35 protein-coding genes, 2 tRNA genes and 1 pseudogene are annotated in these 46,129 nt (G+C 62.9%); 25 read left to right on the top strand and 13 right to left on the bottom strand.

Annotated features, from left to right (window positions below):
- A partial coding sequence (locus tag DF196_RS10965; protein ID WP_109057848.1) for a glycoside hydrolase family 127 protein occupies nt 1–1,297 on the top strand: 1,297 nt, incomplete at its 5' end.
- A gap of 346 nt (nt 1,298–1,643) precedes the next feature.
- Nucleotides 1,644–2,477, top strand: a complete 834-nt coding sequence (locus tag DF196_RS10960; protein WP_109057847.1) for a YggS family pyridoxal phosphate-dependent enzyme — start codon at nt 1,644–1,646, stop codon at nt 2,475–2,477.
- A 128-nt stretch (nt 2,478–2,605) separates the two neighbouring features.
- Here the strand turns inward: DF196_RS10960 and DF196_RS10955 are convergent, their stop codons facing one another.
- The 3 genes and pseudogenes from DF196_RS10955 to DF196_RS14230 all read right to left on the bottom strand — a co-directional run.
- Nucleotides 2,606–3,619, bottom strand: a complete 1,014-nt coding sequence (locus DF196_RS10955) for a ribose-phosphate diphosphokinase (RefSeq protein ID WP_109057846.1) — start codon at nt 3,617–3,619, stop codon at nt 2,606–2,608.
- A 164-nt stretch (nt 3,620–3,783) separates the two neighbouring features.
- Entirely contained in the window at nt 3,784–6,831 is a 3,048-nt protein-coding gene (locus DF196_RS13985; RefSeq protein WP_241519703.1) for a zinc ribbon domain-containing protein, read from the bottom strand.
- 76 nt (nt 6,832–6,907) lie between these two features.
- Nucleotides 6,908–6,973: pseudogene (locus DF196_RS14230) on the bottom strand (zinc-ribbon domain-containing protein); the annotation flags it as partial.
- A 264-nt stretch (nt 6,974–7,237) separates the two neighbouring features.
- Between DF196_RS14230 and rpsF the strand changes: the two are divergent.
- From rpsF to DF196_RS10915, 6 genes are all read left to right on the top strand, one after another.
- Complete coding sequence (rpsF, locus tag DF196_RS10940; RefSeq protein ID WP_109057843.1) at nt 7,238–7,531, top strand: 30S ribosomal protein S6; 294 nt, start codon at nt 7,238–7,240, stop codon at nt 7,529–7,531.
- A gap of 54 nt (nt 7,532–7,585) precedes the next feature.
- Nucleotides 7,586–8,230 (top strand): single-stranded DNA-binding protein, encoded by a 645-nt coding sequence (locus DF196_RS10935; RefSeq protein ID WP_109057842.1) that lies wholly within the window; start codon nt 7,586–7,588, stop codon nt 8,228–8,230.
- Nucleotides 8,231–8,285: 55 nt separating this feature from the next.
- Complete coding sequence (rpsR, locus tag DF196_RS10930) at nt 8,286–8,534, top strand: 30S ribosomal protein S18 (protein WP_033890661.1); 249 nt, start codon at nt 8,286–8,288, stop codon at nt 8,532–8,534.
- A 19-nt stretch (nt 8,535–8,553) separates the two neighbouring features.
- On the top strand, nt 8,554–9,000 hold the full coding sequence (gene rplI, locus DF196_RS10925) for a 50S ribosomal protein L9 (protein ID WP_109057841.1): 447 nt from the start codon (nt 8,554–8,556) through the stop codon (nt 8,998–9,000).
- 559 nt (nt 9,001–9,559) lie between these two features.
- Nucleotides 9,560–9,633: transfer RNA gene (locus tag DF196_RS10920), tRNA-Lys, on the top strand.
- 153 nt (nt 9,634–9,786) lie between these two features.
- Complete coding sequence (locus tag DF196_RS10915) at nt 9,787–10,518, top strand: MIP/aquaporin family protein (protein ID WP_109057840.1); 732 nt, start codon at nt 9,787–9,789, stop codon at nt 10,516–10,518.
- A gap of 344 nt (nt 10,519–10,862) precedes the next feature.
- Here DF196_RS10915 and DF196_RS10910 read toward each other — a convergent pair whose 3' ends face one another.
- Nucleotides 10,863–13,676, bottom strand: coding sequence for an HAD-IC family P-type ATPase (locus DF196_RS10910; protein WP_170115053.1), 2,814 nt, complete (start codon nt 13,674–13,676; stop codon nt 10,863–10,865).
- 121 nt (nt 13,677–13,797) lie between these two features.
- On the opposite strand from DF196_RS10910, the gene DF196_RS10900 reads away from it, so the two are divergent.
- The 15 genes from DF196_RS10900 to DF196_RS10830 all read left to right on the top strand — a co-directional run bounded on the left by DF196_RS10900 (nt 13,798) and on the right by DF196_RS10830 (nt 31,915).
- The gene (locus DF196_RS10900; RefSeq protein WP_109057852.1) at nt 13,798–14,079 is read left to right on the top strand and encodes a metal-sensitive transcriptional regulator; all 282 of its coding nucleotides are present in this window, start codon (nt 13,798–13,800) and stop codon (nt 14,077–14,079) included.
- A gap of 253 nt (nt 14,080–14,332) precedes the next feature.
- On the top strand, nt 14,333–15,772 hold the full coding sequence (locus tag DF196_RS10895) for a DNA recombination protein RmuC (protein ID WP_109057839.1): 1,440 nt from the start codon (nt 14,333–14,335) through the stop codon (nt 15,770–15,772).
- Nucleotides 15,773–15,854: 82 nt separating this feature from the next.
- The gene (locus DF196_RS10890; protein WP_170115052.1) at nt 15,855–16,484 is read left to right on the top strand and encodes a type I phosphoribosyltransferase; all 630 of its coding nucleotides are present in this window, start codon (nt 15,855–15,857) and stop codon (nt 16,482–16,484) included.
- A gap of 170 nt (nt 16,485–16,654) precedes the next feature.
- Nucleotides 16,655–17,725: a TrmH family RNA methyltransferase gene (locus tag DF196_RS10885; RefSeq protein ID WP_109057838.1), complete on the top strand. Its 1,071-nt coding sequence runs from the start codon at nt 16,655–16,657 to the stop codon at nt 17,723–17,725.
- A gap of 135 nt (nt 17,726–17,860) precedes the next feature.
- On the top strand, nt 17,861–18,802 hold the full coding sequence (locus DF196_RS10880; RefSeq protein ID WP_109057837.1) for an ATP-binding cassette domain-containing protein: 942 nt from the start codon (nt 17,861–17,863) through the stop codon (nt 18,800–18,802).
- The gene (locus tag DF196_RS10875) at nt 18,799–19,800 is read left to right on the top strand and encodes an ABC-2 transporter permease (RefSeq protein WP_109057836.1); all 1,002 of its coding nucleotides are present in this window, start codon (nt 18,799–18,801) and stop codon (nt 19,798–19,800) included. The genes DF196_RS10880 and DF196_RS10875 overlap by 4 nt, the downstream gene beginning before the upstream one ends.
- A gap of 105 nt (nt 19,801–19,905) precedes the next feature.
- On the top strand, nt 19,906–20,205 hold the full coding sequence (gatC, locus tag DF196_RS10870) for an Asp-tRNA(Asn)/Glu-tRNA(Gln) amidotransferase subunit GatC (RefSeq protein WP_044089358.1): 300 nt from the start codon (nt 19,906–19,908) through the stop codon (nt 20,203–20,205).
- A gap of 5 nt (nt 20,206–20,210) precedes the next feature.
- Nucleotides 20,211–21,752 carry an Asp-tRNA(Asn)/Glu-tRNA(Gln) amidotransferase subunit GatA gene (gene gatA, locus DF196_RS10865; protein ID WP_109057835.1) on the top strand — a complete coding sequence of 514 codons (1,542 nt, stop codon included), beginning with the start codon at nt 20,211–20,213 and terminating at the stop codon, nt 21,750–21,752.
- Between the two features lie 30 nt (nt 21,753–21,782).
- The gene (gene gatB, locus DF196_RS10860) at nt 21,783–23,282 is read left to right on the top strand and encodes an Asp-tRNA(Asn)/Glu-tRNA(Gln) amidotransferase subunit GatB (protein WP_109057834.1); all 1,500 of its coding nucleotides are present in this window, start codon (nt 21,783–21,785) and stop codon (nt 23,280–23,282) included.
- A gap of 182 nt (nt 23,283–23,464) precedes the next feature.
- Nucleotides 23,465–24,508: a GNAT family N-acetyltransferase gene (locus DF196_RS10855; protein WP_170115051.1), complete on the top strand. Its 1,044-nt coding sequence runs from the start codon at nt 23,465–23,467 to the stop codon at nt 24,506–24,508.
- Nucleotides 24,509–24,514: 6 nt separating this feature from the next.
- On the top strand, nt 24,515–24,829 hold the full coding sequence (locus DF196_RS10850) for a DUF2469 domain-containing protein (protein WP_033890645.1): 315 nt from the start codon (nt 24,515–24,517) through the stop codon (nt 24,827–24,829).
- A 153-nt stretch (nt 24,830–24,982) separates the two neighbouring features.
- On the top strand, nt 24,983–26,596 hold the full coding sequence (locus DF196_RS10845; protein WP_109057833.1) for an NAD(P)/FAD-dependent oxidoreductase: 1,614 nt from the start codon (nt 24,983–24,985) through the stop codon (nt 26,594–26,596).
- A gap of 405 nt (nt 26,597–27,001) precedes the next feature.
- On the top strand, nt 27,002–29,176 hold the full coding sequence (gene rho, locus DF196_RS10840; RefSeq protein WP_109057832.1) for a transcription termination factor Rho: 2,175 nt from the start codon (nt 27,002–27,004) through the stop codon (nt 29,174–29,176).
- A 97-nt stretch (nt 29,177–29,273) separates the two neighbouring features.
- Complete coding sequence (locus tag DF196_RS10835) at nt 29,274–29,663, top strand: chorismate mutase (protein WP_109057831.1); 390 nt, start codon at nt 29,274–29,276, stop codon at nt 29,661–29,663.
- Nucleotides 29,664–29,785: 122 nt separating this feature from the next.
- Complete coding sequence (locus DF196_RS10830; RefSeq protein ID WP_109057830.1) at nt 29,786–31,915, top strand: hypothetical protein; 2,130 nt, start codon at nt 29,786–29,788, stop codon at nt 31,913–31,915.
- 87 nt (nt 31,916–32,002) lie between these two features.
- Here the strand turns inward: DF196_RS10830 and valS are convergent, their stop codons facing one another.
- The 8 genes from valS to DF196_RS10790 form a co-directional block, all read right to left on the bottom strand.
- On the bottom strand, nt 32,003–34,750 hold the full coding sequence (gene valS, locus DF196_RS10825) for a valine--tRNA ligase (protein WP_109057829.1): 2,748 nt from the start codon (nt 34,748–34,750) through the stop codon (nt 32,003–32,005).
- 153 nt (nt 34,751–34,903) lie between these two features.
- Complete coding sequence (locus DF196_RS10820) at nt 34,904–36,559, bottom strand: ABC transporter substrate-binding protein (protein WP_109057828.1); 1,656 nt, start codon at nt 36,557–36,559, stop codon at nt 34,904–34,906.
- 319 nt (nt 36,560–36,878) lie between these two features.
- On the bottom strand, nt 36,879–37,547 hold the full coding sequence (gene nth, locus DF196_RS10815; RefSeq protein ID WP_109057827.1) for an endonuclease III: 669 nt from the start codon (nt 37,545–37,547) through the stop codon (nt 36,879–36,881).
- 26 nt (nt 37,548–37,573) lie between these two features.
- Nucleotides 37,574–38,371 (bottom strand): winged helix-turn-helix transcriptional regulator, encoded by a 798-nt coding sequence (locus DF196_RS10810; RefSeq protein WP_170115055.1) that lies wholly within the window; start codon nt 38,369–38,371, stop codon nt 37,574–37,576.
- 264 nt (nt 38,372–38,635) lie between these two features.
- A complete protein-coding gene (locus DF196_RS10805) occupies nt 38,636–39,340 on the bottom strand; it encodes a hypothetical protein (RefSeq protein WP_109057825.1) in 705 nt (234 codons plus the stop codon).
- Between the two features lie 154 nt (nt 39,341–39,494).
- On the bottom strand, nt 39,495–40,073 hold the full coding sequence (locus tag DF196_RS10800; protein ID WP_109057824.1) for a manganese efflux pump MntP: 579 nt from the start codon (nt 40,071–40,073) through the stop codon (nt 39,495–39,497).
- A gap of 549 nt (nt 40,074–40,622) precedes the next feature.
- The gene (locus tag DF196_RS10795; RefSeq protein WP_109057823.1) at nt 40,623–41,117 is read right to left on the bottom strand and encodes an inorganic diphosphatase; all 495 of its coding nucleotides are present in this window, start codon (nt 41,115–41,117) and stop codon (nt 40,623–40,625) included.
- Between the two features lie 168 nt (nt 41,118–41,285).
- Nucleotides 41,286–43,529 carry an alpha-1,4-glucan--maltose-1-phosphate maltosyltransferase gene (locus DF196_RS10790; protein ID WP_193852576.1) on the bottom strand — a complete coding sequence of 748 codons (2,244 nt, stop codon included), beginning with the start codon at nt 43,527–43,529 and terminating at the stop codon, nt 41,286–41,288.
- Between the two features lie 238 nt (nt 43,530–43,767).
- Here DF196_RS10790 and DF196_RS10785 point away from each other — a divergent pair, with 238 nt between their 5' ends.
- On the top strand, nt 43,768–45,156 hold the full coding sequence (locus tag DF196_RS10785) for a hypothetical protein (protein WP_109057822.1): 1,389 nt from the start codon (nt 43,768–43,770) through the stop codon (nt 45,154–45,156).
- A 137-nt stretch (nt 45,157–45,293) separates the two neighbouring features.
- Nucleotides 45,294–45,584, top strand: a complete 291-nt coding sequence (brnA, locus tag DF196_RS10780; protein WP_109057821.1) for a type II toxin-antitoxin system BrnA family antitoxin — start codon at nt 45,294–45,296, stop codon at nt 45,582–45,584.
- Between the two features lie 51 nt (nt 45,585–45,635).
- On the opposite strand, the gene DF196_RS10775 is transcribed toward brnA, so the two are convergent.
- Nucleotides 45,636–45,712: transfer RNA gene (locus DF196_RS10775), tRNA-Met, on the bottom strand.
- Nucleotides 45,713–46,129 lie beyond the last annotated feature (417 nt).

Below are 46,129 nucleotides of genomic sequence, written 5' to 3'. Positions count from 1 at the left end.
GCCCGAGTTCTACACCAAGCAGCTCAAGGCCCTGAACGGCGACAACATCTTCCCGGACCTCGGCTTCTACAAGCCCACGTATTTCCAGGCGGCGCAGCCGGTGCGTGACCAGCAGACCGCGGACGGTCATGCCGTGCGCGTCGGTTACCTGTGCACCGGTGTGGCGCATGTGGGCCGTCTGCTGGGCGACGAGGGCCTGATCGAGACGGCCAGGCGTTTCTGGCGGAACATCGTCACCAAGCGCATGTACGTGACCGGCGGAATCGGCTCCACCCATGTGGGTGAGTCGTTCACCTACGATTACGATCTGCCGAACGACACGATGTACGGCGAGACCTGTGCGTCCGTGTCCATGAGCATGTTCGCCCAGCAGATGCTGGACATCGAGGCCAAGGGCGAGTACGCGGACGTGCTGGAGAAGGAGCTGTTCAACGGCTCGATCGCCGGCATCTCCCTGGACGGCCGTCAGTACTACTACGTCAACGCTTTGGAGACCACGCCCGACGGGCTGGCCAACCCGGACCGTCACCACGTGCTGTCCCATCGCGTGGACTGGTTCGGCTGCGCCTGCTGCCCGGCGAACATCGCGCGTCTGATCGCCTCCGTGGACCGGTACATCTACACCGAGCGCGACGGCGGCAATACGGTGCTGAGCCACCAGTTCATCGCCAACAACGCCTCGTTCGCCTCCGGTCTGACCGTCGAGCAGCGTTCGAACTTCCCGTGGGACGGCCATGTGGAGTACACGGTGGGCCTGCCCGCCTCCGCCGAGCTGAGCTCGGTGCGTTTCGGTCTGCGCATCCCCGGCTGGTCGCTGGGCAAGTATGCGCTGACGGTGAACGGCAAGCCCGCTTCCGCCGGGGTCGAGGACGGGTTCGTGTACCTGACGGTCAACGCCGGCGACACGCTGGAGATCGCCCTTGACCTGGATATGAGCGTGAAGTTCGTGCGCGCCAACTCGCATGTGCGTTCCGATGCCGGCCAGGTGGCCGTGATGCGCGGCCCGCTGGTCTACTGCGCCGAACAGGCCGACAACCCCGGCGACCTGTGGAACTACCGTCTGGCCGACGGCGTGCGCGCCTCCGACGCCAAGGCCGAGTTCAAGGCCGATCTGCTGGGTGGTGTGGACGCGATCGCTCTGCCCGCCGTGCGCGTGACGGCCGATGCCGAGGACGCCCCGCTGTACGCCCCGGCCGACGACGAGCCCGCAGCCGAGCCCGCCACCCTCACCCTGGTGCCCTACTACTCCTGGGCCAACCGCGATCTCGGCGAGATGAGGGTATGGCTACGCCGTTAAGCGGAAAGCCCGATGGGCTTTTCGTAGGCGTAGCCTGAGCGAGGCGATAGCTGAGCGAAGGTAGGTTTGGGTCTCGCGCGGAGCGTGAGTCCGTAATTGCTGGGCCGGAGGAATGCCGTTAAGCGGAAAGCCCGGTGGGCTTTTCGTAGGCGTAGCCTGAGCGAGGCGATAGCTGAGCGAAGGTAGGTTTGGGTCTCGCGCGGAGCGTGAGTCCATAATTGCTGGGCCGGAGGACAGGAGATGATTTGGTAATCGTCCCTAGGTGAGAGAGCCTTCCGTGAACGTTCACGGAAGGCTCTTGCATATCCGGGGTAAGATGGGGATTCGATTCAGCGGGGAGAACACTATGACGGCATATATGGACCATAAGGATCTCGCGAACGAGGTCATCGATCAGGCACGCGCACAGGAAATCGCGGACGGTGTGCACAAGGTGCTGGACGGCATCGCGCAGGCCGAGGCCGCGGCTGGACGCGAGGCCGGTTCCGTCAAGCTGCTGGCCGCCACCAAGACCCGCGACGTGGGCGAGATCATGGCCGCAATCGACGCCGGCATCCACATGATCGGTGAGAACCGTCCGCAGGAGATCGTGGTCAAGGCCCCCGGTCTGACACGACTGCTGGCCGAACGCGGCATCGCGCTGGGCGTCGGCGGCGATGACGCGGTGGCCGCCGACGGTGCCGCTGTGACGGATCACATCCCGTTCCACCTCATCGGCCAGCTCCAGTCGAACAAAATCGGCAAAGTGCTGCCGGTGGTGAACACCATCGAGTCCGTGGACTCCATCGAACTGGCGGAGAAGATCGCCCGCCGCGCCACCATGCACGGCATGACCGTGGGCGTGTTGCTGGAGGTCAACGAGTCCGGCGAGGAATCCAAGTCCGGTTGCGCGCCGAGCCATGCCATCGACTTGGCCAAGCGCATCGGTGCCATGGGCGGCCTGGAACTGCAGGGCCTTATGACCATCGGTGCCCATGTGGACGATGAGCGTGTGATTCGCGCCGGCTTCGCGCATCTGCGCCGCACACGCGACCAGATCCTGGCCTCGGGCGCGGAAGGCACCGCCAACTGCAAGGAACTTTCGATGGGCATGACCCAGGATATGGCCTACGCCATCGAGGAGGGGTCCACCATCGTGCGCGTCGGCACCGCCATCTTCGGTGCCCGCGCGTTCATCTGACGCCGTCTTTTGGCTCCCCTCTCTGAGGGGAGCTGTCAGCGAAGCTGACTGAGGGGAGCCACAAGACGAAAGAAGGCCGCCGCCCGTTACGTTGGGCGGCGGCCTTCTCGCTGAAAATCGAATATCAATCACGCATAGATGTTGCGCGGGCGCATATCCTCCGGCAGACCCTCCAGCAGCGTGGCCACGGAGCCTTCCTCGAACACGGAACGAATGCCGGCGGCCAGCAGCGGAGCCACAGACAGCACGGTCATGTTGTCCAGACGCTTGGATTCCGGAATCGGGACGGTGTCCATGAACACGATTTCCTTGGCGCCGCAGTGCTCCAGACGTTCCACGGCCGGGCCGGACAGCAGGCCATGCGTGGCTACCAGCGTGACCGACTTGGCACCGGACTCGTTCAGCGTGCGCACGGCCTCGCAAATGGTGCCGGCGGTATCGACCATATCGTCCACCACCACGCAGTCGCGGCCGTCCACATCGCCGATGATGCCGTGGGCTTCGGCGTGGTTCGGGCGCGTGATGTCGCGCTGCTTGTGGATGAAGGCCAGCGGCAGACCGCCGAGCTTGGCTGCCCACTGCTCGGACACCTTGATGCGGCCGGCATCCGGGGAGACAACAGTCGTGTTGTCCAGATCCACGGCGCCACGCACGTAGTCAAGCAGCACCGGCATGGCGGTGAGGTGATCGACCGGGCCATCGAAGAAGCCCTGCTCCTGGGCGGCGTGCAGATCGACCGTCATGATGCGGTCGGCGCCGGCGGCGCGGAACAGATCGAAGATGAGACGGGCGGTGATGGGCTCGCGGCCGCGGTGCTTCTTATCCTGACGGGAGTATCCCAGGAACGGCGCCACCACGGTGATGGAGCGGGCGGAGGCTCGCTTCAGGGCATCGATCATGAGCAGCTGCTCCATGATCCACTTGTTGATGTCGCCCGAATGGCACTGCAGAGCGAACACGTCGGCGCCACGCACCGGTTCCGCGAAGCGCACGTACATCTCGCCGTTGGCGAAGTCATACGCCGTGGTCTCAAGAATCTCGGTGCCCAAGCATTCGGCCACCTTCTCAGCCAGCTCGGGGTACGCGCGGCCCGTGACCAGTACGAGTCGTTTATCCGGAGTGCCTTCAAGAATCGCCGACATGCGTTCGCATCCTTTGTTCGAGTGCCGTGTAAATTTTCGCCTTACCCAGTGTACAAGCACCCCGTCGCAGCGTGCGCCACGGCGGGGTGCTTGTTTCGTGAGAATCGCCGGAATCCCTCTCATCTAGTCCGATGCGGAAGGGTTCCGGCCGGAATCAGTCTGCATCAGTTCGCGATGCTGACCGAAACCTTGCCATCGGAGATGGAGAACGTGCCGTTCGCGGTGAAGGAGCGTGAACCGTCTTCCGGCTCCCAGCCATCGCTGGAATGGTATTCGTAGTTCATCTTCACCTCGCCCTCCTTGGTGGTGTACGAGCTGCGGGCCATCTCCACGTCATCCACTGTGGCGTAGTCCTTGACCTTCCACTTGAAATTGCGGTAGCGGCTCGTGCCGTAATAGGAGGAGTAGCCGAACGGGCAGCCCTCCGGTTCGGCCTCGGTGGATGCGGCGCATTCGTCGATGGCGGACTTCAGCGCGTCGTTCAGCGCGGACTTCAGCTTGTCGGTGGACTCCAGTTTCAGCGAATCGCTGGAATCGCTGTTGGTGCTCACGGAGACGGTGTTGCTGCTGTAGTACTCCGACTTCGGCGCGGTGGCCTTGTAGATGCCCGGGTACACGGGGAACTCAAGGGAACCGTAGTAGGAGTAATCGTCCGAGCTGGTGGTCGAGTTCTTCGACGTGACCGTCACGCCGTTGATTACCACGCTGTCGATTGAGCTCGGCAGGGAGACCTTGATGCTCTTGACCAGCGGTTCGGTCACAGTCCAGTTCTTGAAGATCAGGAACTTGCTGCCGTTGGCCACCATCTTGATGGAGTCGGAGGTGACTTCCTTGCCTCCCAGCGTGTAGGAAAGCTTGGCGGTCACGGTGCCGTCCGCGTTGGTGGTGGTCTCGGAGATGCGCGCGTTGGTGATCGTGGTGTTCTCGCCTGCGGAGGCCTTGCTGGTCAGCAGTGCGGCCTTGGACTGATCCACGGCGGGTTTGGCGATTTCATTGGCTTTGTCGTAGTCGCCGGATTCGATGGCGGAGATGTAGCTGTTCGCTACGCTCTTCGCGCTGAACACGGAGGAGGACAGGGCGCCGTACGCGATGCCGAACACCACCAGGAAGCCCACCACGGCTCCGGTGATGATGAAGATGCGCTTCTGCTGGGCCGTCATCGTAACGGTCGCGGCGCCCGGCACGGCACCGGGAGTACCGGGCGCCGCAGTAGGAGCGGCGGCCGGTACAGCCGGAATCGCAGTCGGGGCGGCGGTCGGCGCAGCTGCGAACGGAGCCACACCGGGGGCGGGAGCCGGAGCTGCGGCAGGCGCGCTCGGCGATCCCTGAGCGGTCGTCGCAGGCGGGGTCGGACCGCCTACCGGACCTCCCGGCGTCGCGGGCGGATTGGAACCACCGTCAAAAGGGCGGACGGACACCCCCTCGCTCGGCGCGCCCCAGGTGGGCCATTTGCCGAACATCGCGCCGGAGGCATAGATGTAATCGACCACCGGCTGCGGGGTGGCGCGCACGGTACCGCCCACGAGGGCCGGCCACAGCGCAGGCACGGAGACCACGATGGTCGGGCCGAAGGTCATGGCGGCAACCTCCACCAGCACGGCCCAGATGCCCATGATGATGAAGTTCCACATGGCCGGGGCGATGATCATATGCAGAGTATTGAAGGAGTCCAGGTCGAAGCCGATCGCGCCGAAGATCGCGCTGACGAGCAGCCAGAACACCATCACGGCCACCGGCATCTTCCAGGTATGCTTCCAGCCCATGTAGGCCGGGTCGTACATATTACGGGCGGATGCGCGCAGGGCGGTCAGCGCCGTGACCAGGAAGAAGAGCACGAACAGCAGCCAGATGGGCCAGACCGACATGCCCAAGTCGGAGCTGAACAGGCTGGCGTTGGACGGCAGCTGGTTGGTCCCCTGGGTTACGGACATGGTGCCGAACGTGGCGAAGGTGAAGAACATCTCGCCGATGAACAGCATGGTGATGGGGAACGTCATCAGAATCATGCCTTGACCGGCCTTGAAGGTGACGACGAACAGCGCGACGATGGAAACCACCAGGAACAGGGCGAGCTGCAGCGTCAGGACCTCGGCGGTGGAGCGCACGAAGCCGCGGCTGCGGTGCAGCCACTGCCAGAAGGCCTGGAACACGGTCTTGGAGTCGGAGGCGTACTGAGCCAGCGCGTAGCCGGACACCGAGCCGACGGCGGCGAGCAGGAAGGTCACCAGGAACGTGCGCCAGGTGGCGCCGGACAGATGGGCCACGATGACGTTGCTTTCCACAATCGGCGCCTGTCCGATGGCGGAAAGCAACGTGACGACCAGAGCGGACAGCACGCCCGCGATGACGCCGGAGATGAGGCCCGCGAACTTGAAGCGGATCCCCTTGAGACGGGACACCATGTAGGCGCCGAAGGCAGAGCCGATGAGCAGCGCCACGCCGGTGAGGCCCAGCGGGTAGGAGATCAGGTTGGATACGTTGAGATTCGAGGTGAGGCCGGAGATGTCGACGCCGGTGAGCTGGTTGGCATAGTCGTTGATCGCGGAGGTGTTCAGGTTGATGCTGGAGCCGCCGCCCACGCCGATCACCAGGGAGAGGATGAGGTAGTGGAAGAAGTTGACGCCGTTGGTGATCTGCAGCATGTCTGTCACGCCGGACATCAGTCCGTTGTTGCCGAAAACGCTGCCGTTACCGAACGAATTGAGCGCGATGGCTGGGAAGACGGACAGCACAATCGCCGCGATGACGCCGATGCCCGCGGAGGCGCCGATGGCCTGCATGTTGCCCACGCTGGTGAGTTCCTTGACCATCGGGTTGGCGGAGGCGGGCTTCACCTGCGCGGGTGCCGGTGCCGCACCGGTCTGGGCGGCGGCCTGAGGAGCCGGGGCGCCGGGCTGTGGTGCGGGCGCGGCGGCCGGGGTCGGAATCGGGCCGGTCGGCGTGGTCGGGCCGGCCTGGGCCGCGGGCTGTGGGGCCGGTGCCGGGGCGGGAGCGGGAGCGGGAACCGCGGGGAATGCGCCGGTCGGCTGGGCCTGCGGTGCTGCCGTGGCCTGCGGGGGTCGGAACCTGCGGCACCGGAATCGCGGTGGTCGGCTGTGCGTTGGGGGCCGGCACGGTCGGTGCGGGGACGGCCGGGAATGCGCCGGTCGGCTGCGCGACGGGCGTCGGTGCGGGCTGAGCGGGCTGTGCGGCGGCCGGAGCGGCCGGGGCATGCGTGGACAGTACGGTCGCGTCGCTTACCGCATCAGGCTGGGCCGGGGCCGCCTGGGCCGCGGGCTGGGCCACGCGCGTGCCGCACGAGGCACAGAACTGCGCACCCTCGCGCACGGCTGCGCCGCAATTCGGACAGAACATGAGAACTTCCCTTCTTCTGGTGAACTCTTCACCGCCCATCGTACCCCCGCACGATTGCACAAAACAGCGCGATTCCGCGCTTTTCCGAACATCCCGGTGTTGCCGCCGGCGGCTCGCGGAATGTCGTGCGCGCTGTCTCGGCCTGTTCATAGTATGGGCAAGTTGCCCAAAAGGGCTTCGCGTACGATGCGTGGGGTCCGGGCAAGCGTATACACACTCCTGCTACGGAACGTCCGTAGCCGATTAGTCCGAAGGAGGTGGGTGATGTCTGCGCACAAGTACGAACTGATGTTCATCGCCGATCCTGAGCTGGATGAGCGCGGTCTGAAGAAGCTGACCGAGCAGTATCTGGAGCTCGTCACCAAGGAAGGCGGCTCTTTCGATGAGCCCGATTACTGGGGCCGTCGCAAGCTCGCCTACGAGATTGCCGGTAAGACCGAAGGCAACTACGTCGTCGTGAAGTACACCGCCGAGCCCGCTGTCAGCGATGAGCTCGATCGTGTGCTCAACCTCAACGAATCCGTGATCCGTACGAAGATCCTTCGTAAGGACGCCTGAGTTACAGCGTTTCAGTCAGCCGATCAGCTGGCGAACAGATAAGTAAGGACCGTTATGGCAGGCGAAACCGTCATCACCATCGTGGGTAACCTCACCTCGGACCCCGAGCTGCGCACTATTGGCAGCGGGGCCACCGTGGCGAGCTTCACGATTGCTTCCACCCCGCGAACCTACAACCGTCAGACCAACCAGTTCGAGGATGGCCAGGCGCTGTTCATGAGGTGTTCGGCATGGCGTGATCTGGCCGACCACTGCGCCCAGTCCCTGAAGAAGGGCATGCGCGTGATCGCCCAGGGCCGCCTGCAGCAGCGTTCCTACCAGGCACAGGACGGTACCCAGAGGACCGTGGTGGAGATGCAGCTCGACGAGATCGGGCCCTCCCTGCGGTACGCCACCGCCCAGGTGACCCGCACGTCGTCCGGTCAGGGCGGCTTCCAGGGTCGCAGCAACGGTGGTTACCAGGGTGGACAGCCGAACAACGGCTACGGCAACCAGGGCGGCTACTCCGGTGGCCAGGGAGGTTACAACGGCGGCTACCAGGGTGGTGCCGGGTACTCCCAGCAGCCCGCGGCGCCGTCCGCCCCGTCCGCTCCGGCAGCCGATCCGTGGAGCTCCGGCTCCTCCGATTCCGGCAGCTTCTCGACCTTCGGCGCTTCCTCCGATTTCGGCGGCGGCGACGATTCCGACCCGGAGTTCTAAAGCCTGCGTCACAAGCTGATCAGCATTAGCAAATCGAATTTTTAAGGAGAACATCATGTCACGTAAGAGGCCGCAACCGCCGGTCAAGCCGTTCAAGAAGAAGCCGAACCCGCTGAAGGCTGCCAAGATCACCGAGATCGATTACAAGGACGTTGCGCTGCTGCGCAAGTTCATCTCCGATCGCGGCAAGATTCGTTCCCGTCGTATCACCGGCGTGACCGTGCAGGAGCAGCGCGAGATCTCCAAGGCCATCAAGAACGCTCGCGAGATGGCTCTGCTGCCGTACGCCACCTCGGGTCGCTGAGTTAGGGAGGCTTTGAACAATGGCTGAATCCAAGGTTATTCTCACCAAGACCGTGTCCAACCTGGGCCACTCCGGTGACGTCGTCACCGTCAAGGCTGGCTACGCCCGCAACTTCCTGATCCCGCAGGGCCTCGCCTTCGCGTGGAACAAGGGTGCTGAGGCCCAGATCGTCGCCATGAAGCGCGCTCGTCTGGCCAAGGCCGTCGCCACCCGCGAGGATGCCGTCGCCGCCAAGGCCGCCATCGAGGGCACGACCGTCGAGATCGCCGCCAAGGTGTCCGAGTCCGGCAAGCTGTTCGGTGGTATCTCCAACGAGGCCATCGCCATCGCTCTGGCCGACAAGGCTCCGGTGAACCCGAAGGCCATCGAGGTCGAGACCATCAAGACCACCGGCGATTTCCCCGCCAAGGTGGCCCTCCACCCGGAGATCACCGCTTCCTTCTTCGTGAAGGTCGTGGCCGAGTGAACCATTCCGGCTTCACGCTGGAATCTTTCAGACTGAAGGTCTGAGCTTAAGCATCGGAGAACCCCGTGTTTGCATGTTCGCGTGCGACGCGGGGTTTTCTGTATTCCCATGGCGTAGGGATTTGCCCATGATGTAGGGAAGTTCCCATGGTGTAGTGATACGAAACGGCGGTATTCCGCGGAAATGCAAAATCGGCTCCCTACACCATGGGAATTTCCCTACACCATGGGGTAAGCGGGGGCAGGCGGTTGGGGCGAGCCTTGCGTCGGGTATCGAAAGACGCCTGATAGCGCCGGCGACAATGAGCGCGACTTGCTGGAGCCGACTCCTCGGCCAGGCTTTGCCGTGAGGCCCGCCGATATTCACGTGCAAACAAATGTGTTTATTTTGTGAAGTCCTGATTTCGGTGGTCTGGAAGGTGCTTTTCGGAGGCTGCCAGACCCGAGAATCGCGTTTTTAAAAACGTTGGAATTCCGGGCGACACGCCGAGACTTGCATCTGCTCTGAATCTGAGTATATTTATCACTCGTTGCAAGGAACACTTCAACAACTAACCAACGCCCCTGTAGCTCAGTTGGTTAGAGCAGCTGACTCTTAATCAGCGTGTCCAGGGTTCGAATCCCTGCGGGGGCACAGATAAACCGGAATCGAAAGATTCCGGTTTTTTGTTTTTCCGACAATGTCGTTTCCACGTTCAGCCCTCGGCGTACACTTACCTAGTTTGCTCGACTCCTGCTTTTCGAAAGCAGTCACACCACCCAAGTATTAGGAAGAAAAGAAGAAGCAGTGGAATACTCCCTCTTTACTAAGCTGGCCGCCGAGTTCTTCGGCACTGCCATCCTGATGATCTTCGGCAACGGCTCCGTGGCCAACGTCGAACTCAAGAACACCAAGGGCCACCATGCCGGCTGGCTGAACATCGCCATGGGCTACGGCTTCGGCGTGATGTTCCCGGTCCTCATGTTCGGTAGCGTCTCCGGCGCCCACATCAACCCGGCCATGACCCTCGCCCAGGCCATCAACGGCCTGTTCCCATGGAACGAGGTGCTGCCGTACATCATCGCGCAGCTGCTCGGCGCCGCTCTGGGTCAGTTCATCGTCTACCTGACCTACTGGCCGCACTACAAGGAGACCGAGGACGCCAACGCCATCCTCGGCACCTTCTGCACCACCGACGCCCACAACGACAAGATCAACTACTTCCTCAACGAGATGTTCGGCACCCTCGTGCTCGTGTTCGGCGCACTGTGCTGCCTCTCCCTGGATTGGGGCAAGCAGGATTACGCCGCCGCCTCCATCGTGGTCGGCTTCATCGTGTGGGGCCTCGTGACCTCCATGGGCGGCCCGACCGGTCCTGGCCTGAACCCGGCCCGTGACCTCATGCCGCGACTCCTGCACGCCATCCTGCCGATCCCGCACAAGGGCTCCTCTCGCTGGGGCGAGGCCTGGATCCCGGTCGTGGCCCCGATCGTGGGTGCCATCGTCGGCTGCTGGATGTTCGTGATCTTCTTCGCCTGATACCAACGGCGACAACGCCGGCATCCGCCCGATAGGCGGTGCCCACGAATGCATGAAGGCGGCCCCTGCGATTACTGCAGGGGCCGCCTTCATGCATTCGTGCCCGGCCTGGCTTAGGTAGGCGCTTATCCGTGGCTCTCCTGTCAGCGAAGGCCGATTAGAGGGTGGTTCCGCGAGGGTTTCCATTAGGCTCTGTTAAACCAAGATTGACATGAATCCCCTTGGACTTCCCCTCAGTCGGCTTCGCCGCCCGCTCCCCAGACACTGGGGGCCAAGACTACGGGGCATGTCAATCTTGGTTTAACAGAGCCTTCCTTGTTGCGCTTTGCCGGCTGTTCGGCCATTCAGTCGTTCAGGAAGATCTGCGGGGCCTTGGCGAAGTTGTTGGCGCAGTGCTCGCCGCAGAAGTAGTAGGTCTTGCCGTCGTGCTCGCGCGTGATGGCGTCGGCGTTCACGGCCACGGTCATGCCGCACACCGGATCGGTGGCGGTCTCGCCCTCGGCCGGTGCGGCGTGATGCATGTGCATGTTCATATCCATGGGATTCTCCTTGGTGGTTGGATGGTTGTTGTCCGTGTGCGCGGACAAGTGCAATGAGGTGCGGTCGTCGATGATGACGGTCGGTTCGACGGCGGGGGAGTGAGAGGCTGTGGCCATAGCGGCTGTGGGCGTCTTGTCGCCGGAAACCAATCCTCCGCCGATATCCGCCCCGTGCAGACGGTTCGCGTTGAGTACCAGGCACACCGAGCTCAGCGCCATCGCCAGTCCCGCGATCATAGGACTCAGCAGCCAGCCGGTGAACGGGAACAGCACGCCGGCCGCGATTGGGATGCCGATGACGTTGTACCCGAACGCCCAACCCAGATTCTCCCGGATGTTGCGCATCGTGGCCTGCGACAGGTCGATGGTCTTGAGCACGCCCCGCAGGTCGCCGCTCATCAACGTCACGTCAGCGGACTGCATGGCCACGTCCGTGCCGGTGCCGATGGCGATGCCGAGGTCGGCCTGAGCCAGTGCGGGCGCGTCATTGATACCGTCACCCACCATCGCGATGAGATTCGCGGGCCGTCTGGTGCCGGACCGATCATCCTGTGCGTTGCGTTCGTCGCGCTCATGCTGCAGCTTCTCGATCCAATAGGCCTTGCCGTCCGGCTTGACCTCGCAAATCACCGTGTCGATGCCCACTTCACGGGCGATGCGGGAGGCCACATCCGCCTTGTCGCCGGACAGCATCACCGTGCGGATGCCTCGGGCGCGCAACACCGCGACGGCCTGAACCGAACCGTCCTTGACCGTGTCCTGTTCGTAGCTCGGGCGGTTCCAGTCCGCGGATTCGTCCACCACGCCGCGCGTGATGGTGCCGGTTTTGTCGAATACCACGGTGCCGATCAGACGCGCCTGCTCCAGCGCCTTGGCGGACGTGACCAGCACGCCGTTCGTGGCGCCCAGTCCCAGCGCCACCGTCACCGAAAGCGGCGTGGCCAGACCCAGTGCGCACGGGCATGCGATGATGAGCACGCTGACCGCCGTGACCATCGCGTGCGCCAGCTTCGGATCAGGGCCGAGCGAGACCCACACGGCGAACGTCCAGATGGCGATGATCATCACCGCGGGCACGAAATACCGGGCGATGCGGTCGGCCAGCTGCTGCACCGGGGCCTTCGTGGCCTGTGCGCGAGCCACCATCGCGGCGATCTGCGAAAGCACCGTATCCGCGCCCACCTGGGTCGCGCGCATCACGCAATCGCCCTTCAGCAGCACGGTCGCGCCGGTCAGGGCGATCCTGCCGGTTCCGGCCGACTTAGTCACGGGTTTCGATTCGCCGGTGATCATCGATTCGTCCACCGTGACCTCGCCGGCCACGATAACGCCGTCCGTGGGCACGCGCTCGCCCGCGCGCACGACCAGCAGATCGCCGGTGGAGACGGCGTCGATGTCCGTATCCGTGGTATTTGCGGGGTTGCGCCATTCGATGCCGTCGAGACCGGTCTCGGTGGCATCGAGGGCGTTGCCGTTGACGTTCAGTACATGTGCGGTGGTCGGACGCAGTTTGATGAGCGACTGCACGGCCTTGCCGGTGCCTTCGCGGGCCTTGGTCTCCAGCAGCCGGCCGACCAGAACCAGCGTGATGACCACACCGACTGATTCGAAATACGGTTCGCGTGAGCCCTCGGGGAAGACCCACGGGGCGATGCAGGTCACCAGACTGTACAGATAGGCGGCCGACGTGCCCAGCGAAACCAGCGAATTCATATCCGGGGAACGATGGACAAGCGCCGGGAACCCGACCGAATGGACGGGGCGGCCGCAGTAGAACATCACCGGGGTAATGAGTATGGCCTGCAGCCAGGGGTTCACCATCCAGTGCGGGACGAGCGCAGGATTCGCCATATGCAGCATAGTGACGACGAACACCGGGATGGTGAGCACCGCGCCGGTAATCACCAGTTTGGTGAGCGATGCGATTTCGTTGCGGCGCTCCTGGGCCTCGCGCTGTTCCGCTGCCGCCGCATCCATTGCCCGCATCGGTGCGGTTGTGCCCTTCACCGACGGCCTACGCAATGAGCCCGTTCCATCCGTGGCTTCCGCCGATGGGCTGTGCAATGAAGCTGTAGCGGCCTTGCTCCCCTCCGGCGACAGGGCCGTCGAGCGAATCGAGACAGGACCATCCTTGGCCCCCTCTGACGAGGGGGCTGCCGAACGGAGTGAGACTGGGGGGGAGAGGCGCTCGGCCTCAGCCGAGCCGTCAGACTGCGAGCGAAGCTCGTCCTTCTCCTTCCCCTCCACGCGCAGCAACCCATGCACCATATTCATGCCACATGCGAACGGATATTCACCCGCCGGCAGTGCCGGCAATTCCACATCGGTCGTGGCATTGCCTGGCAGCATGATGTCCATGCCCAGATCCGCGAACACCACGTGCGAGGTGCATTCGCCGGTTTCCTTCCGGTCGAACGTCAGGGTGATGGGCATGCCGGCCTGCATAGTCACCTGTGCGGGGGAGTAGCCGCCTTTGACGGTGATGGTAGCATGCTGGCGGCCATTGCTGACCGTACCGGCCTCGCCGCGCTGTGGGGCGAAGAAGAACCGCAACACCAGCCATGTCAGAGCTGCCGCAGCCACGAGGGCCGCCGCGGTCGGGAAAATATTAAATTCCATACCCGCTCCTTCCTCTCTTCATTGTACCGGGCAACAGTGTATACCCAATACCCCTATAGGGTATATAATGTGGTGTGTTCAGCTTGAGGAATAACGGATGGCGGAAAGGCTGGTGGCCATTATGCATGGGTACGGCGGCGACAAGGCGAAGGTGGTGGCGCGGTTGCGGCGCATCGAAGGGCAGGTGCGTGCCATCGAGCAGATGGTGGAGAATGACAAATACTGCATCGACATCCTCACGCAGATTTCCGCATCGAACTCGGCGTTGAAGTCCGTGGCGTTGCTGCTGCTGGACGACCATCTCAACCATTGCGTGCGTCAGGCCTCCGTGGAAGGCGGGGCGATCGCCGATGAAAAGCTCGCCGAGGCCTCCGCCGCCATCGCCCGCCTCGTCAAGTCGTGATGGATGGGGTGCCGCTTCTCTTGGCTCCGTTAAACCAAAACTGACATGCACTCCATTCTCGGCTCCCTTTGTCAGGGGAGCTGTCGGCGTAGCCGACTGAAGGTGGTCCAATGGAAGTCATGTCATTTTGGTTCAACAGAGCCTTCTGCTTCGTGATCGGCGGAATCTAGATGTAATACCACCAAAACGGCTTGATTCCGGTGCGAAGGGAAAAATTTTACCGTCCTTCTCAAACAATGCGATACTGGGAACCATGTCTGAACAAATGGGAACCGTAGTGATCGTGGTACTGGTATTGGTGGTCGGCGTGGTGATGGGCCTCGCCGCCGGCTTCCTGCTGGGTCGGAACAAAGGTCAGGAGATGGCCCGTGGCGCCAAGGCCGAGGAACTGGAGGAGGCGCGCGGTGCGTTGGAGGGCGCCCGCACCGAAATCGCCGAGCTGCATGCCGTGAACGCCGCCGCTCGCGCCCAGATGGAGGGCGCGGAACGCCAGCTGGCATTCGTGAAATCGCAGCTGGCGCAGGCCCAGCAGGCCGAGCAGATCCGTATCCAGCATGAGCGCGAACGTGCGGCAGCCGAAGCTGAGGAACGCCGTCAAGCAGAGGCCAAGGCGGCCGAGGAACGTCGCCGTGTGGAGGTGGAGGCCGCCGAAACGAAGCGGCGCGAGCAGGAGGCACGGCTCCAGGAGCAGAGCAAGGTGCTGGAGGCGCTGGCGCCGGTAGCCAAGAACCTCGATGCGCTGCAGAACAAGGTCACGCAAATCGAGGAGGGGCGCAAACAGGAGATGGGTGCCCTCGGGGCCCAGCTCAAGGGACTGAACGACCAGCAGGCCCGTCTGGACAAGGAGACGAGCTCCCTGTCCGCCGCATTGCGCAATAACAAGGTGCGTGGCGCCTGGGGCGAGGCCCAGCTGAAGAACATCGTGGAGTCCGCCGGACTCCTGGAACATGTGGACTTCGATACGCAGGTGGTGGTCACCGGCGCGGATGGGCGCACGTTGCGTCCGGATATGATCGTCCATCTGCCCGGCGGCAAGACCATTCCGATCGATGCCAAGGTGCCGTACGCCGATTACCAGCGTGCCTGCGAGATTCCGGAGACCGCAAGTCCGGAGGAACTGGCCCGGCGAGACGAGCTGCTGCGCTCGCACGCCAAGGCGTTGCGCGAGCATGTGCGTGCTCTCGGCGAGAAGGCCTACTGGAACGCCTTCAGCACGGCCCCGGATTTCGTGGTGGCGTTCATCCCCAACGAGGCATTGCTCCAGGCCGCACTCGAAGCCGATCCCACGTTGATGGACGACGCCTTCTCCCGCAAGGTGGCGCTCACCTCGCCGGTCACGCTGTGGGCCGTGCTGAAGTCCGTGGCGTACGCCTGGCAGCAGCAGTCCCTGACCGATGACGCCAAGCAACTGTTCGACCTGTCCCGCGAACTCTACGATCGCTTCGCCGTGCTGGGCGATTACGCCACCAAGCTCGGCACCCAGATCTCCAAGACGGTCGGCGCTTATAACAAGTTCGCCGCCAGCCTGGAGAAGCGCGTGCTCCCCACGGCACGCAAGCTGCAGAAGATTGAGCCCACCAAGCTCATCAGCGAAGTGCCGCTCATCGAATCCGAAGCCGGCAACATCAACGAACTCGCCGCCCCCGAAGTTGCGCCTTCGGAACCTGATGCAGGTGATAACGCCCAAGACTGAGTCGATGCATGTCGAGCGCTGAGTATGGGCCGGACGGACTATCAAGCCCGGCCCTGACCCCCTCAGGCGATAGGCTGGGAACATGACTGAATCTGGATTCCGCCGTACCGGCACCCCGGACCTTGCCGCCTCGAAGAACGCCACCGATTTCGCCATGCTCGACCCGCGCGAGCAGCTGGCCTCCCTGCTCAAGGAGCATGTGGTGGGCCGTCCCTTCTCCGAACTGGCCGCCGTGACCTTCGACCATCGCGCGGCCGTGGTGATGGGCCATGTGCTGCTCGACGCCCTTGAGGATGCCGGCTACTCGGTGGATGATTTCGATGCGGTCGGTGCGCTGACCGCCGCCGCCGTGCCGATGGTCTCCGCGATGATGCAGGCCGCCGCTTCCCGCGGTGAGGCTCTGGACGGATTCGTCATGGACTTCGTCTATCCCTCCATCAAGGGGCCGTCCATTGAAGGCCGACGTGTGGTGCTGTTGGACGCATGGCTGTCCGAGAAATCGTATGTGCAGACCAGCTCCCTGGTCACATTGCGCAACGGCAACGAATTGAGCCTCGATTTCGGCGTGGTGGAGCAGCTGGGCGCTTCCGTGGTGGCCATCGCCTCGCTGGTCGGCGGCGGTGCGAAGGACATCGACGTCGTTAACCCCTCCACCGGCGAGAGCCAGATTCTGCCCTTCGTTCAGGTCTTCGACGAATCCGAGCTGCGATAATTCGCTGTCACTGACCCGATCTAACCGATTTCATTTGTTATAGGCGGATTTGTCCCTGAGGAAGCTCTTTCATGTCATGCGCCTCCGGGAATCCGCCTATATCAATGTTTTCCATGCTTTTTGCCTGAGCTGGCAAAAGCCAAGATGTGCAATCACAGGAGGTATGCGGCTTGCACGCGCCGAATCAGATTTCCCTGGCCGCCAAGGCATCCGGCGAACCCGAATTCCGAGAAATCGGCGTAGGCCCATGGGCCGAGACACATCCCGGCGAACCCCGTCCGGATGATGCCGCATCGCCCAACTATGATGCCCGCTTCGATACAGCACTTCTGGATGAGGGCGACCGACGCAACGTGCTCGACCGGTACCGCTACTGGTCCGTGCAGGCCATCAAGGACGATTTGGACGCCCGCGGTCGCCATGATTTCGAGGTCGCGGTGGAGAACTGGACCCACGATTTCAACATCGGTTCCATGGTGCGCACCGCCAATGCCTTCCAGGCGAGGCGCGTGCATATCGTCGGCCCTCATAAATGGAACCGCAAGGGCGCTCTGATGACCGAGCTCTACCAGCACGTGGAGCATCATCCCTCCATCGCCGAGCTGGTGGAATGCTGGCGCAACCGCATCGCCGGCGAAATCGCCTATGAACGTGCCCGTGCCGCCGCCGCGGCCGTGCACGTCCACGAATCCGCGGCTCCAGCGGCGCGTCCCTCGGCCGCGTCGCTGATTTCCGAGAACGACCGTCTTATGGCGGATATCGATTCCGGAGACTTCGGCGTACCGGGCCGTGTGCTCGCCTCCGGTACCACTGCCTCGGCTGCCTCGCTCCCGTCCGTTCCCGTTTCATCCGGCGCACGCGGTTCCATTCCGTCCGCTTCGGTCTCTCCGGTCGATGCACCAGCCGCATCACACGCATCGGTTTCGATCCCCGATGCCAGACAATCCGCACTGGCCGAACTCACCGCCGCGGACGCGCGCATCAAGGAGCTGGAAGCCGCCCGCGTCATCGCGCTCGACATCATCCCCGGCGCGGTGCCGATGGAAACCTACGTCTTCCCCAAGCGCTGCCTGCTCCTGTTCGGCGCCGAAGGCCCCGGTCTGAGCCGGAAGGCGCTCGACTTGGCCGACGACGTGGTCTACATCTCCCAGTTCGGCTCCGTCCGTTCCATCAATGCCGGAGCCGCCGCGGCCGTTGCCATGCACGCCTGGATCGCCCAGCACGCGGTCATCGGCCGCTAGGCACGACGACTCTGATCTGCCCGGCCTAGAACGTTCGGCCCCTGATTCGTGCGTTTCGCCCAAAACGGGTAGCCATACGTCGACAGCCGGGCCGTCGTGCTGGCGGGGCGCTGAATCGTCGCCTAGAGTTGAACCATGATTGAGGTTGAGGGGCTCAGCAAACGATTCGGGGCCAAACAGGCGCTCAGTGGCGTGACATTCACGGCCGAGGACGGCAAGGTCACCGGTTTTCTGGGGCCCAATGGCGCCGGCAAATCCACCACCATGCGAGCGATGCTCGGTCTGATCGCGCCGGATGACGGGCATGCGCTGATCGATGGCAAACCGTTCATCGGACTGCGTGCTCCCATGCGTGCGGTCGGTGCGGTGCTGGACGCCAAATCGGCGCATCGGGCCCGGTCGGCGCGGGCGCATCTGCTTGCCCTGGCCTATACCAACAACATCCCCAAACGCCGTGTGGACGAGGTCATCGATATGACCGGCCTGACCAGCGTGGCCAAGACCAAAGCGGGCCGCTTCTCGCTCGGCATGAGCCAGCGGCTGTCCATCGCCGCAGCGTTGCTGGGCGACCCGCACAATCTGGTACTGGACGAACCAATCAACGGACTTGACCCGGAAGGCGTCAAATGGGTGCGCGAATTGTGCCGCTACTACGCCTCGCAGGGGCGTGCCGTGCTCCTGAGCTCGCACCTGATGAGTGAGGTGGCGCTCACCGCGGACAACCTCGTGATCATCGGACAGGGGCACATCCTGGAAACCACCACAGTCGGCAGGTTCGTGGCCGAGCATTCCGCCCGCTCCATTCGCGTGGTCACACCCGAACCGGCCAAGCTCAAGGCGATTTTCGCCAATGCGGAAGGGATTAGCGTCGCGCCGGACCAGCGCACGCCTGCGGATCCCTCTATAGGCGAGGTGTTCCGCATCACCGGCGCTGATCTGGTGTCCGCCGCCCACGTGTTCGCTCGAGCGGGACTGGTCACTTACAAGCTCGTCGAGGAGCACGCCTCGCTGGAGGAGGCATACATGGCCCTGACCCATAGCCAGACCGAATACCGTGCGCAGGAGGTTGGGAGATGACTGATCCGGATAAGAACCAGACTGCGGACGTGAACGCCGCAAACGCGAATGGCATGGAACCTGCTGTGTCTGAGAGCCGGGTGCCTGCTGCCTCCCGCGCGGCCGTTCGTCGTTCCAATCGTTGGAGCCGCCGCATCCGATTGTCCTTCCTTGGCGTGCTCAAGGCCGAACTGCTCAAGCTCGCATCGCTGAACTCCACATGGATCCTGCTCGGTCTGGCTTCCGCGCTCATGGTGGGCATGGCCGCACTGAGCGCCTGGACCACCACGTTCATGGCCTCCATCGACATCGCCACCGGCAAAACGCTTGACCATCCTAAGCCACTGGCCGCCGCCGACCTGTGGGCCGTGCTGGCGTCCTCGGGCAGCACCGCGGCTCTGGTGATCGGCATCTTCGGTGTCATGGCCATCACCAGCGAGTACACCACATCCGCCATCCAATCCAGCCTGACCGCTGATCCCAGGCGCGGCATGTTCTATGCCGGCAAATCGATTGCGGTGGCGCTGTACGCGCTCGCTTCCGGAATCGTGGGCATACTGCTGGCATCCGGCACGCTGCTGTTGTTCGCCCGGGGGTATGACGTCACACCGCTCACAGGCGACCAATGGCGCATCATCCCCATCACCGTGGTGGGATTCCCTCTGGTCATCGTGCTCATCGCCCTGATGTCGTTGGGATTGGGCGCCCTGACCCGTTCCACGGTGGGCGGCGTGAGCGTGGTGGTCGTGCTGCTCATGGTCCTTTCCTCCGTACTGGCCATCGTCTCCATGGCCGTCAGCCGTGTCTCCTGGCTCGGCACGTTGGCATACCTCACCCCCGATATGGCGATGAACAACTTCCTCGGCGGCAGCATCCGCAGTGACGCCGTCTCCTCGGTCTCGACCCTGCAGGACTACTGGATCCCCGAATGGTGGCAGTCCGGCCTCATCCTGCTCGCCTGGGTCGCCGCCGCCTGGATCGGCGGTCTCGTCGTCACGCAACGCGCCGACGTGAAGTGACGGCATTTGGCGCCCGTTCCGCGCCGGCGGGCGTCCCGGTCCCGCCGGCCCATGCTTTGGGCAGCGGTATTCCGCGTGTCACAAACCACTCGTATAGTTGGGCCCATGCCAACATTTTCACGCGAAGAAATCGTGCATTTGGGCGATCTTGCCCGAATCGCGCTCACCGATGAGGAAATCACCCGTCTGCAGGGCGAACTGAACGTCATCGCAGACTCCATCAACAAGGTCCAGGAAGTCGCCTCCGACGACGTGGAGCCCACCGCCAACCCGGTTCCGCTCGAGGCATACCTGCGCCCGGACGTGGCCGAGACCCCGCTCACGCAGGAAGAGGCGCTCGCCGGCGGCCCGAAGACCGAGGCCGGTATGTTCGTGGCACCGCGAATCCTGGGAAGCGAGGAGTGAACCCGATGAGCAACGAAACCGCATCTCTCGTCAAGCTGTCCGCCGCCGAGCAGGCCGCCGCCATCAAGAAGGGCGACGTCACCTCCCGCGAGCTCGTCGAGGCCCACCTCAAGGTGATCGAGGCCGCCGAGCCGTCCATCAAGGCCTTCCTCAAGGTCTCCGGCGACGTGGCCCTGGAGCAGGCCGACGCCTTCGACAAGAAGTCCGCCGAGGACAAGGCCGCCCTGCCTGAACTGGCCGGCGTGCCGATCGCCATCAAGGACATGATCGTCACCAAGGGCATCGAGACCACCGCCGCCTCCAAGATTCTCGAAGGCTGGATTCCCCCGTACGACGCCACCGTCATCGAAAAGCTCAAGGCCGCCGGCATGCCGCTGCTCGGCAAGACCAACCTGGATGAGTTCGCGCAGGGCTCCTCCACCGAGCACTCCGCCTACCAGACCACCCACAACCCGTGGGATACCGAGCGCGTGCCCGGTGGTTCCGGCGGTGGTTCCGCCTCCGCGGTCGCCGCGTTCGAGGCCCCGCTCGCCCTCGGTACCGATACCGGCGGTTCCATCCGTCAGCCCGGCGCCCTGACCGGCACCGTGGGCGTCAAGCCCACCTACGGCGGCGTCTCCCGCTTCGGCGCCATCGCCATGGCCTCCTCGCTCGACCAGATCGGCCCGGTCTCCCGCACCGTGCTCGACTCCGCCCTGCTGCAGGAAATCATCGGCGGCCACGATCGCCGCGACTCCACGTCCATCCCGGAGGGCCCGCGCCCGATGGTCGCCGCCGCCCGTGAAGGTGCCAAGCGCGACCTCAAGGGTCTGAAGGTCGGCCTCATCAAGGAACTCGGCGGCGACGGCTTCCAGCCCGGCGTCGAGGCCCGCTTCAACGAGGCCGTCGACAAGCTCAAGGAGATGGGTGCCGAGGTCGTCGAGGTCTCCGTGCCGCACATCGGCTACTCCCTGGGTGCCTACTACATCATCATGCCGTCCGAGGTGAGCTCCAACCTGGCCCGCTACGATGGCATGCGCTACGGCCTGCGCGTGATGCCGCCGGCCGGCGTGCCTCAGACCGCCGCCAACATGATGGCCTACACCCGTGAGGCCGGCTTCGGCGACGAGGTCAAGCGCCGTATCATCCTCGGCACCTACGCCCTGTCCGCCGGCTACTACGACGCCTGGTACGGCTCGGCCCAGAAGGTCCGCACGCTCATCATCCAGGACTTCAAGAAGGCCTTCGAGCAGGCCGACGTGCTGGTCTCCCCGACTTCCCCGTCCACCGCCTTCAAGTTCGGCGAGAAGATGGATGACCCGCTGGCCATGTACATGAACGACATCGCCACCATCCCGGCCAACCTCGCCGGCGTGCCGGCCATGTCCATCCCGGCCGGCCTGTCCGACGACGGCCTGCCCGTGGGCTTCCAGTTCATCGCCCCGCAGCAGCGCGACGAGGTCATGTACAAGCCCGCCGCCGCCCTCGAAGCGGCGCTGGAGGAAAGCTGGGGCGGCCCGATCTGGAACAGCCTCAAGACCCCGTGGCTTGACGGCCTGGCCAAGTGACGGAAGCATCGGAAGGAAAACACAAACATCATGGCTGAAAAACTGATGAAGTACGCCGATGCCACCAAGAAGTATGACGTGGTCTTCGGCCTGGAAACGCACGTGGAGCTCAGCACGAACACCAAGCTGTTCTGCCCGGCCCACATCGAGTTCGGCGGCGAGCCGAACACCCAGCTGACCCCGGTCTCCCTGGGTCTGCCGGGCTCCCTGCCGGTGGTCAACAAGACCGCCGTCGATTACGCGATCAAGCTGGGCCTGGCCCTGCACTGCGAGATCGCCGAGTGGAGCCAGTTCGCCCGCAAGAACTACTTCTACCCGGATATGCCGCGCGACTACCAGATCTCCCAGTACGACAAGCCGACCAACGGCAATGGCTACCTGGATGTCGAGCTTGAGGACGGCACCGTGTTCCGTGTGCCGATCGAGCGTGCGCACATCGAGGACGACGCTGGCAAGAACACCCACGTGGGTGGCGCCGACGGCCGTATCGAGGGCGCCGACCACTCCCTCGTGGACTACAACCGCGCCGGTGTGCCGCTGATCGAGATCGTGACCAAGCCGATCGAGGGCGCGGGCGACCGTGCTCCGGAGATCGCCGGTGCGTACATGCGCGCCATCCGAGACATCGTGCGTGCGCTGGGCATTTCCCACGCCCGCATGGAGCAGGGCAACATGCGCGCCGACGTGAACGTCTCGCTGCGCCCGTCCGCCGATGCCCCGTACGGCACCCGTTCCGAAACCAAGAACGTGAACTCCTTCCGCGGCATTGAGAAGACCATCCAGTACGAGATCCGTCGTCAGGCCGCGCGCCTCGACGAAGGCAAGGAGATCCTGCAGGAGACCCGCCACTGGGATGAGGCCACGCAGACCACCGCTGGCGGCCGCGTGAAGTCCGATGCGGATGATTACCGCTACTTCCCGGATCCGGATCTGGTGATGCTGCACATCACCAAGGAGCATATCGCCGAGATCCAGGCCCAGATGCCGGAGATGCCGCGCGAGCGCCGCAACCGTCTCAAGGCCGAGTGGGGCCTGACGGACCTGCAGATGCGCGACATCCTCAACGCCGACGCCCTCGACCTCATCGAGGAGACCGTCAAGGCTGGTGCCTCCGCCGCCGGTGCCCGCAAGTGGTGGCTGGGCGAGCTGTCCCGCGAGGCTAACGCCAAGGGCGTCTCGCTCGAAGAGCTGCCGGTCACCCCGGCGGACGTGGCCGAGGTCGAGAAGCTCATCGCCGACGGCAAGCTCAACGACAAGCTCGCCAAGCAGACCGTCGCCGGCGTGCTCGCCGGTGAGGGCACCCCGGACGAGGTCGTCAAGAAGCACGGCTACAAGATCGTCGAGGACAACGGCGCCATCGAGGCGGCCGTGGACGCGGCGTTCGAGGCCAACCCCGACGTGGTCGAGAAGCTCAAGAGCGGCAACATGAAGCCGATGGGCGTGATCATCGGCGCCGTCATGAAGGCCACCCGCGGCCAGGCCGATGCCAAGGCCGTGACCAAGGTCGTCATGTCCAAGATCAAGGGCTGATTTTCGCTCAGTCTCACCTAGGCTCCCCTCCCCGAGGGGAGCCTTTTTCATATGCGTCTCACTATGCGCCACCGGCGTAAACATGTGGCGAACATCCCACTTCAGCCTATTTTCAGGGTTCATCCAGTCGAGTAAGATAGGTTCGGCACTGCAATATGAGTCGAAACAGGGGACGAGTACCGATGGCAGGGACCAACGAGGTGTTGAGCATGGCTACTGATGCGCGGCTGAAGCGTGATTTGCCCGAACGCATCGTCATTCCTCCGATTCGTGGCGAAATGGTGCACCTGCGCCCGGCCACCGTGGAGGATCTGTCTCGTTTGGATGAGCTGGATGCCTTCTATGGTGCTTCCAAGATCACCGGCAAGGATGCGGCCACCGAACGCGCCGTGGTGCACACCTGGGTCCGCCGCTCCCAAGCCTGGGAGGCCGGTCAGGCTCCCGCAGAGTCCGGCGTGGGCGATCCCGAATCTCGTCGCACCATCGCATGGGCTGTGCTGACGGACGCCGACCATGACGACGACGGTAAGGTGGACGCCGCTTCGACCGGCAACGTCATCGGCATGATCTTCCTCATCGACATCGATGGCTGGTCCCGTTCCGCACGCATCCAGATTGTGCTCGGACGTGACTATCGCGGCCGCGGCTACTCGCGTGACGCCATGCCGCGTGTGATGACGTACGGCTTCGCCCCCGAACCGGCGGGCTTGGGCATGCACCGCATCTGGGTGGGCGTGCCGGAGAAGAACAGCCGCTCGATTTCCGTCTACCAGTCGCTCGGCTTCGTGCCGTCCGGCACTTCGCGCGACGCCCTGTGGGATGCGGAGAACAACAAGTACCAGGATCTCATCGTCATGGATACGCTGGTGGACGAGTACGATCCGATCCGTTCGCTCGATGCCTTCGGCATGCACCTCATCGAGGACAATCCGGGCGTCAAAGAGGCCCTGTCCGCTCGCGAGCACTCCATCGCCATCCAGCAGAACATCGCAAGCCCGGCCGATGCGCAGGAGAGCGACGCCGGCAGCCGTCCGGCCCCGAAGTCGGCGGCCGCGGCACCGCAGCAGCAGGAGACCGGGGAAGAGCGTCGGCACGATTCCGGCGCGAACCGGATCGCCGACGAAGAAAGCAACTGGCCGTACGGCCAGAACGAACGCAAGACCTCGAAGGAAGCATGGTGGCGTACACTGGGCCGAGGCCGTAAGCGTGACACGGAAAGTGAGTAATCAAGCATGAGCGCCGAGGATCTCGACAACTACGAAACCGACGCCGAACTCGCACTGTATAAGGAATACCGAGACGTCATCAAGCTCTTCACCTACGTGGTGGAGACCGAACGCCGTTTCTATCTGGCGAACAAGGTGGACTTCAACGTCCGCTCCGCTGGTCAGGACGTGTACTTCGACGTGCAGCTCACCGATGCGTGGGTGTGGGACGTGTACCGTTCCAGCCGTTTCGTCAAGTCCGTTCGCATCGTGACGTTCAAGGACGTCAACGTCGAAGAGGTGCAGAAAACCGATATCGACATCCCGGACGACATCCATTAACGTCGGATTCGTCCATCGATTGGCCTTCCCCTGCCGGGAAGGCCAATTTTGTTGTCGTGACTATGAATATTCGTTGAGGAAATGCACAAGGTCGGCGTGCGCTTCCGGGGCTTGGGATAAGCTATCGCTGATTTGGTTAGAAGGAGATTTCAAGTGAGCGAAAAGCAATCCGTGGTGATTATCGGCGGTGGTCCCGCCGGTCTGACCGCTGCCTGGGAGTTCGTCAAGGACGGCGGCGCTGAGAACTACGACGTGACCGTGCTTGAGGAGACCCGCGAATTCGGCGGCATCTCCCGCACCGTCAAGCACAACGGCAACCGCATGGACATCGGCGGCCACCGCTTCTTCTCTAAGGACACCCGCATCATGGACTGGTGGAAGGATGTCCTGCCGCTGCAGGGCGCCCCCAGCTATGACGACAAGAAGCTCGGCCGTCACCACGACCTTGAGCCCGGCGGCCCGGATCCCGAGGTCACCGATGAGGTGATGCTCAAGCGTCACCGCGTCTCCCGCATCTTCTACGGCGGTCGCTTCTTCGACTATCCGATCTCCCTGAAGCCCGCCACCTTCAAGGCCATGGGCTTCGTGATGACCATGCAGGCCGGCTTCAGCTACCTGAAGTCCATGTTCCACAAGCTGCCTGAGGACAATCTCGAGAACTTCTACATCAACCGCTTCGGCCGCAAGCTTTACTCCATGTTCTTCGAGGGCTACACGGAGAAGCTGTGGGGTCGCCATCCCTCCCAGATTTCCGCCGATTGGGGCGCGCAGCGCGTCAAGGGTCTGAGCGTGATGGGCGTGCTGAAGAACGCCTTCCAGAAGCTGCTGCCCAAGAAGCGTTCCAACGCCGAGGTGGAGACCTCCCTCATCGAGGAGTTCTGGTACCCGAAGTACGGCCCGGGCCAGCTGTGGGAGACCGTCGAGAAGCGCTGCGCCGCCAACGGTGCCAAGGTGATCACCGACGCCAAGGTGGTCGAGGTGCGCCAGTCCAACGGTTCCATCTCCTCCGTGGTCTACGAGGACTCCGAGGGCAACCGCACCGAGCTGGCCGCCGACCAGTTCATCTCCTCCATGCCCATCAAGGACTTGGTCAACGCCATCGACGCCGCCGGTGAGGACGCCGAGGCCCCCGAATCCAAGGTCGCCCCCGCGGATATGACCACCATCGCCAACGGCCTGCCGTACCGCGACTTCGTGACCGTGGGTCTCCTGGTCAAGCGCATGCGCCTGAAGAACACCACCAACATCCCCACCCTCGGCAACCCGCCGATCGTGCCGGACTGCTGGATCTACGTGCAGGACCCGGGCTACACCGTGGGCCGCATCCAGGTGTTCAACAACTGGAGCCCGTACCTGGTCAAGGACGTGGACAACACCGTCTGGATCGGTCTCGAGTACTTCTGCAACGAAGGCGACGCCTTCTGGAACATGAGCGAGGAAGACTGCGTCAAGTTCGCCATCCACGAGATGGTGCGCATGAAGGTCATCTCCAGCCCGGACGACGTGCTCGACACCCACCGCGAGAAGGTCAAGAAGGCCTACCCGGCCTACTTCGACACCTACGCCCAGATGGACGAGCTCGTCGAATACCTCGACTCCTTCGGCAACCTCTACTGCGTGGGCCGCAACGGTCAGCACCACTACAACAACATGGACCACTCCATGGCCACCGCCATCGAGGCCGTCGACAACATCAAGACCGGCAAGACCTCCAAGAAGAATGTGTGGTCTGTCAACACCGAAAAGTCCTACCACGAAGAAAAGTAGTTGGCGGAGCGTTAGCTGCGTTGCTCCTCGGTCGACGTACCTTCGTACGCCTTCCCTCGGTGCGCCTTGCTACCGCACGCGCCAACAACTTTTCTTAGAAAAGTAGAAATTCCTCTGTTCTGGCTCCCCTCTCTGAGGGGAGCTGTCGAACGAAGTGAGACTGAGGGGAGCCCGCTGAAATCGCGGCCGGGCTCCCCTTAATCGTCTTTACCTCCTGGCTCCCCTCAATCGAGGGGAGCTTTTGCTATATATGATGCTGTTTTGCGTTGGTCGGCGAGCCGTTGTAAAGTAATCGAAGTTCGCTAGGTATCAGAGACGCCGCGAACCTCTATGTGCGGTGCAACCGCAAATCACTCTTAACGCCGTCAGAGGCGCAAGCCTGTTCGGTATGGAAAGGGCACACTAGTGGCAAACAGCCAGAATCTTGAGGACATGAAGCTGCCTGAGCTCAAGGAGCTCGCCAAGCAGATGGGTCTGCGCGGAACGTCGACCATGCGCAAGCCCGAACTTCTCGCCACCCTGCAGGCCGCGCGTAACGGCGGTGAACCGCCGGCCGGCGTCACGGTGCGTGCGCCCAAGACCGCCGCTCTGGCCGCCAAGGAAGCCGCGGAGACCAAGCCCGCCGCCGATCAGGCCCCGGCTGTGCAGTCCGCTCCGGCCGCCGACCAGCCCGCCGTCCCCGCCGTAGCCGCACAGGACCAGCCGCAGCCAGCCCCGGCAGAAACCATCGAAAAGCCGGCCAAGTCCGGTAAGGGCGAGAAGTCCGTTTCCGATGTCGTGGCCCAGCTTGACCTGCCGTCCCTGGACGCGGCCGCATCCGAACCGCGCCGCTCCCGTCGCGCGCTGGACAACAAGGACGCCAAGGATCACGCGGACGACACCCGTTCCTACCGCCGCAATAAGAACGACAATCAGGCTGATTCCGGCCGCCGCAAGACCCGTCAGCACGATGGCGACGACCTGCTTGCCACCCTCGACCTCGGCGGCGATACCGAGGGCCGCCGTCGCCGCAACCGTCGCGACGAGAACACCGAGCCGCTGATCCGCCGCGTGCGCGACGATGAGGACGAGCAGCCGCGTCGCCGTCGCCGTCAGGAAGGCGACGAGGAGAACGTGCGCGACCTCGACGACATCCTGGCCACCCTGCCCACGCAGAAGCAGGAGCAGTCTGAGGACGCGGAGCAGGGCGAGGACCGTGATTTCGTGCGTCGCAGCCGCAATCGCGACCGTGGCAATGACCGTAACGATCATGCCGAGCACAATGATCGCACCGACCGCCGTGGTCGTCGCCTGCGTGGCCGCGACCGCGACAACATGGGCGCCGGCGAGGATGATCGCCGTTATGACGATCGCACCGACCGCGGCAACGACCGTAACGATCGCCCTGATCGCAACGATCGTGCGGATCGCCGCGAGGAGCCGCAGGAGGATCTGGTACCGGTGGCCGGCATCGTGGACGTGCTGGACTCCTACGCCTTCGTGCGTACCTCCGGCTACCTGCCCGGCCCGAACGACGTGTACGTCTCCATGGGCCAGGTCAAGAAGTACGGCCTGCGTAAGGGCGACGCCGTGCACGGCTCCATCCGCGCCCCGCGCGAGGGCGACCGCCGCAACCAGCGCCAGAAGTTCGTGCCGCTGCAGTCCATCGACTCCATCAACGGCCAGAGCGTCGAAGAGGCCCTGAACCGTCCGCAGTTCTCCAAGCTCACCCCGCTGTACCCGCAGGAGCGCCTGAAGCAGGAGACGACGCCGAACAAGATCACCGGCCGCATCATGGATATCGTGGCCCCGATCGGCAAGGGCCAGCGTGGCCTGATTGTCTCCCCGCCGAAGGCCGGCAAGACCATCACGCTGCAGAACATCGCCAACGCCATCGCCACCAACAACCCTGAGGTGCACCTCATGGTGGTGCTGGTGGACGAGCGTCCGGAAGAGGTCACGGATATGGAGCGCACCGTGCAGGGCGAGGTCATCTCCTCGACCTTCGACCGTCCGGCCTCCGACCACACCACCGTCGCAGAGCTTGCCATCGAGCGCGCCAAGCGTCTGGTGGAGCTCGGTCAGGACGTGGTGGTGCTGCTCGACTCCATGACCCGTCTGGCCCGCGCGTACAACATCGCCGCCCCGGCCTCCGGCCGCATCCTGTCCGGCGGTGTGGACGCCCAGGCGCTGTACCCGCCGAAGAAGTTCTTCGGCGCCGCCCGCAACATCGAGAACGGCGGCTCGCTGACCATCATCTCCTCCGCGCTGGTGGAGACCGGTTCCAAGATGGACGAGGTGATCTTCGAGGAGTTCAAGGGCACCGGCAACATGGAGCTGCGCCTGAGCCGCGAGCTGGCGGACAAGCGACTCTTCCCGGCCATCGACATCAACGCCTCCGGCACCCGCCGCGAGGAGCTGATTACCGAGCCGAAGGAACTGCCGATTATCTACCGTCTGCGTCGACTGCTCGGCGGTATGGAGCCTGAGCAGGCCTACCAGACGCTGGTGCCGCGCCTCAAGAAGACCGCCACCAACCGCGACTTCCTGGCCGCCATCGTGCAGCAGGCCAATAACGGCAACGCCGTGAACGGCAACTGAGTCCATCGCTTCGGTTCCCCTCGCCACTGGTGAGGGGAACTTTTTAATGCGCGATGAAGCATCGACGGCTTCCCGAGACTGGAGTATCCTCGAATCTATGAGCGAAACGAGCAGTGACTGGCAGAGGACGACCATTGATTCCGCCCAAGCGGCGGCCCACCCTGAGACCGCCCAGGCGGTGGCGCAGATCAAAGCGCTTCGTCAATCCATCGACAATATCGATTCCGCGGTTATTTCGCTGCTCGCCGAGCGGTTCAAGACCACGTCCCAGGTGGGCGTGCTGAAGGCCAACGCCGGATTCGCCCCGGAAGACACCAAGCGTGAGGACTACCAGATCGAGCGTCTCCACCGCATCGCTGTCGATGCCGGTCTTGATCCGGAAATCGCGGAGAAATACCGTGAATTCGTGGTGACTGAAGCCAAGAAGCGTCACCAGCGCATCGCCGACGCCGGTGGTGATCCGGGCGTTCTGGACGTGTTCGCCTAATTTTTGCTGGGGCGTGCCTCGACTACATTGATACGGAGTTGGTTATCCGCCCCGGTTCGTTAGTCGCGCGCGATTGCGTCGCCCGACTCGCACTGACCGGCCGTATCGATGGGATTGATGGTATGAAGCTCGCCGCCGCTTTGGTCAGTTGCGCCCTGTGCGTGACGGCCGCTACCGGTGGCGCATGGCTCAGCCGCCCGGCCGATGTGGATTATGGTCCGGTGCTTGCCGCGTCCGCCGACCGATACGCCGTACTGGATGACGAAGGCGAGCCGGCACGCTGGTATGTGACGGGCGCGGCAAACGGGACTGCCGTCTCCGGCACAAATACCGCCTCCGATTCCGCCGTCACGCGCATTCCTGCCGACTCCGATACCGCGCCGGCTTCCCCGTGGAAGATCACGGTCGCCTATTCGCTCGATGGTCCGAACGTGGACGCCGCAACCGTGAGCGGTGCGTCCGGTCTCGTCGGCATATACATCGATGTCCAGCCCGCCACTGACGAGGCTGACAAGAGCATTCCTGTCGTGGCGTTCACCGTGCCCACGCAGGTCGCCGGCGACATATCCGCGGACAAAGGCGTTTCACTCGCCACACAAGGTTCGGACACCGTCGTCGCGGCGGCCGGCAAATCCGGTTCCGGTCTGAGCTTCAGTTGTTACATGAACGCCAAGGACTTCACAATGAGCGCTGTGGCGCTCGCCTCGTTGCCCGTTTCGAACGGTGAATCAGGCAATGGCACGTCAGCATCCGGTTCCGATGCCGCCCAGCTCGCCGCCACCGCAGCCACGCTGGTCGACTCCCTGACCGATGCCGGTTCGGGTGAACACCAGCAGCTCGTGGACCAGCTCAAGGCCTTGCGGGACAACGAACGCAAGCTGGACCAGTCCGTAGTGGCCGAGCGCAAGGCCGCCCACAAGCAAACGTTCGAAGGCTACATGGCCGCGTACGTGGGCTCATACACCAATCATCTGTCCGGTTCCATCGGCACCTCCACGCAGCTGCCCGCGCTCATGGGCACCGCCGGCGAACTGTCCGGCGATACGCCTCTCGCTCAAGCCGTGATCGACTTGGCCAATGCGGTGAACAACGTGAGCGCCGCGCACATGCACGCAGGCGCTGTGGACGCTTTGGACGAGGTGATCCGTCGCATCCAGCAGCAGGGTACCACCGGTCTCATCGATGACCTGACCGCCGAGGCCGCCGAAGAGGCCACCAAGGGCTCCAAGCAGTACTCCGAGGGGCAGAGCCAGCTTTCCGCCGCGATGATCCCGTATTCGATGAAATACACGGACGTCTACACCGCCAACCTGTCCGCGCTGACCGGCGGCACGTCCTCCGGGGCCTCCGCCTACGCGCAGCAGGCCATCGCCGAAACGAATGGCAGCGCCGATCTGAAGGACGCGCAATCCAAGGTAGACGCCGCCATGGGCACGCTCGCCGCCGCCTGCGAACACACCGGTAAGTCCCAAGCGCTGAAGCAGATTGTGCTACGTTTCTCCGACCAGTTCGAGGGCGGGGACAGCGCGGATGCCGCGCAGAATGGCAGCGGCGACAATGCCTCCGGCAATACGGGTTCCACTACGGCCCCAGATTCGGCGAAAACGTCCAAGGATGGCGGGAGCGGGAATACCGGTGCAGGTCAGGCCGAAGCGATTGATGAATCCCGCGCGCTCGCCGGACTGGTGGACCCGCAGTCGCGGTCGTTCTACGGCCGTACCAAGGTCGCCGACGCCAAACGCAAGGCACAGGCTGCGCTGAAACAGGCCGAAGCCGCCAAACAGCAGCAATCACGGGACGCCAACGCCTCGCTCGTGGACGATACGATGTCCATGTCCGCCGGTGACGTGATGAGTTACGCCAACGGCCTCACCTCCGCGTTGGGCGGCGGCAAGTCGTCCGGTAATTCCGGTGCGTCCGCCAGTGGCGATGCTTCTGCGGCCGGTCAATCCGGCCAGTCACAATCCAATGCATCCGGCTCTACGGGAACCGATGACGGTGCTTCGACGGCGTCCGGCAAGTCGGGCCAGTCCGGCGACGCCGCGGACGACACCGACTCCGCGCCCGTCCTGTTCGGCTTTGACAAGGGCGGCACGCTGCTCACGCATGACATGAGCACGCTCATTAGCGAAACCGTGGAACTCGGCGACGCCGGAACCCTCATCGCTCAGGCCATCACCCAACTAGGCGCATCCGCGCCGCAATCCAGCACCGGCGATCCCCGCTACCTCCTCGTGATTCCCACCGTGTGATTACGCCAGTCCGTTGGAGGATATGGGAAAGCCCCGGCCATGCGGTCGGGGCTTTCCCATATGACGATCAAGCTCCACAGAGAGCGATCACTTCGCCTTCTTCACAGGAGGCTCACCGAGCTCGCTGGACTCGACAGCGACCTCGGCCTCGGCGGATGCGGCTTCGGCGGCGTCCTCGGCGGACTCCTCCTCGGCGTGCTTGGCCACGAGATCGAACTTGCCCACCACGCGGCCGGCCTGCGCGATATCGGTCAGCGCGGCGCGAATCGCGTCCACACCGTCCTGCGCGGCGGTCAGCGCCACGGAGAGGATCGGCGTCTTCATGGAGACCTTGGCCTCGGACTTGATCTTACGCAGCTGCTCCACAGCCTTGCCGGCCCAAGCCAGCGTCTCGGGAGAAACACCGGCGGCGGCAGCCGCATACGGCTCCGGGGTCGGCCAGGCAGCACGGTGCACGGAACCGGAACCGGCGTGCATCCAGCTCCACACCTCTTCGGTGGCGTACGGCAGGTACGGGGCCAGCAGGCGGGCGAATGCGTCCAGACCCAGGCCCAGCGCGGTGCGGGCGGAACGGACGGCCTTCTCGGACGGGGCCACGCCCTTCTCGTCCGGGGTGCCGTAGGCGCGGTTCTTGACCAGCTCGATGTAGTCGTCGCAGAACTGCCAGAAGTAGGACTCGATGACCTCCAGCGCCTTGGAGTGCTCGTAGGCCTCCAGCGCGTCGGTGGCCTGGCGGATCACATGGGCCAGCTTTGCCATGGCGGCGCGATCCAGCGGTTCGGTCACATCGGCCGGGTTCCAGGCGGCAACCGCGGACTCGCCCACGTGATGGTTCTCGTCCTCACGGCCGATGGCCAGCGCGAACTTGGTGGCGTTCAGCAGCTTGATGGCCAGTCGACGGCCGATCTTCATCTGACCCACATCGTACGTGGCGTCCAGGCCCAGACGGGCGGCGGCGGCCCAGTAACGCACGGCGTCCGCGCCGAACTTCTCGATCGGCTCGTTCGGCACCACCACGTTGCCCTTGGACTTCGACATCTTCTTGTGGTCCGGATCCAGGATCCAGCCGGACAGCGTGGCGTGGGCCCACGGCAGGCACTTGTTCTCGAGGTGCGCACGGTCCACGGTGGAGAACAGCCAGGTACGGATGATGTCCTGACCCTGCGGACGCAGATCCATCGGGAACGTGGAGGCGAACAGGGCCTTGGAGGCCTCGTCCGGTTCGGCCCAGTGGGTCACGATCTGCGGGGTGAGCGAGGAGGTCGCCCACGTGTCCATGATGTCCTTCTCGGCCGTGAAGCCGCCGGGCACGTCACGCTGGTCCTCGGTGTAGCCGGCCGGCACGTCGATGGTCGGGTCGATTGGCAGGATGTCCTCGCTCGGGGTGATCGGGTGATCGTAATCCGGCTCACCATCGGCCTTGACCGGGTACCACAGCGGGAACGGCACACCGAAGAAGCGCTGGCGGGAGATGAGCCAATCGCCGTTGAGGCCATGGACCCAGTTCTCGTAACGTACGCGCATGAAGTCGGGGTGGAAGTTGAGCTCCTTGCCACGCTCGATGAGCTCGGCGTTCAGCTTGGCGTCCGTGCCGCCGTTCTTCAGGTACCACTGGCGGGAGGTGACGATCTCGAGCGGCTTGTCGCCCTTCTCGTAGAAGTTCGTCATACGCTTGGTCGGCGTCGGCTCGCCGTCCAGATCGCCGGACTCGCGCAGCTTGTCCACGATCACCTTGCGGGCGGAGAACGTGGTCTTGCCGGCGGTCTCCGCGAAGATCTCGCGGCCGGCCGGATCGGTGATCCAGTCCGGGGTGTCCATCACGATGCGGCCGTTGCGCTGGATGATCGGGCGGGTGGGCAGCTTGAGGTCGCGCCACCACTGCACATCGGTCACGTCACCGAACGTACAGCACATGGCGATGCCGGCGCCCTTGTCCATTTCGGCGGCCGGGTGGGCCAGAATCGGCACCTTGACCTTGAACAGCGGGGAGTAGACCTCCTGGCCGAAGTACTTCTTGTAACGGTCGTCGTCCGGGTTGGCGATCAGCGAGGTGCAGGCCGCCAGCAGCTCCGGACGGGTGGTCTCGATGTAGATCGGGGTGCCATCCTCGAAGCGGAAGGCCACCTTGTGGTAGAAGCCGGGGTACTCGCGGCTCTCAAGCTCGGCCTGGGCCACGGCGGTCTGGAAGGTCACGTCCCACAGACCCGGGGCGTCCTGCTGGTAGGCCTCACCGCGGGCGAGGTTGCGCAGGAAGGCCTTCTGGGCCACACGCTGCGGGTGCTCGCCGATGGTGTGGTAGGTCTGGGACCAGTCGATGGACAGGCCCAGCTTGCGCCACAGCGCCTCGAACAGCTTCTCGTCCTGGGCGGTCAGCTTCTCGCACAGTTCGATGAAGTTCTTGCGGGAGATCGGGACCTGGTCCTTGGCGTCGATCTTCTTGCCGTCGGTGCCCTCGTACGGCGGCTTGAAGTCCGGATCGTACGGCAGGGAGACGTCCACACGCACGCCGTAGTAGTTCTGCACGCGGCGCTCGGTGGGCAGGCCGTTGTCGTCCCAGCCCATCGGGTAGAACACGTCGAAGCCGCGCATGCGCTTGTAGCGCGCGATCACATCGGTGTGCGTGTAGGAGAACACGTGGCCCACGTGCAGCGAACCGGAGACGGTGGGCGGCGGGGTGTCGATGGAGTACACGGCCTTGCGGTCACGGGTGTTCTGGAATTTGTAGGTGCCGTTCTCATCCCAAACGGCGCGCCACTTATCCTCAAGACCGTCCACGCCGACCTTGTCGGGCAGTGGGGTGAGGCTGGCGTTGATGATGGAATTGCCTTCAGTCATAAGGCCAAAGTCTATGCGTGTTGCATGACAAGGCGGCCTGTTCCGGCCCTTTCGCCAGCGGCCCGGCGGTGGTTTTGTCAGCGGTGCGTCGGACCGGACGACCGATGCCGGGAACGGCGGGATTCAGACAGGTTGACGTCACTCCCGGGAATTTCAGCCGATGCGCACGTTCGCCAGCGGCAGTCGCTGATCTGTCAGCGCGGTCGGATATCCGCTTACGCCGCTCCTCGCAGCCGTGAAACAAGCCCGTGCGTACAGCCAGTCGGCGGCCGCATCCTTGCTGAGCAGTCGCGCATACGCTTTCATACGGTCCGCATAGTCCGTATCGTTCGTGGCCGCCCGTGCCGATGCATACGCTTGCTGCGCCTCCGCGCGGTCGTAATGGAACGGTCCGTTCTCATCCACGAACAGCCCCGCATCGTCCGTGCCGTCCATGCTCATCAGCGTCATCTCCCACGTGCCGGCCTGGATACGCGCCGCATACTCGGCGTCGGAGAGCACCTCAAGGTTCACGCTCGGTCGTGGTCCCTGCTCGATCTGCTGTTTGATGTTTTCCGCCAACGTTCGCCACCGCTCCGTGACCACCAGATTCACCGTGGTCAGGTACTGGTCGCCGAAATACCCGAACATCTGCTGCGCTTGGGCCGTGTCATAGGGGAACAGTCCAGTCAGGTCCTCATAGCCCGGTTCCAGTGCGCTGACCGGTCCGCCCAACGACCCGTTGCCATCCGGCTGCGAGCTTGCGATGCCGGCCGCGTCGATCTGGTAGCGGAACGCCTTACGTGCCTGCTCATCCGAGAGCAGCGAATCGGTGCCGTGATTGTATGCCAGCATCACCTTGCTCGTGGTGGCGCCCTTGGTTACGGTGATGCCAGTCTTTTTGTCCGTCTTCGCGGTTTCGCTCTGCAGCGTCGCCGCCGCATTTGCGCCGAGATTCTGGGCCAGTTCGATGTCACCGCTCTTCAGGGCTTTCGCCAGTGCGGCATCATCGTCGTACTTGGTCACGGTCACGGTGGCGCTCGCCGCCTTGGTGCCGTGATACGTATCATTGCGCGCAAAGGTGAGGGACCGGGCGGCTTGGAAGTCGCGCACGGTGAACGGTCCGGAGCCCGCGGCCTTTGTAGCGTAATCGGTACTGCCCGCTTCCGCATCGAACACGACGCCGAGCTTGCCGGACAACGTTCGCAGCAGCGTGGGATTCGGTTGGGACAAGGTGATGACGACGGTCGAGGCATCCGGATTGGTCACCGAAGCGAGATTGCCGAGACTGTTCGTATCGGCGTTGCTGATGGAATTGCCTGCGGACTGATTCGTGGACTGGTTCGCGGCCTGGCCGTTGACCGCCTGCTGCAGTGACCACACCACATCCGCCGCGTCCAACGTATGTCCGTTGGAGAACGTGACGTTCTTGGCGATAGTGAAGGCGTAGGTCAGGCCATCGTCTGAGACGGTCCACTTCGTGGCGAGGCCCGGCTGGAGCCGGTTCTGCTGATCTACGGTGACGAGCGTTTCGTACACGTTGCCGATGAGTAGTCGTTCGGCGGGGGAGACGGCGTCAATTGCGGTCGGATCAGTGGCGTCGCCGTTGTTTCCGGCTGCAGCGGACGGTCGGATATCCAACGATTCCGGCATATCCGTCACCCCTATGCGTACGTTGTCGGTGGCTTCGGTGCTACTGCCGCCGAAGCCGGGAATCAGCGGGCGATGATTGATGACCGACCAGCCGGCCCAGACGAGCACGCTGAGCAGTGCGGTCACCCCCAGAAAGACGCCCCACTGAACCCACGCATTGTCCCGTCTGCTTCGCATGGAGCCCAGTCTAGCGGTGCAGTGCGATGCGGGCAGCGATTGCGGTGGTGCGGGCGGCGGGTGCGAGCCATTCGTTGGTCGTCTGACTTCACTAATGGTTCTTTTGGTGATGTTTCCTGGCCAGTAACTGGCGGTTTGCCATCACTGGGCGGCTCAGCGATGGCAGAAGGCCAGTGCGTGGATATATACCGTCACGAAAACCGGATTCAGCGGAGCCGGAACGCCAAGTACTGGCTTTATGCCGTCACTGAGCAGTTTCAACGGTGGTATATGGCCAATATTTGGCGCTATACCATCGCCGAATGGGGCTCAACTGGCCCTACGCTTTCGCAGGCTCGAAGCTGGGGCAGGAATCAGCGAGCGGGCAGTGCTCGCAGTCCGGCGTGCGGGCATGGCAGGTGGCCCGGCCGAACAGGATGAGCCGATGGGACAGATCCGTCCATTCCTCGGGCGGGAAGCAGGCGGTGATCTCCTTTTCGACCTTGACCGGATCGGACTTCGCAATACGCCAGTCCGAACGCCAGCGCAATCGGCCGGTCACGCGCATCACATGCGTGTCCACGGGGAAGCCGGGGATGCCGAAGGCATTACCAAGCACCACGTTCGCGGTTTTGCGACCCACACCCGGCAGACTGGTCAGCTCGTCCATCGTATGCGGCACCTCGCCTCCGAACCGTTCGTCCAGAGCGGTGGCGAGGCCGATGAGATGCTGGGTTTTGGAGCGATAGAATCCCAGCGGATGAATGATGTCCTCCACTTGGGTGGGGTTGGCGGCGGCCAGTGCGGCGGCGGTGGGGAACGTGGCGAACAGTTCCGGGGTCACGGTGTTCACGCGCTTGTCCGTGGTTTGGGCGCTCAGTACGGTGGCGATGAGCAGTTGCAATGGTGTGGAAAAATGCAGCGCGCATTCGGGAGCGGGGATCACCTGGCACAGGATGGCGTATTCATGGTGCATCCGCTCGATTCGCGCGGTTTTGGTTTCGCGCATGGGATTTGCCTCGAATCGGCTTCTGGTCAGGCGGCGGTGTTGAGTGCCGGAGCGCCGTCGTCGGTCCCAGAATCGGCGGAATCAGCGCGAATCGCAGACTGAGCGGCCTGCTTGGCCGCAGCCTCGCCACGGTCGTTCTCCGGCGGATCGAAGCGGTAGCCCACGTTGCGCACGGTGCCGATGAGGTGTTCGTATTCGCCGCCGAGCTTGGCACGCAGGCGACGGATGTGCACGTCCACAGTGCGGGTGCCGCCGTAGTAGTCGTAGCCCCACACTTCCTGCAACAGCTGGGCGCGCGTGAACACGCGGCCGGGATGCTGGACCAGGTATTTGAGCAGTTCGAATTCCTTGTACGCCAAGTCGATGGGGCGGCCGTGCAGGGAAGCGGTGTATCCGTTGGTATCCACGATGAGATCGCCGGAACGGATCTGTCCGTCCTCCACAGTGGTGCCGGGTTCGGTGGAGGCACCGGACGGCGAACTGGTCGCAGGCGCATTGCCGCGCTCGGAAACCAAACGCAGACGGCCTTCGACCTCGGCAGGGGAGGCGGTGGTCACCACCACATCCGCGATACCCCACTGGGAGTTGACTACGGTGAAGCCGCCTTCGGTGAGCACCAGCACGATCGGCGTGGACAAGCCGGAGGCGTGGATGAGGCGGCACAGCGTCTTGGCGGTGGCCAGATCATCGCGGGCGTCCAAGAACAAAATGGTGTTCTCCGGCATCTTCACCAGGCTTGCCGCATCCATAGGCAGCACGCGCACACGATGGGAGAGCAGGGCGAGGGACGGCAGTACGGTGGCGGGATCGCTGGCGAATGTCATCAACGTAAGATCCGTCACGCTAATTCCCCCTCTTACTTGATTTCGCGGCAGGACCGCGATTCTTATCGATGCAAGGTCCGTGAGTCGAACGTTGTCACGCCGCTGCCGTCACGTTGACATTATTGTACGCGCGTGTGCGGGACACATGGATGTTACGTATGCGGAATATGAACGTGCCCCGTCTGCGAGGCAACTCACAGGCAGGGCACGGTGTCAGGTATTTGAACGGTCTTCGACTGATCCCGTAGTGCGGCAGGGCCGATGTCAGGCACCCAGTCGGGACAGGATCAGCGTCGCCGCGGCGATGGTCACGCCCATGAGCATCACCGGCAGCAACCCGGTGCCGATCCAGGGGTGACGGATCGCGGGATCCGGGTCGGCGTCACGCACCCACAGCGTGGACGCCACGGCCAGGGCCAGCGCCAGAACCACCAGCACGATGACGGTTACGGTACCGGCGGTGGTGCCTTTGAGCAGCATGGAGCCCAGCGCCGGCAGGAAGCACCAGCCGGCCACCGCAATGGCGGCCACGCCGGAGGTTACGGCATGGGAGAGCGCGCGGATGAGATGCGAACGGTTCTCGCGGGCCATCTGACGGCCGAAGGAGAAGATCACCAGCACCACCAGTAGCAGGCCGGCGGCCAGCGCCCAGGAATACCACGGGTAGGCTTCGCCGCTCTTGGCGATCTGCTCGGGCGGGACATCGCCGGACGGGAACGGCACCGCCACGAAGATCAGCGAGACCACGCCGAACGCGATGGTGACCGCGCGATCCAGCGTGGAGCCGCGGAACGGCCAGAACAGCACGAATTCGCCCAATACCAGCGCCGCGATGATCAGCGGAATGGCCGGGAACATGCTGCGGGTGGGGATGGCCGTGGCAGCGATGAGCAGCACATAGGCCGTGAACTGGGTCAGCAACATGCCCAAAGCCTTGTTTTTCCAATTCGGCTGGGTGATTTCGCTCATGTTGAAGCCTCTCGGTAGGAAAACGTCTCATAATATCCTACGTCGTGCGCAGGAAAGCGGACGATTGCGGGCTAGTGCATGCGGACTCTGCGCTCTTAAGGCCGGTACCTGCTCGGTAGCGATATGGGATACAGCAGTGACGATACAGCAGTGACTACAGCGCCAGAATGCCGAGATGCTCCAGCAGCACCTTGAGACCGATGAGGATGAGCACCACGCCGCCCGCGATCTGCGCCGGCTTCTGCCAGCGGGAGCCGAACACGCGGCCGATGTACAGGCCGGCTGCGGAGAACAGTCCGGTGATTACGCCGATCGTGGTCACGGCGAAGATGATGTTGGTCTTCATGAACGCCAGGCTCACGCCCACGGCGAAGGCGTCGATACTGCATGCCACAGCCAGTGGGAGCATGTGCTTCCAATCGAATTGGGCGGTTTCCTTGGCGTTCTCCTCGTCCTCCTCGAACGCCTCGTGCACCATGTTGCCGCCGATGAACACCAGCAGGCCGAAGATGATCCAATGATCGAACGCGGTGACGTACGAGCTGAACGTCGAGGCGGCGAAATAGCCAAGAATCGGGAACAACGCCTGGAATCCGCCGAACCAGAGCGCGGTTTTGATGGCATCCTGCACGCGGACCCGCGTGACGGTCAGTCCTTTTCCGATGGAAACGGCAAACGCATCCATAGCGACGGAAACAGAAATCAACAAGGTTTGAATGATGATCGAAATCATGAATATGAAGAAGGTTCATCGCCGGGCATCCGCGCGATGGGCCTCGACCAGCGTTCCCACACGCCGCCTACGCCTAGTTGAAAAGACAAGATGCCATTATACACGAAAGAACCAAACAAATATGGCTCCGTTAAGCCAGGATTGACATGGTTCCTATTCCTGGCTCTCTTTGTCAGGGGAGCCAGCGGCATTGCCGGCTGAGGGATGGCCCCACCGGATTTATGCCAATCTTGATTCAACAGGGCCAACAAATATGGCTCCCCTCGCTGAGGGGAGCTGTCGGCGAGAGCCGACTGAGGGGAGTTCCTCAGTATGAACGGAGGCTCCCCTCAGTCACCTGCGGTGACAGCTCCCCTCAGCGAGGGGAGCCAGGAAAGAAGCAAAAAATCACTTCTGGGAATCGGCGAGACGCTGGCGCGCTTCGACGATTCCCTTTTCGGCGACGGTCCTGTAATTACGGACAGCCTCCGGCTGACTCAATGTTGGCTCAGCCGCTGTCGCGTCTTCGCACGTCGCCGCGGACAGTCCACCGGACTGTCCTGCCGGAAATCACTTCGCGCTGTTCGCGAGGCGCTCACGCGCTTCGACGATTTCCTTTTCGGCGACGTCAGCGCCGGTCCAGTAATCGCCGGGCTTGACTTCCTTGCCGGGCTCCAGGGCCTTGTACTGCTCGAAGAAGTGCTTGATCTCGGCGAGGTGGTACTCGTTGACGTCCTTGACGTCCTTGATGCCGTCGTAACGGACGTCGGCCGGCACGCACAGCACCTTGTCGTCGCCGCCCTCTTCGTCCTCCATGTGGTACAGACCAACGGCGCGGCACTCGATGACGCAGCCCGGGAACACGGAGTTGTTGACCATCACGAGGGCGTCCAGCGGATCGCCGTCCTCGCCCAGGGTGCCCTCGATGTAGCCGTAGTCATCCGGGTAGCCCATGGCGGTGAACAGCTCGCGATCCAGGAAGACGCGGCCGGTCTCCTGGTCGACTTCGTACTTGTTCTTGGAACCACGCGGGATCTCGACCACGACGTTGAAGGTTTCTGCCATTGTTTTCTCCTTAGGGAATCGGCAAACTATTCGTTACACACACTACTACCTCGGGCGGCGCGCAGTCACCCTGCGTCGCGGCTCGAGACGGGAAAAGCGGGAATCGGACGGTACCGGTTCCCGCTTTTCTACGGATTGATCAGTCGATCACTGCACGCCCCTGCGCGATCACTGCACGGACAGGATGTGCGCCACGTCAGCCCACGGGGCGAGCGAGACGTAGTTGTCCCAGCCCCACTGGAATTCGCGGCCGGTCAGCTCATCGCGCACGTTGAGCGGGCGATCGGTGGGCAGGCCCAGCTCGCCGAGCTCGATATGCACGGTGGACTGATGCGCGTTGTGACCGTCCAGGTTCACCACCACGATGAGCGTGTCCGCCTGACCCGTGCCGGTCAGCTCGGCCGGAGTGTGGCGGGCGAACGCCAGGATGTTCGGATCGGAGGTGGGCAGCACGGTGAGGTTGTGGTAGCTCAGCGCGGCCGGGTGCTCGCGGCGGATCTTGTTGAGCGTGGTGAGCATCTTGGCCACGCCGTACTTCTCGGCCTTGGACCAGTCACGAACCTTGACCTCGTACTTCTCGTTGTCGATCTGCTCCTCGAAGCCCGGGCGCTGCTTGTTCTCGATGAGCTCGAAGCCGTTGTAGATGCCCCAGCTCGGGCTGCCCATGGCGGCCAGGACCGCGCGCACGCAGTGGCCGGCGATGCCGTTGTCGCGCACGTAGGCGGTGAGGATGTCCGGCGTGGTGGGCCAGAAGGTGTTGTGCTGGTAGTAGCCGTCGTCGCCGTTGGTGATCGGCAGGTACTCGGCCAGCTCCTCCTTGGTGTTGCGCCACGGGAAGTAGCAGTGGGACTGCGTGAAGCCCACGTAGCTCAGCGCGCGCATCATGCCCGGGCGGGTGAACGCCTCGGCCAGGAACAGGATCTCCGGGTGCTTCTTGGTCACCGAGGCGATCACGTCCTGCCAGAAGCGGACCGGCTTGGTGTGCGGGTTATCGATGCGGAAGATGGTCACGCCCGCTTCGATCCACAGGTTCAGGATGCGCTCCACTTCCTTCTCGATGCCGGGCATATCCGCATTGAAGTCGATCGGGTAGATGTCCTGATACTTCTTCGGCGGGTTCTCGGCGAAGGCGATGGAGCCGTCCGGCTTGTGGCGGAACCAGTTCGGATGCTGCTTGACCCACGGGTGGTCGGGCGAGCACTGCAACGCGAAGTCGAGTGCGATTTCCAGACCGAGCTCATGGGCGCGCTGGCACAGGGCCTTGAAGTCGTCCATGGTGCCCAGCAGCGGGTCCACGGTGTCATGGCCGCCGAGTTCGGAGCCGATGCCGAACGGGGAGCCCGGATCGTTCGGGCCGGCGATAAGCGAATTGTTGCGGCCCTTGCGGTTGGTCACGCCGATGGGGAAGATCGGCGGCAGATAGACGATGTCGAAGCCTTCCGCCTTGGCGCGTTCGAGGCCGGCGATGGAGGTCTTCAGGTTGCCTTGGACGATCTTGCCGGTCTCCGGATCCACGGTGGCGCCCTCGGAACGCGGGAAGAACTGGTACCAAGCGGCGAAGCTGGACTTCGGACGCTCCACCTTGAAGCGCTGCGGCTGGCTGGGGGAGAGGCCGTCGCGCAGCGGGTGGGTCTCATGCAGGGCCTTCACGGCCGGGTCGGTGGCCGCGGCCAGACGATCCTCGGGCGCGAGCTCCTTGTTGGCCATGGTCTCGGCGGCCTGCTCGATCACCTTGCGGTCCTTGGCGGACAGGCCGGCGTCCTTGGTCAGGGCCCAGCGGGCGAGCAGTTCGGCGCCGGAATCCAGCGCGTTCTCCACATCGTCCTTGACCTTCACCTTGATGGTGGCGTCGTGCAGCCAGGAAGTGTACGTGTCCTCCCAACCCTCGACGGTCACGGTCCAGATGCCCAGCTGGCGCTTGACGGCAGCGTAGCCTTCGTCCCACGGCTTGAGATCGCTGTGCTCGCCGCACTTGAGCGTGACTTCCCAACGGTCGAGGCCGGGGTTCGTGCAGGTCATCGGCAGACGCAGGGTCTCCTTGCCGCGCGGGTTGCGCACGACGGCGGTGGCGCCAACCTTGGTACGGCCTTCGATGAAGACTTGGGCGGTCACCTTGAAGGGTTCGCCGATCTCCACGCGGGCCGGATAGATGCCGCGTTCCTCGGCGGGAGTGATGTCCATAACGTTGATGCGGCCGAACTGGCCGGGCTCGCTGGCATCGATGACGGGAGCGGGGGCTTCGCCCACCAGTCCGTTGAGGGCCTGGTTCATGCGGCGGGTTTCGGGGTCAACCCGTTTGCGGCGGGTCGTGGTCTTCTTGGCGGCAGAAGTCGCCTTTGACTTCGAGGCCTTGGAGTCTGGGTTACTACTTGTATTGCGCTCTGCGCTTTGTTGTACTGCCATACTGCCCATTCTAAGGGGGTACGTGCATTTCGTGGTATTTCTTGTGCATTGTGGATAACTTTCGTGTAAACGTTCGATAAACAGTGTGATGTGGATAACTTTGCAGACCGGTTATCCACAACTTTCCGGTTGCCGTGAAGCCGGGGTCACATCGGTTGGAAGTGTTGGGATTGTGTGTGCAAAACTGCCATGCTCGACCTAGCCGCACGTAAGGAAGCGCGCGGCCCTTACGGAAAGGATCCGAGAGATGGCAACACAATGGCGGCGCAAGAGCATGGCCGCACTAACAATGCTCCTGGCCCTAACAATGATGCTCGGGATTGTGGCTTACCTACCTCGAACCTCTTTTGGCGATGACGATACTTCTCTTTCTCAGACTGACGTATGGAATAGTGGAGCGGTTCTTTTTGCAATGGGGCCACGTATTTATCCAGAAGTTGCTACGCAAGTAACTGCCAAAATGGTGAATGTTGGAGAACCGGTTTTTGACGAAGTGACTAGCGCGATTGCCGATACTAGCGCAGACGGCGAATGGACTGAGGATATAGAACTGCTAGCTAACGGCTATTATTTCGATGAAATCAAAGCCGAAAAATTAGATACTGCGATAACGCCAATGGATAACGAAAGTGCTGCTGATTTTCTGGGGCGTCTTGCGGACAGGGGCTATACCGCGGTGGCGTATGCTACAGCATCTTTTACTGCACCCAATCAGACCGTTAAGGCTCAAGCTATGACGGAAATGGGCGGTGAGGAACCATATCTTGCTCAGCAAAACAGTGGCTTTGGCACCTGGGTCTGGTCATTTGAGAGAGCGAATCAGACTGATGATGTTAGAGGGTATCTAGAGAAAGATTGGGTTAGTGATTTTCTTGACCCAGCAGAGACGAATGTGACTCGTAGCGTAATCTCGGTTTCATCTGAGGTCTCTCAGCGCATGGTGGAAATAGGTGATTCACTGGTCGATACAATAACCGTTTCGGGTTTTCCGGAAGATCATGGCTCCTTTGCGGGGAATGAGCAGTACGAGTTTGCTGCGGATGAAGCATACGCTCATGTAAGCCTGTGGTGGGCTGGTGATTTAAGTGATGCTTCTAATGATGAAGAATATGAACCATCTGGAGCGGATACGCCTGTTGAAGATGAAAATCATAAGATAGTTGGGCAATGGGATATTCCGGCGGTTAATGGCACTTATAAAGTAGGCAATGGGCCATTGACTGTTGATGGGGAAAGCATTGACATAACAGCTGATAGGCACGGTTGGTATGTATTCGTCTGGTCGTTCGATGGAGACGGTCGTGTTATGCCTGCTGCGAGTCGGTATGATGACGCTCAAGAGCGTGTATTAGTGATTGAAACGGAACCAGAGGAAGAGTCAGAAGAGGAAATCGAAGAAGAGCCTGAGGAGGAGCCGGAGGAACCTGAAGAGAATCAAACTCGCGAGGAGCCTAATTCTGATGTGGAAACCAAAGATAAGCAAGAATCACCTAAGCCGACTCTTCAGGAACCAGTGTCGACTCCTAAGCAGCTTGGCAAGACGGGATCTGGTGTTTTGTTGTTGTCGGGGATTGGGGTTTCGGTGCTTTCGGTGGGCATCATGATGCTTGCTGCGATTAAGCGACGGAGCTTGTAAACGGTTCTGATGTGCCGGAATGAAAGGCCAGAGGATTCCTTGTGGATTTCTGGCCTTTTCGATAGCCGCTCGTTCTCTGAGTAATAGAATCCGGATTATCTCAGTTCGGCGTTCACGGAAGAACGAGGAGGACTTTTATGAGCAAAGTGAATGAGTCCGGCAAGAGTGTAATTACCGGCGAGCAGCTGGATGAGATGTTTGACAATGGGGAAGATGTCCTCGACTACTTTGACATGGATCACGCAGTCGTAGAACACCATCCGCCATTGGAGAAGCGCGTTACCTTCACTATGCCGGCGTGGATGGTGAGCGAGCTGGACAAAGAGGCGAGTGAATTGGCGATTAGCCGTAATGCCGTGGTGAATACGTGGATAGCAGAGCGGCTTCGTCGTGACCGTCGGCGGGTGGACTCTACGAGCGAAGCCTGAGGCGGCCGGAAACGAAAAAGGTTGGAATCCGATTGGATTCCAACCTTTTGTTGGTAGCGGGGCATGGATTTGAACCATGGACCTCTGGGTTATGAGCCCAGCGAGCTACCGAGCTGCTCCACCCCGCGTCGGCTTGTCTTTTCGACAGCTCTATCTACTTTACTGATAGAGCGAAGAAAGTCAATACGCGATACGTCTTCGGCGTGTCGCGTATTGGTGTTTGCGAAAGGCTCTGTTAAGCCAAGATTGACATGAATTCCCCTGGACTACCCCTCAGTCGGCTTCGCCGCCAGCTCCCCTGACAAGGGGAGCCAAGAATAAGGGGCATGTCAATCTTGGTTTAACAGAACCTTGCGAAATGACGGCGGGAGGATCATGGGCGGTATGGGGGATATACAGCCGCCCCGGCTCGAATAACGCGCCATAAACGGAATCTATGGCGCATCGGGCCGGCTTCGGGTGAACCTGCGAGGTGCCTCATTTGAAAATGAGCGCGTAATCCGGAGTGGTGCCTCACCTGTGGTGAGCGTGAAATCCTAGTCCGC

This window comes from Bifidobacterium callitrichidarum (genome assembly GCF_003129905.1).
Taxonomy (GTDB): domain Bacteria; phylum Actinomycetota; class Actinomycetes; order Actinomycetales; family Bifidobacteriaceae; genus Bifidobacterium; species Bifidobacterium callitrichidarum.
Note: the sequence above shows the minus strand (reverse complement) of the source record. Positions and strands in the feature narration are given on the sequence as shown.

Bases quoted from the DNA above. Each gene is read 5' to 3' on its own strand.
- DF196_RS10890 (WP_170115052.1), top strand. From the start codon at position 15,855: ATGACTGAATCTGGATTCCGCCGTACCGGCACCCCGGACCTTGCCGCC.
- DF196_RS10820 (WP_109057828.1), bottom strand. From the start codon at position 36,559: ATGCGAAGCAGACGGGACAATGCGTGGGTTCAGTGGGGCGTCTTTCTG.
- valS (WP_109057829.1), bottom strand. From the start codon at position 34,750: ATGACTGAAGGCAATTCCATCATCAACGCCAGCCTCACCCCACTGCCC.
- DF196_RS10880 (WP_109057837.1), top strand. From the start codon at position 17,861: ATGATTGAGGTTGAGGGGCTCAGCAAACGATTCGGGGCCAAACAGGCG.
- DF196_RS10855 (WP_170115051.1), top strand. From the start codon at position 23,465: ATGGCAGGGACCAACGAGGTGTTGAGCATGGCTACTGATGCGCGGCTG.
- gatC (WP_044089358.1), top strand. From the start codon at position 19,906: ATGCCAACATTTTCACGCGAAGAAATCGTGCATTTGGGCGATCTTGCC.
- DF196_RS10850 (WP_033890645.1), top strand. From the start codon at position 24,515: ATGAGCGCCGAGGATCTCGACAACTACGAAACCGACGCCGAACTCGCA.
- DF196_RS10955 (WP_109057846.1), bottom strand. From the start codon at position 3,619: ATGTCGGCGATTCTTGAAGGCACTCCGGATAAACGACTCGTACTGGTC.
- DF196_RS10830 (WP_109057830.1), top strand. From the start codon at position 29,786: ATGAAGCTCGCCGCCGCTTTGGTCAGTTGCGCCCTGTGCGTGACGGCC.
- gatA (WP_109057835.1), top strand. From the start codon at position 20,211: ATGAGCAACGAAACCGCATCTCTCGTCAAGCTGTCCGCCGCCGAGCAG.
- DF196_RS10800 (WP_109057824.1), bottom strand. From the start codon at position 40,073: ATGATTTCGATCATCATTCAAACCTTGTTGATTTCTGTTTCCGTCGCT.
- DF196_RS10805 (WP_109057825.1), bottom strand. From the start codon at position 39,340: ATGAGCGAAATCACCCAGCCGAATTGGAAAAACAAGGCTTTGGGCATG.
- DF196_RS10895 (WP_109057839.1), top strand. From the start codon at position 14,333: ATGTCTGAACAAATGGGAACCGTAGTGATCGTGGTACTGGTATTGGTG.
- brnA (WP_109057821.1), top strand. From the start codon at position 45,294: ATGAGCAAAGTGAATGAGTCCGGCAAGAGTGTAATTACCGGCGAGCAG.
- DF196_RS10795 (WP_109057823.1), bottom strand. From the start codon at position 41,117: ATGGCAGAAACCTTCAACGTCGTGGTCGAGATCCCGCGTGGTTCCAAG.
- gatB (WP_109057834.1), top strand. From the start codon at position 21,783: ATGGCTGAAAAACTGATGAAGTACGCCGATGCCACCAAGAAGTATGAC.
- nth (WP_109057827.1), bottom strand. From the start codon at position 37,547: ATGCGCGAAACCAAAACCGCGCGAATCGAGCGGATGCACCATGAATAC.
- DF196_RS10935 (WP_109057842.1), top strand. From the start codon at position 7,586: ATGGCAGGCGAAACCGTCATCACCATCGTGGGTAACCTCACCTCGGAC.
- DF196_RS10910 (WP_170115053.1), bottom strand. From the start codon at position 13,676: ATGGAATTTAATATTTTCCCGACCGCGGCGGCCCTCGTGGCTGCGGCA.
- DF196_RS10960 (WP_109057847.1), top strand. From the start codon at position 1,644: ATGACGGCATATATGGACCATAAGGATCTCGCGAACGAGGTCATCGAT.
- rpsR (WP_033890661.1), top strand. From the start codon at position 8,286: ATGTCACGTAAGAGGCCGCAACCGCCGGTCAAGCCGTTCAAGAAGAAG.
- DF196_RS10875 (WP_109057836.1), top strand. From the start codon at position 18,799: ATGACTGATCCGGATAAGAACCAGACTGCGGACGTGAACGCCGCAAAC.
- DF196_RS10790 (WP_193852576.1), bottom strand. From the start codon at position 43,529: ATGGGCAGTATGGCAGTACAACAAAGCGCAGAGCGCAATACAAGTAGT.
- DF196_RS10900 (WP_109057852.1), top strand. From the start codon at position 13,798: ATGCATGGGTACGGCGGCGACAAGGCGAAGGTGGTGGCGCGGTTGCGG.
- DF196_RS13985 (WP_241519703.1), bottom strand. From the start codon at position 6,831: ATGCCCCGGCCGCTCCGGCCGCCGCACAGCCCGCTCAGCCCGCACCGA.
- rplI (WP_109057841.1), top strand. From the start codon at position 8,554: ATGGCTGAATCCAAGGTTATTCTCACCAAGACCGTGTCCAACCTGGGC.
- DF196_RS10785 (WP_109057822.1), top strand. From the start codon at position 43,768: ATGGCAACACAATGGCGGCGCAAGAGCATGGCCGCACTAACAATGCTC.
- DF196_RS10810 (WP_170115055.1), bottom strand. From the start codon at position 38,371: ATGACATTCGCCAGCGATCCCGCCACCGTACTGCCGTCCCTCGCCCTG.
- rpsF (WP_109057843.1), top strand. From the start codon at position 7,238: ATGTCTGCGCACAAGTACGAACTGATGTTCATCGCCGATCCTGAGCTG.
- DF196_RS10835 (WP_109057831.1), top strand. From the start codon at position 29,274: ATGAGCGAAACGAGCAGTGACTGGCAGAGGACGACCATTGATTCCGCC.